51 protein-coding genes and 5 pseudogenes (1 of these 56 cut by a window edge) are annotated in these 57,406 nt (G+C 57.9%); 14 read left to right on the top strand and 42 right to left on the bottom strand.

Going from position 1 to position 57,406, the window contains the following annotated elements:
* Window positions 1-851, bottom strand: the 5' end (the start) of a protein-coding gene (locus tag GNZ12_RS13925; RefSeq protein ID WP_172310866.1) for an AAA family ATPase. Its footprint begins 1,117 nt before the window's first position; 851 of the gene's 1,968 nt are visible here — the first part of the coding sequence; its start codon is at window positions 849-851; its stop codon lies off the left edge, out of view.
* 108 nt (window positions 852-959) lie between these two features.
* A complete protein-coding gene (locus GNZ12_RS13920; protein WP_172310865.1) occupies window positions 960-1,244 on the bottom strand; it encodes a hypothetical protein in 285 nt (94 codons plus the stop codon).
* Between the two features lie 796 nt (window positions 1,245-2,040).
* On the opposite strand from GNZ12_RS13920, the gene GNZ12_RS13915 reads away from it, so the two are divergent.
* Window positions 2,041-3,306 (top strand): IS256 family transposase, encoded by a 1,266-nt coding sequence (locus GNZ12_RS13915; RefSeq protein ID WP_172310861.1) that lies wholly within the window; start codon window positions 2,041-2,043, stop codon window positions 3,304-3,306.
* A gap of 1,014 nt (window positions 3,307-4,320) precedes the next feature.
* Window positions 4,321-4,548, top strand: a complete 228-nt coding sequence (locus GNZ12_RS13910) for a hypothetical protein (RefSeq protein ID WP_172310864.1) — start codon at window positions 4,321-4,323, stop codon at window positions 4,546-4,548.
* 278 nt (window positions 4,549-4,826) lie between these two features.
* On the opposite strand, the gene GNZ12_RS13905 is transcribed toward GNZ12_RS13910, so the two are convergent.
* On the bottom strand, window positions 4,827-5,156 hold the full coding sequence (locus GNZ12_RS13905) for a hypothetical protein (protein ID WP_172310863.1): 330 nt from the start codon (window positions 5,154-5,156) through the stop codon (window positions 4,827-4,829).
* Window positions 5,153-5,518, bottom strand: a complete 366-nt coding sequence (locus GNZ12_RS13900; protein ID WP_172310862.1) for an HVO_A0114 family putative DNA-binding protein — start codon at window positions 5,516-5,518, stop codon at window positions 5,153-5,155. Before GNZ12_RS13900 ends, GNZ12_RS13905 begins: the two co-directional genes overlap by 4 nt.
* 466 nt (window positions 5,519-5,984) lie before the next feature.
* Here GNZ12_RS13900 and GNZ12_RS13895 point away from each other — a divergent pair, with 466 nt between their 5' ends.
* Entirely contained in the window at window positions 5,985-7,250 is a 1,266-nt protein-coding gene (locus GNZ12_RS13895) for an IS256 family transposase (protein ID WP_172310861.1), read from the top strand.
* Here the strand turns inward: GNZ12_RS13895 and GNZ12_RS13890 are convergent.
* Both GNZ12_RS13890 and GNZ12_RS13880 read right to left on the bottom strand, forming a co-directional pair.
* Window positions 7,192-7,527 (bottom strand): hypothetical protein, encoded by a 336-nt coding sequence (locus GNZ12_RS13890; RefSeq protein WP_172310860.1) that lies wholly within the window; start codon window positions 7,525-7,527, stop codon window positions 7,192-7,194. The two genes, GNZ12_RS13895 and GNZ12_RS13890, sit on opposite strands and share 59 nt — an antisense overlap.
* A gap of 904 nt (window positions 7,528-8,431) precedes the next feature.
* Window positions 8,432-9,982: a methyl-accepting chemotaxis protein gene (locus GNZ12_RS13880; RefSeq protein ID WP_172310859.1), complete on the bottom strand. Its 1,551-nt coding sequence runs from the start codon at window positions 9,980-9,982 to the stop codon at window positions 8,432-8,434.
* A gap of 284 nt (window positions 9,983-10,266) precedes the next feature.
* Here GNZ12_RS13880 and GNZ12_RS13875 point away from each other — a divergent pair, with 284 nt between their 5' ends.
* A complete protein-coding gene (locus tag GNZ12_RS13875) occupies window positions 10,267-11,373 on the top strand; it encodes an MraY family glycosyltransferase (RefSeq protein ID WP_172310858.1) in 1,107 nt (368 codons plus the stop codon).
* A 142-nt stretch (window positions 11,374-11,515) separates the two neighbouring features.
* On the opposite strand, the gene GNZ12_RS13870 is transcribed toward GNZ12_RS13875, so the two are convergent.
* Complete coding sequence (locus GNZ12_RS13870; protein WP_235993567.1) at window positions 11,516-13,012, bottom strand: IS5 family transposase; 1,497 nt, start codon at window positions 13,010-13,012, stop codon at window positions 11,516-11,518.
* A 395-nt stretch (window positions 13,013-13,407) separates the two neighbouring features.
* Window positions 13,408-14,418: an acyltransferase family protein gene (locus tag GNZ12_RS13865; protein WP_172310857.1), complete on the bottom strand. Its 1,011-nt coding sequence runs from the start codon at window positions 14,416-14,418 to the stop codon at window positions 13,408-13,410.
* 160 nt (window positions 14,419-14,578) lie between these two features.
* Here GNZ12_RS13865 and GNZ12_RS45520 point away from each other — a divergent pair.
* Window positions 14,579-14,777: pseudogene (locus GNZ12_RS45520) on the top strand (glycosyl transferase); the annotation flags it as partial.
* Window positions 14,778-15,031: 254 nt separating this feature from the next.
* Here the strand turns inward: GNZ12_RS45520 and GNZ12_RS13855 are convergent.
* From GNZ12_RS13855 to GNZ12_RS44335, 6 genes and pseudogenes are all read right to left on the bottom strand, one after another.
* Entirely contained in the window at window positions 15,032-16,918 is a 1,887-nt protein-coding gene (locus tag GNZ12_RS13855) for a polysaccharide biosynthesis protein (RefSeq protein WP_172310880.1), read from the bottom strand.
* A 16-nt stretch (window positions 16,919-16,934) separates the two neighbouring features.
* Complete coding sequence (locus GNZ12_RS13850) at window positions 16,935-17,972, bottom strand: MraY family glycosyltransferase (RefSeq protein WP_172310856.1); 1,038 nt, start codon at window positions 17,970-17,972, stop codon at window positions 16,935-16,937.
* 8 nt (window positions 17,973-17,980) lie between these two features.
* A complete protein-coding gene (locus GNZ12_RS13845; protein ID WP_172310855.1) occupies window positions 17,981-18,937 on the bottom strand; it encodes a UDP-glucose 4-epimerase family protein in 957 nt (318 codons plus the stop codon).
* Window positions 18,934-19,779, bottom strand: coding sequence for a glycosyltransferase family 2 protein (locus GNZ12_RS13840; protein ID WP_172310854.1), 846 nt, complete (start codon window positions 19,777-19,779; stop codon window positions 18,934-18,936). The genes GNZ12_RS13845 and GNZ12_RS13840 overlap by 4 nt, the downstream gene beginning before the upstream one ends.
* Before the next feature lie 398 nt (window positions 19,780-20,177).
* Window positions 20,178-20,570 (bottom strand): annotated as a pseudogene (locus GNZ12_RS13835) (IS110 family transposase); the annotation flags it as partial.
* Between the two features lie 114 nt (window positions 20,571-20,684).
* Window positions 20,685-21,057: pseudogene (locus GNZ12_RS44335) on the bottom strand (IS21 family transposase); the annotation flags it as partial.
* Window positions 21,058-21,592: 535 nt separating this feature from the next.
* Here GNZ12_RS44335 and GNZ12_RS13825 point away from each other — a divergent pair.
* The 4 genes from GNZ12_RS13825 (at window position 21,593) to GNZ12_RS13810 (ending at window position 25,757) form a co-directional block, all read left to right on the top strand.
* Window positions 21,593-22,714, top strand: a complete 1,122-nt coding sequence (locus GNZ12_RS13825; protein ID WP_172310852.1) for a DegT/DnrJ/EryC1/StrS family aminotransferase — start codon at window positions 21,593-21,595, stop codon at window positions 22,712-22,714.
* A gap of 171 nt (window positions 22,715-22,885) precedes the next feature.
* Window positions 22,886-23,824: a glycosyltransferase gene (locus GNZ12_RS13820; RefSeq protein ID WP_235993723.1), complete on the top strand. Its 939-nt coding sequence runs from the start codon at window positions 22,886-22,888 to the stop codon at window positions 23,822-23,824.
* A gap of 2 nt (window positions 23,825-23,826) precedes the next feature.
* On the top strand, window positions 23,827-24,993 hold the full coding sequence (locus tag GNZ12_RS13815; protein ID WP_172310851.1) for a glycosyltransferase: 1,167 nt from the start codon (window positions 23,827-23,829) through the stop codon (window positions 24,991-24,993).
* Window positions 24,994-25,100: 107 nt separating this feature from the next.
* The gene (locus GNZ12_RS13810; RefSeq protein WP_172310850.1) at window positions 25,101-25,757 is read left to right on the top strand and encodes an acetyltransferase; all 657 of its coding nucleotides are present in this window, start codon (window positions 25,101-25,103) and stop codon (window positions 25,755-25,757) included.
* Between the two features lie 34 nt (window positions 25,758-25,791).
* Here the strand turns inward: GNZ12_RS13810 and GNZ12_RS13805 are convergent, their stop codons facing one another.
* Window positions 25,792-27,666, bottom strand: coding sequence for a glycosyltransferase family 4 protein (locus GNZ12_RS13805; protein ID WP_172310849.1), 1,875 nt, complete (start codon window positions 27,664-27,666; stop codon window positions 25,792-25,794).
* Here GNZ12_RS13805 and GNZ12_RS13800 point away from each other — a divergent pair.
* A complete protein-coding gene (locus GNZ12_RS13800; protein ID WP_172310848.1) occupies window positions 27,652-28,014 on the top strand; it encodes a hypothetical protein in 363 nt (120 codons plus the stop codon). The two genes, GNZ12_RS13805 and GNZ12_RS13800, sit on opposite strands and share 15 nt — an antisense overlap.
* On the opposite strand, the pseudogene GNZ12_RS13795 reads toward GNZ12_RS13800, so the two are convergent.
* From GNZ12_RS13795 to GNZ12_RS13720, 16 genes and pseudogenes are all read right to left on the bottom strand, one after another.
* Window positions 27,951-28,157 (bottom strand): annotated as a pseudogene (locus tag GNZ12_RS13795) (IS3 family transposase); the annotation flags it as partial. The gene GNZ12_RS13800 and the pseudogene GNZ12_RS13795 sit on opposite strands and share 64 nt — an antisense overlap.
* A 12-nt stretch (window positions 28,158-28,169) precedes the next feature.
* A pseudogene (locus GNZ12_RS13790) lies at window positions 28,170-28,412 on the bottom strand (transposase); the annotation flags it as partial.
* Complete coding sequence (locus tag GNZ12_RS13785) at window positions 28,378-28,599, bottom strand: hypothetical protein (RefSeq protein WP_172310847.1); 222 nt, start codon at window positions 28,597-28,599, stop codon at window positions 28,378-28,380. The gene GNZ12_RS13785 and the pseudogene GNZ12_RS13790, both read right to left, overlap by 35 nt.
* Window positions 28,600-28,786: 187 nt before the next feature.
* A complete protein-coding gene (locus GNZ12_RS13780) occupies window positions 28,787-30,037 on the bottom strand; it encodes a glycosyltransferase (protein WP_172310846.1) in 1,251 nt (416 codons plus the stop codon).
* Entirely contained in the window at window positions 30,034-31,716 is a 1,683-nt protein-coding gene (locus GNZ12_RS13775) for a glycosyltransferase family protein (RefSeq protein WP_172310845.1), read from the bottom strand. The genes GNZ12_RS13780 and GNZ12_RS13775 overlap by 4 nt, the downstream gene beginning before the upstream one ends.
* Window positions 31,717-32,107: 391 nt before the next feature.
* Entirely contained in the window at window positions 32,108-33,112 is a 1,005-nt protein-coding gene (locus GNZ12_RS13770) for a glycosyltransferase family 2 protein (RefSeq protein WP_235993722.1), read from the bottom strand.
* Between the two features lie 48 nt (window positions 33,113-33,160).
* Window positions 33,161-34,327 (bottom strand): glycosyltransferase, encoded by a 1,167-nt coding sequence (locus GNZ12_RS13765; RefSeq protein WP_172310844.1) that lies wholly within the window; start codon window positions 34,325-34,327, stop codon window positions 33,161-33,163.
* Window positions 34,327-35,625: a rhamnosyltransferase WsaF family glycosyltransferase gene (locus GNZ12_RS13760; RefSeq protein WP_172310843.1), complete on the bottom strand. Its 1,299-nt coding sequence runs from the start codon at window positions 35,623-35,625 to the stop codon at window positions 34,327-34,329. Before GNZ12_RS13760 ends, GNZ12_RS13765 begins: the two co-directional genes overlap by 1 nt.
* Window positions 35,626-35,751: 126 nt before the next feature.
* Window positions 35,752-36,498 (bottom strand): ABC transporter ATP-binding protein, encoded by a 747-nt coding sequence (locus GNZ12_RS13755; protein ID WP_172310842.1) that lies wholly within the window; start codon window positions 36,496-36,498, stop codon window positions 35,752-35,754.
* An 11-nt stretch (window positions 36,499-36,509) separates the two neighbouring features.
* A complete protein-coding gene (locus tag GNZ12_RS13750; protein WP_172310841.1) occupies window positions 36,510-37,292 on the bottom strand; it encodes an ABC transporter permease in 783 nt (260 codons plus the stop codon).
* 63 nt (window positions 37,293-37,355) lie between these two features.
* On the bottom strand, window positions 37,356-38,276 hold the full coding sequence (locus GNZ12_RS13745; protein ID WP_172310840.1) for a glycosyltransferase family 2 protein: 921 nt from the start codon (window positions 38,274-38,276) through the stop codon (window positions 37,356-37,358).
* Window positions 38,277-38,335: 59 nt separating this feature from the next.
* On the bottom strand, window positions 38,336-39,229 hold the full coding sequence (gene rfbD, locus GNZ12_RS13740; RefSeq protein ID WP_172310839.1) for a dTDP-4-dehydrorhamnose reductase: 894 nt from the start codon (window positions 39,227-39,229) through the stop codon (window positions 38,336-38,338).
* Window positions 39,230-39,238: 9 nt separating this feature from the next.
* Window positions 39,239-39,790 (bottom strand): dTDP-4-dehydrorhamnose 3,5-epimerase, encoded by a 552-nt coding sequence (gene rfbC / locus GNZ12_RS13735; RefSeq protein WP_172310838.1) that lies wholly within the window; start codon window positions 39,788-39,790, stop codon window positions 39,239-39,241.
* Entirely contained in the window at window positions 39,775-40,668 is an 894-nt protein-coding gene (gene rfbA, locus GNZ12_RS13730; RefSeq protein WP_172310877.1) for a glucose-1-phosphate thymidylyltransferase RfbA, read from the bottom strand. The genes rfbC and rfbA overlap by 16 nt, the downstream gene beginning before the upstream one ends.
* 10 nt (window positions 40,669-40,678) lie before the next feature.
* On the bottom strand, window positions 40,679-41,740 hold the full coding sequence (gene rfbB / locus GNZ12_RS13725) for a dTDP-glucose 4,6-dehydratase (RefSeq protein WP_172310837.1): 1,062 nt from the start codon (window positions 41,738-41,740) through the stop codon (window positions 40,679-40,681).
* A 298-nt stretch (window positions 41,741-42,038) separates the two neighbouring features.
* Window positions 42,039-42,950, bottom strand: a complete 912-nt coding sequence (locus tag GNZ12_RS13720) for a GDP-mannose 4,6-dehydratase (protein ID WP_172310836.1) — start codon at window positions 42,948-42,950, stop codon at window positions 42,039-42,041.
* Window positions 42,951-43,088: 138 nt separating this feature from the next.
* Between GNZ12_RS13720 and GNZ12_RS13715 the strand changes: the two genes are divergently transcribed.
* Window positions 43,089-44,222: an RNA-guided endonuclease InsQ/TnpB family protein gene (locus tag GNZ12_RS13715; protein ID WP_172310835.1), complete on the top strand. Its 1,134-nt coding sequence runs from the start codon at window positions 43,089-43,091 to the stop codon at window positions 44,220-44,222.
* Between the two features lie 265 nt (window positions 44,223-44,487).
* Window positions 44,488-45,390 carry a symmetrical bis(5'-nucleosyl)-tetraphosphatase gene (locus tag GNZ12_RS13710; RefSeq protein WP_172310834.1) on the top strand — a complete coding sequence of 301 codons (903 nt, stop codon included), beginning with the start codon at window positions 44,488-44,490 and terminating at the stop codon, window positions 45,388-45,390.
* 9 nt (window positions 45,391-45,399) lie between these two features.
* Here the strand turns inward: GNZ12_RS13710 and GNZ12_RS13705 are convergent, their stop codons facing one another.
* From GNZ12_RS13705 to GNZ12_RS13670, 8 genes are all read right to left on the bottom strand, one after another.
* Window positions 45,400-46,251 carry a lysophospholipid acyltransferase family protein gene (locus GNZ12_RS13705; RefSeq protein ID WP_172310833.1) on the bottom strand — a complete coding sequence of 284 codons (852 nt, stop codon included), beginning with the start codon at window positions 46,249-46,251 and terminating at the stop codon, window positions 45,400-45,402.
* Between the two features lie 37 nt (window positions 46,252-46,288).
* On the bottom strand, window positions 46,289-47,569 hold the full coding sequence (locus GNZ12_RS13700) for a dihydroorotase (protein ID WP_172310832.1): 1,281 nt from the start codon (window positions 47,567-47,569) through the stop codon (window positions 46,289-46,291).
* Between the two features lie 25 nt (window positions 47,570-47,594).
* Window positions 47,595-48,620: an aspartate carbamoyltransferase catalytic subunit gene (locus GNZ12_RS13695; RefSeq protein ID WP_172310831.1), complete on the bottom strand. Its 1,026-nt coding sequence runs from the start codon at window positions 48,618-48,620 to the stop codon at window positions 47,595-47,597.
* Between the two features lie 125 nt (window positions 48,621-48,745).
* Complete coding sequence (gene pyrR / locus GNZ12_RS13690; RefSeq protein ID WP_172310830.1) at window positions 48,746-49,288, bottom strand: bifunctional pyr operon transcriptional regulator/uracil phosphoribosyltransferase PyrR; 543 nt, start codon at window positions 49,286-49,288, stop codon at window positions 48,746-48,748.
* The gene (gene ruvX, locus GNZ12_RS13685; protein ID WP_074285232.1) at window positions 49,275-49,715 is read right to left on the bottom strand and encodes a Holliday junction resolvase RuvX; all 441 of its coding nucleotides are present in this window, start codon (window positions 49,713-49,715) and stop codon (window positions 49,275-49,277) included. Before ruvX ends, pyrR begins: the two co-directional genes overlap by 14 nt.
* A complete protein-coding gene (locus GNZ12_RS13680) occupies window positions 49,712-50,290 on the bottom strand; it encodes a YqgE/AlgH family protein (protein WP_042327851.1) in 579 nt (192 codons plus the stop codon). Before GNZ12_RS13680 ends, ruvX begins: the two co-directional genes overlap by 4 nt.
* 260 nt (window positions 50,291-50,550) lie before the next feature.
* Entirely contained in the window at window positions 50,551-51,960 is a 1,410-nt protein-coding gene (locus GNZ12_RS13675) for a hypothetical protein (RefSeq protein WP_172310829.1), read from the bottom strand.
* A gap of 258 nt (window positions 51,961-52,218) precedes the next feature.
* The gene (locus GNZ12_RS13670; RefSeq protein ID WP_006047743.1) at window positions 52,219-52,389 is read right to left on the bottom strand and encodes a rubredoxin; all 171 of its coding nucleotides are present in this window, start codon (window positions 52,387-52,389) and stop codon (window positions 52,219-52,221) included.
* Window positions 52,390-52,699: 310 nt separating this feature from the next.
* Between GNZ12_RS13670 and GNZ12_RS13665 the strand changes: the two genes are divergently transcribed.
* The gene (locus tag GNZ12_RS13665) at window positions 52,700-53,560 is read left to right on the top strand and encodes a hydroxymethylpyrimidine/phosphomethylpyrimidine kinase (RefSeq protein WP_172310828.1); all 861 of its coding nucleotides are present in this window, start codon (window positions 52,700-52,702) and stop codon (window positions 53,558-53,560) included.
* A 244-nt stretch (window positions 53,561-53,804) separates the two neighbouring features.
* Window positions 53,805-54,446, top strand: coding sequence for an adenylyl-sulfate kinase (cysC, locus tag GNZ12_RS13660; RefSeq protein ID WP_407947699.1), 642 nt, complete (start codon window positions 53,805-53,807; stop codon window positions 54,444-54,446).
* A gap of 138 nt (window positions 54,447-54,584) precedes the next feature.
* Here cysC and groL read toward each other — a convergent pair whose 3' ends face one another.
* The 3 genes from groL to GNZ12_RS13645 all read right to left on the bottom strand — a co-directional run bounded on the left by groL (window position 54,585) and on the right by GNZ12_RS13645 (window position 57,290).
* Window positions 54,585-56,225, bottom strand: a complete 1,641-nt coding sequence (groL, locus tag GNZ12_RS13655; protein ID WP_172310826.1) for a chaperonin GroEL — start codon at window positions 56,223-56,225, stop codon at window positions 54,585-54,587.
* 54 nt (window positions 56,226-56,279) lie between these two features.
* Window positions 56,280-56,570: a co-chaperone GroES gene (gene groES, locus GNZ12_RS13650; protein ID WP_007178996.1), complete on the bottom strand. Its 291-nt coding sequence runs from the start codon at window positions 56,568-56,570 to the stop codon at window positions 56,280-56,282.
* A gap of 573 nt (window positions 56,571-57,143) precedes the next feature.
* Window positions 57,144-57,290, bottom strand: a complete 147-nt coding sequence (locus tag GNZ12_RS13645; RefSeq protein ID WP_172310825.1) for a hypothetical protein — start codon at window positions 57,288-57,290, stop codon at window positions 57,144-57,146.
* Between the last annotated feature and the right edge of the window lie 116 nt (window positions 57,291-57,406).

Raw genomic sequence — 57,406 nt, 5'->3', positions numbered from 1 at the left:
AGGACCACACGAGTACCGTGCAGGTTGTTGATGTTCGTCAACATCACGTTCGCCATATCCCGGTCCATCGAATGTCCGCCTTCGTCACGGGGTTTCGTGAACGAGTCGAATTCATCGATGAACAGGACGCAAGCGCCAAGCCGTCGAGCCGTGCGGAACATCGCGTCGATCTTCTGAGGCGTCTCGTTGATCCACTTCGATGCGACATCCCCGTAGGTGATCGACATGAAAGGCACCTTCAACTCGCCCGCGAGTGCCTCGGCGAAAAGTGTCTTGCCGTTACCGGGGTCTCCGAACAGCAATACACCGTTGCGCTTGTTACCGCTGCCGCGCACGATATCCTCACCAGCCGCCAGCATTCGCTTCTTGGTCTCGCCCATACCGACCAGATCGGCGAACCGGTAGCGCGCCTGCTGCACGTTTTGATCGAATAGGTAGACCGGCTGCGACGGCTCAGACCGGTGCCGTGGTAACTGCGCGGCCGCACCGGCATTCGCTGTAGACCGGCCTTTCGCTGCCTGCTTTCTCAACCAGTAGCGCTGGATCAGGATGCCACCAGCGGCTAGACCCCAGATAGCCAAACCGTACCCGCTTAATCTGTCAATCGGGAGTGCGATGCGCAGCAGCCCCACACTTAGCACAAGAAACGCCGCGCTCGCCCACCGCCCGCTGCGTCGGTCCTGCACCCACACCGAGACGGCAGCCATGAGCGTAAGCGAAAGCAGCTGGGAGCGCTGGGCTGCCCCGAGGAGATAGCCCAAAGCAGGCGAGTGCACGATACTCAAAATAAACAGGCCCACAAAAATCAGGCGCAAGGTAAGGCCCACTGGCGTTCTGAACAATCCATTCATAGATTTAGCTCGGTCTGTAGATTAAGGCAGCGGGCTGCGTCGACTGATACAACGCGCCGGCCGCCAGGCATTGGTTGGCATCGCTACTGATGCAAGCCGCATTTAGGTCTACCTGCGTGGCATGCGGCTCCGCTCGCGCGGTTTGTGGCGGCGTTTCTTGAGCCAGCATCTACGCACGCGTACCCGCACACGTTTAAGCCTGCGGCGCTTCCAGCGGCGTTCGGCATGCCGGAGGCGGCCGATGCGGCGCGCCATTTGCGAACGCATACGCTTCATAAACATCTCGAGCACCTCAACGGGTACCGACTCAGCAATGTAGACATTGATGCCCGTGCCAGACACCTTCACAACCCGCTCGCCAGTGCCCATAAATGTAAAACGTTCAATCTCCATGCCTTTTCCTCTCCGAAAAATAATGCTGTTCGTCCGTCTGTATCAATGGCGCCCACCGCACGCCTCGGCTGTGCCATCACCATCAGGTCCGTGGATCGCCAGATTGCTGCCACAACGATGCCTAGGGTCGTGAAGCGGGTGACGCTGCTATTTATTCGACAGTCAAGCGCGGCCCGATGCCAGACGGCGCTATGCACCATGCTCACCGACTCAGAAAACCGCAAGGGCTGGCGAATACCGCATACACACTAGTCACCCGACCGCTACAACACTGAGCGCGTGAGCGCGACGGCGAAGCCAGGATCGCACAACGTTTTGGGGATGCAAATCGAGCGCTGATGCCGGTGCGGCACTGGCGGCTATCAGCACAAGGCGCTGTGGAAAGGGAATGCGAGGAGGCTTGCGACAGCTATATATCGCTGCTGTGCGGATAGAAGTGTTGGGAGGTAATGACCTACTCCTCACCAGTCCGGTTCGGATATCGAATCATTTCGTGACCGAATGGCGAGTTAGCGGCACGGCGGACTCCCCGATCGCCCCGTCGATCTGTCTCAGCGCATCTTGGCGCCCTGCGATGTCGCTGCATTCGCTTAACCGACATGTCGACAGATACCGACGAACCGCTCACGTCGCCCGAAGGCCCCCGAACGCGGCTAGACTCACACCCGACGCGTGAAGGAGATAAGGTCGAAACTGGTGTACGGGGGGATTGAGGCGGGAGATTGAAGGCGGTGGAGGTTTCAGCTGAGAATCTGATTGTCGAAGTCGGAAACCAGCAACCAACAAACCATCCACCATGAGCAAGTTTACGGAAAAAGAAGTCGTCGGTCTATCGGCAACCGGTCTGGGTCTGGACGAACTGGTCCGGCAGGGAGCGCGCCAGGTGATCCAGCAGGCAATCGAAGCAGAGCTGTCGGCGCTCCTGGAGCGGTTCGAGAACGTCAAGACCTTGCACGGACAGCGTGCCGTGGTGCGCAATGGCTATCTGCCGGAGCGCGAAGTGCTGACCGCGGCCGGCCCCATTGCGGTGAAGGTCCCGAAGGTTCGCGATCGATCAGGATCAGGTGTGAAGTTCAATTCATCGATTGTGCCGCCGTACGTGAGGAAGTCGCCGCGCGTGAGTGCCGCGCTGCCGTGGCTGTATCTGAAGGGCATCTCGACGGGCGACATGAGCGAGGCGCTGAGCGTGCTGCTGGGAGATGACGCCAAAGGCTTGTCGGCCAATGTGGTGAGTCGGCTGAAAGCGCAATGGGCCGACGAGCACGCCAGCTGGAGCCGGCGGGACCTGTCAAAGTCGCGCTACGTGTATTGGTGGGTTGACGGCATTCACACTGGGCTGCGAAGCGAGAACTCTGACGGCCAGTGCCTGCTCGTGATCATCGGCGTGAGGCCCGATGGACGCAAGGAGCGTGTGGCAATCGGCGACGGGTATCGCGAGTCGAAGGCGTCCTGGCAAGAGCTGCTACTCGACCTGAAGGCGCGCGGCCTGCAGGCCGGTCCACTGCTGGCAGTCGGCGATGGGGCGATGGGCTTCTGGGCTGCGCTGGAAGAAGTGTTTCCTGCGACACGCGGCCAGCGCTGCTGGTTTCACAAGATGGGCAACGTGCTCAACGCGCTGCCGAAGTCACAACAGGGACGCGCGAAGGCAGACCTGCAGGCGATCTGGATGGCCGCTACGCGCGCCGACGCGTACGCTGCGTTCGATCGTTTCGTAACGGTCTATACGGCGAAATATCCGAAGGCGACCGAAACTCTGAAGAAGGACCGGGAGAGCCTGCTGGCGTTTTACGACTTCCCCGCCGAGCACTGGCAGCATTTGCGCACGACGAATGCGATTGAGTCGACGTTCGCGACCGTGCGACACCGCACTACGCGTACGCGCAACTGCGTGTCGCGACCAACCTTCCTCGGTCTGGCATTCAAGCTGATCGAGGAAGCCGAGAAAACCTGGCGCCGTATTAACGGCCCCGAACAAATCAAGCTGTTGCTGGAGGGTATTGCCTTCAGGGACGGAGAACCGGTGCAAGGCGATCAACCGGGTCAGCAGAAACTCGCCGCTTGACATCGCCGGCCATCAACTGCCCATACACCAGACTTGACGTTATCTCCGCGTGAAGGCGAAAGACCTCTTTATGCCAGTACCTATCCCCGACATTTCAATTCACAAGATGAGATTCATTCACGGCATTAGAACGTGCACCCCGGGAAGCCAGACACGGTTATGAACCATTGTCATTCTTGAGCGCGACATTACGCTCAGGCCTTTTTTTAGCATGTGGGCTTCCCCAGTCACGCCTTTCGAAATACCGTGAACCCAATGAAACTGGGAAGATCTGAGCTGGTGTGCAAAGCACCAATCGATTGAGGTTAGATTTTCGGTTAAGTCGTTGAGGTCAACGAGGGGCGCCACGCCCTCAACCTTACAGATCTGACAGCATCGTAGGTCCTCCGGGCAAGTTTTCGGAGGCACGAGCGGTATCAAGCCATTTACGCGCGCAGCAGATATGTCGGCCGGGCGACACACCGTCGGGTATGGTCTTTGATTTAAAAAGCCTTTTTACCCCCCTGCCGTGAAACCGTTTGCCATATTTGTAAAGCACCATAGTTTGGATCGCGCTGGTGCCATTGGAAATTTCCAGCGGCCTCCCTTGGGATCCTGCGACTTTCTGGTCGACCGACACGTTGCGATGCCTGGCACGTTGGGTCATTGGCACGACGACATCGAATGAATTCGGGTGTCCATTCATATAGGCACCCTCAAGGACGGCACCGTCTGCTGAGCGCCATGTCTGTCGGCGGGACTCGACCAAAGACTCGTCCTCTACGCAGAGACATCCATGACAATCTGTCTGGCTCCTGCACACATCCCAACTCACTTCACCTCACTCACACGTACCACCGATCCCATTCACTTTGAAAGCTGGGTAGCGGTAGCACGCGGAACATCGCCGTCTACTTGAAATATCGCATCAGATGATGTTTTTTTCAAAGCCTTCAGCAGCTCGATTCCGGGTATCTTGAGAGCCATCAGCCAGAACATCGTTAGAACTACACCCCTTTCAACTGGAGGACAAAGATGCACTCAAAAAAATCCGTCAGCATTGCCAAGCGTAGCCGTCCTCGTGCAAAGCGCGAGTTTCGGGCCGTTGTACAACCTGACAGATCCATTCTTCTCTGGCTGGCGCGGCGGCGCATCGAGGTCTACGTCCGTCCATCGCTAGTGGATGTTTTTCTGAAGATCGTGGACAGCGAAGAAATCGAGCACCCTGAAATTTCGCTTGGCAGGGTTGATGAGCCCCCGTAGAAGGAAGCGGCTACATCCTGGTTATCAACGACACCCTTCTGGTGTTCAAGCAAAAGGAAATGCGGCGCTTGCGGGCGTACTGCAAGCGGGAGTTGATGGGACCATGACATGCCTGATATAGCGTCATCAACGCCACAGATCAGATCGGCAGCGTGCGAAACAAATGCTGGCAATCGCCCCTTCTGGCATCTTGACACCGGGCATGCGCGGGCCAGGCACACGACGGATCTACGCGTACCTGGCCCGCGATCTTCACTCCTGCGGCACCGCAACTTCCATCAATGCTGCCACGGTATAGCGTCGGCTGGCATTCCGTGCAACGCGTTGGCAAGCTCCACTGGACTGTCAGAAAGCAAAAGCCACCCGAAGACGTTTCCCAATGCGTCACGCGGAAAGAGAAAAACGGCCCAGTGAGCAGTTGCGCGCCCGCCTCCACCCAAGCAATAGTTGCCCTCTGAGGCGCCAGTCCGGTAGACGCCATCAACTTCAATGAATCCGCCCGAAGGCAGCATCCCATCCTCCCTGACCGTCTCGTATTCCAGACGGATGATCAGCACACCCGTAGACACATTCAAATCGGCAGTCGCTTTGTGTTGTCTGTCCGTCATGACCGCGCCCCTCTCAGCCCGGACGGCGGGTATTGCATCACTACCCGAATGCCCTCAAAACCAAATACGTAACGCGCATCACGCTCCAGGTCGATGACTTGCGCATCGAGAAGCACTCCCAAGTCCCTGCTGACTGTCAGCCTGTCGCGATGAAGACATGTTGCAATCGTGCCCGCTGGCGCCGGTCCTTTTTCGCGCAGCAGTCTGATGATCTCCAGCCGCGCGGGGGTTAATATCGCCAGCAAGTGTTCTGCGTCTTCAAAAAAAATCAAATTCAAGTCGCGATGGCGATCATCACGAAAAACGGTGATGGGTTGATTCATTGCGTCAAAGGGAACACTAGCGAGGGTGAGAAAGCTCATGGTCGCTCCTTCATTGTGGAGGGACGTGCGCCGTCGGCAACGCACGTCTTGCAAGATCACACCCGCCCGAGAATCAAACGGGCAAAACGCGGATATGTTTTTTGGGTCAACACTGCCCTGCGCAAGGCGGCGCGCGCATCGTCGTTCGCGGTCGCGAATGCGCCTTCATGCGCAGGTGGAAACGCCGTAAAGGAAGAGGTGAAGCACGCTTGCTTATCGCAACAGTCTCACGAAATCCTCACAGCAGTTATCAACAACCTGGTGGACTTCCTCGATCCACTCAATCCTGCTCACCCATAGCTCAAAACCGAGGGCCAACGCGAATACCAGGGCAGCCAGCTTCAGCATGAGATAAGGTCGAAACTGGTGTACGGGGGGATTGAGGCGGGAGATTGAAGGCGGTGGAGGTTTCAGCTGAGAATCTGATTGTCGAAGTCGGAAACCAGCAACCAACAAACCATCCACCATGAGCAAGTTTACGGAAAAAGAAGTCGTCGGTCTATCGGCAACCGGTCTGGGTCTGGACGAACTGGTCCGGCAGGGAGCGCGCCAGGTGATCCAGCAGGCAATCGAAGCAGAGCTGTCGGCGCTCCTGGAGCGGTTCGAGAACGTCAAGACCTTGCACGGACAGCGTGCCGTGGTGCGCAATGGCTATCTGCCGGAGCGCGAAGTGCTGACCGCGGCCGGCCCCATTGCGGTGAAGGTCCCGAAGGTTCGCGATCGATCAGGATCAGGTGTGAAGTTCAATTCATCGATTGTGCCGCCGTACGTGAGGAAGTCGCCGCGCGTGAGTGCCGCGCTGCCGTGGCTGTATCTGAAGGGCATCTCGACGGGCGACATGAGCGAGGCGCTGAGCGTGCTGCTGGGAGATGACGCCAAAGGCTTGTCGGCCAATGTGGTGAGTCGGCTGAAAGCGCAATGGGCCGACGAGCACGCCAGCTGGAGCCGGCGGGACCTGTCAAAGTCGCGCTACGTGTATTGGTGGGTTGACGGCATTCACACTGGGCTGCGAAGCGAGAACTCTGACGGCCAGTGCCTGCTCGTGATCATCGGCGTGAGGCCCGATGGACGCAAGGAGCGTGTGGCAATCGGCGACGGGTATCGCGAGTCGAAGGCGTCCTGGCAAGAGCTGCTACTCGACCTGAAGGCGCGCGGCCTGCAGGCCGGTCCACTGCTGGCAGTCGGCGATGGGGCGATGGGCTTCTGGGCTGCGCTGGAAGAAGTGTTTCCTGCGACACGCGGCCAGCGCTGCTGGTTTCACAAGATGGGCAACGTGCTCAACGCGCTGCCGAAGTCACAACAGGGACGCGCGAAGGCAGACCTGCAGGCGATCTGGATGGCCGCTACGCGCGCCGACGCGTACGCTGCGTTCGATCGTTTCGTAACGGTCTATACGGCGAAATATCCGAAGGCGACCGAAACTCTGAAGAAGGACCGGGAGAGCCTGCTGGCGTTTTACGACTTCCCCGCCGAGCACTGGCAGCATTTGCGCACGACGAATGCGATTGAGTCGACGTTCGCGACCGTGCGACACCGCACTACGCGTACGCGCAACTGCGTGTCGCGACCAACCTTCCTCGGTCTGGCATTCAAGCTGATCGAGGAAGCCGAGAAAACCTGGCGCCGTATTAACGGCCCCGAACAAATCAAGCTGTTGCTGGAGGGTATTGCCTTCAGGGACGGAGAACCGGTGCAAGGCGATCAACCGGGTCAGCAGAAACTCGCCGCTTGACATCGCCGGCCATCAACTGCCCATACACCAGACTTGACGTTATCTCCTTCAGCATGTCGAAAAGCGCGAACACCACGCCAGCTCCCGCCATGCCGATGACCGACTGCAGCATGTCGATCCCCCATACAGTCAGGAACCCGGAAAGAAACATGAACAGGAAAGGAACTGCTAGCAGGAACACGCCCATGCTGTTGAGCACCCAGTGAACCGGGCGCGGCAAGTGGGCATAATTTGCATCTACAAAGGACAAACGGCAGTGGTGTTGGTTGTTTTGCATGAGGGGGCTTCCGTAAGGTTTAGGAACGTGATTCGTTGAATCGCGAAACGAATTCACCAACCCAGTTTCGGTTACGCCGGGCCCCGTGCAAGTCGACGCCGGAACGGCTTGATCGCGATGCGCGCGGGTGGGCCTTCCCCGGGAACAAAGAGAAGACGCGGGAGAAAGTCGAGACTAGCCGGAGGGTGGGGAGCGACCAAGATCGAAGTGCTGCACGGCATTTCGATCAATGTGTCCAGGTGTCCTTCGTCACGCTGATCGGCTCGAATGGAGCCGGCAAAACGGCGACGACGATCGCGATCTCCGGCAGAATCCGGTCAACGGGCGGCGAGATCAAGATGGGCATGGACGCCGCCTCGAAATGGATCCCCCACTGAATTCGCATCGCGACTCGGGCTCGCGTATTCGCCGGAAGGCCGGCGCCGTTTGAGCCGATGAGTGTAACCAGCACCTGATCCTTGGCGCACTCCCGGACCTGACCTGGGTGCGGTCACGCGGTGACGCGGACACCGATCTGAAGCACGAGATGGTCGATCTGTTTCCGCGCCTGAACAACCGACCCATCAACCGGACCGTACGCTCTCCGGCGGGCAAGCAGCAGAGGCCGGCGATGACGCGTGATTTTGCTGAACCGGATTTCGCGCTACTCGACGAACCGTCGATGGGACTCGTGCCAACTCTCTTCAAAAAGGCTTTTCACATCATTGCGAATCTCAAAAGTCAAGGTGGCAGGAAATCGCTGCTCAAGGAATTCGGCATTGCCGTGCTCAATGCGCCCGATTACGGTTGTGCGCTCGAGAACAGCATGGTCGCCGAGTATCGCCGGGCGGGCGAGTTGCGCACTGCTCCTTCGGTGACGGTGGCTTTTCTGGACATGCGTCATTGCAGGTTTGTAGGCCAGACGCTAATCCGCCACCCGAAACACCGCGACTGCATCACGCAAGGCAACCGCGTGCTCTTCCAGCGATTTGGCCGCCGCCGCAGCCTCTTCGACGAGCGCGGCATTGTGCTGTGTGACCTCGTCGATCTGTGAGACCGCCTTGTTGACCTGTTCGATCCCGTCGCTCTGTTCGAGCGCTGACGCCTCGATCTCATTCATGACGCCCGTGACGCGTTGAACCGCGTCCATGGCTTCGTGAATCGTCTTCTGTGCCTCGGACACGAGCGAGGCCCCCTGTTCCACCTTGGCGGCCGATTCGCCGATCAATTCCTTGATCTCTTTCGCCGCCGAGCCGGAACGCTGCGCAAGGCTGCGCACTTCCGATGCAACGACGGCAAAGCCGCGCCCCTGCTCTCCTGCGCGGGCTGCTTCAACTGCCGCGTTCAAGGCGAGGATATTGGTCTGAAACGCGATTCCCTCGATCATGCCGATGATCTCGGCTACCTTCTTCGATGATTCGGTGATCCCGTCCATCGTCTCGGTGACACGCGAGACCACTTCTCCGCCACGCGTCACCGTATCCAACGCACCCTGCGCCAACCGGTTCGCCTGCTTCGCGTTGTAGGCGTTCTGCTTCACCGTTGCCGAGAGTTGTTCCATGCTCGCCGCGGTTTGCTGAAGTGCCGCCGCTTGCTGTTCGGTGCGGGACGACAGGTCGGCGTTGCCTGAGGCGATCTCGTTCGCGCCTTGCGTAATCGCCGTCGTGCTGCCGCGCACCTTCGCCACCGTCTCTACGAGGCCATCGCGCATCTTCGTCAGCGCACCCAGTAACTGACCCATCTCGTTGCGCGACCTGCTTTTGATTGCGATCGTCAGATCGCCCGCGGCAATGCGCTCGAAGTGTCTGATAGTTGTGTTGACTGGCTTGATCACCGCCGCCGACAAGCCGATCCGCGCCATCACACCGATCACGATGGCAATCGCGCCGATCCCCGCGAACAGCAGCGTCGCCAACTGGAAACGCTGCGCCGCCGTCTCGGCCTGCTTGCGCTGGCTGTCCATCTGCGAGCGCTCGAGCGCATCGATGGCCTTCGAATAGGCCGCGTAAAAGGCGTTCGCCGTTTCGCCCTGGATGTTGCGGAAGGTGTTGAAGTCGAAGTCGGTGAGCGCCTTGAATGCTGGTTCGATCGCCTTGTCGACGAGCGCGCTACGCGCCTGCTCGACGTTCTGCGCGAGCTTCTTCTCGTCCTCGCTCGCGAACGGGCCGGCCATGTAACTGCCGAAGTCCTTGTTCGATTCGAGCAGCACCTTATGCGCGGCCGGCAACAGGTCGTCAGTCTGCTTGCCGACGCTGAAGAGCGTCTGATAGGAGCCGAGCGCGAGCTGCACTTGAAGCAGCTTCTCCGAGCTCGCCTTCAGATGCGACAGTGCCACGGCGCTGTGCTGAGTCTCGTCGAGACTGCTATTCGCGAGCTTGAGCGCGCCATAGCCGACGCCGATCACGGTCAGCAGAAAAGCGACGAATACGCTGATGACCAGCGTCAGGCCACCGCGAATGGTGGATTTGTTTAACATTGGGTCTCCGGAACGTCTCATTGATCGGCGGCGAATCCCGCGATGCGTCGGCGACCGTCTTTTTCGCCCGCAACTTACACTTCGCCGCATCCAGGTTAACGGCCCTCAGGAGACCTCGTTAAATAGGTGAAATCCATGACAGGCATGGCTTTGCGGGCGGTTAGAGCTTCACTATCTGGGATTTCTCTCACGCGTGGCGCAAACGCTGCTTTTCAGGACGGCATGCGTTTCGTTTGTATAATTCGGCGTCTTCGCTCAGGCCCACTTCGCTCAGGCCCACTTTCATGCTTAGTTTTGCGCTCGGCTTTCTCGTTTCACTGCTGATCACGCTGTTGATCGTGCGCTATGCGCATCTGCATGAAAAATTCTCCACCGATACGGATCTGGCCGGCGTGCAGAAATTCCATGTGCGCCCGGTGCCGCGCATCGGCGGCGCCGGGATTCTGGTCGGACTGATCGTGTCCGCCGTGCAGTTGCATCATGCGTATCCCGCAGTGTCGGGCGGCATTCTGGGGCTGATCGCGTGCGGCATGCCGGCGTTCGGTTCGGGATTAGTCGAGGATCTGACCAAGCGCGTCTCGCCGCTCGCGCGGCTCGTCTGCACCATGGCCGCTGCCGCCCTCGCCTATTTCCTGCTGGATATCGCTGTCACGCGTATCAGCGTGCCGCCGCTCGATTTTCTGCTCTCGTATGCGGTGATCTCGTGCGCGGTCACCGTGCTGGCCGTCGCGGCGCTCGCCAACGCGATCAATATCATCGACGGCTTCAATGGCCTCGCGTCGATGGTTGCGTTCATGATGTTCGCGTCGCTCGCCTATGTGGCATTCCAGGTGTCCGATCCGATCGTGCTGTCGGCATCGTTCATGATGATGGGCGCGGTGCTCGGCTTCTTCATCTGGAATTTTCCGGCAGGGCTGATTTTCCTCGGCGACGGTGGCGCGTATTTTATCGGCTTCATGCTCGCCGAACTGTCGATCATGCTGGTGATGCGTAATCGTGATGTGTCGGCGTGGTATCCGGTGCTGCTTTTCATGTACCCGATCTTCGAGACCTGCTTCTCGATCTATAGAAAGAAATTTATTCGTGGGATGTCGCCGGGGATTCCCGATGGCGTGCATCTGCATATGCTGGTTTATAAGCGGCTGATGCGATGGGCGGTGGGTGCGCGTACCGCTCGGGAATTGACACGGCGGAACTCTCTCACCTCGCCGTATCTGTGGTTGCTCTGTCTGATTGCGGTTGTGCCGGCGACGTTGTTCTGGCGGCATACGCTGCATCTGTTCTGTTTTGTGGTGGTGTTTGCCGTTACCTACGTTTGGCTTTATGTGAGTATTGTGCGGTTTAAGTCGCCTCGGTGGATGGTGGTTAGGAAGGGGAAGGGGAAGGGGTGAGAACAAGGGCGCCTTAGGGCCGTATTTGCCACTCTGCCGTCCCTCACCAATGGTCATGGGCTGCTGATTCAACCGTTTAACGGTGTCTCTATCGGCGGATCGGAGTCCGTACCGGTTCCTTCAATAGTCGGACCTGCAAAATTCAGTTTGCGTAGCGAGCTAAGCCACGGGGGCGGCCTGTCGGCGAACTGGAATCAACCCACCGAAAGTGGTTGTGGCGAGCAAGCGCCGACTTCAACGTGACATCGGCGAGCCAATGCAGCAACGCGAGGGTAAAAAATACGGGCCTCAGGCCCAGGCGGACGATGGCGCGCAGCAACCAGCGCAGGTTGTAGCCGGCAGCACACAGCACCGCGTGTAGCGCATCGCCGGTTTGCCCTTTGAGCCAGCAACGCCGCATGCCGTGGTCGTGCTTCACATGGCCGATGATCGGTTCGATCGCCTGCCGTCGCTTGAGCCAATGTCGCTGCGTGCGGGTCAGGGTCTTGTATTTGCCACGATGAATAAGTTGTACTGATGATACTTCGGCGTCGACGCCACGAAACCCGAGATCGACCAGCACGGTCTTCGGTTGCGGCGTACCGGGCAGATCCTGCAACAGAATGGAGCTCTGTTCGAGTTGCTCCGCCAGCGTGTGGCCGTCGTATGGGTTGCCTGGGAACGCCCGTGCGCCGACGATCAGTCCTTGTTTCTCCGTGATCGCGAGACTTACCTTGACGCCGAACTCGTAGGGCTGCCGCGCCTTGCCTTTGCCGATGCACTCAACTTCAGGCGCGTGCAGGGCGTACAACTTGTTCTTGTCCTTTGGACGTTGGCGGCAAATGCGCCATGCACGCTCGAGCCACACGCGCAGTTGTGTCTGCCGTTCGTCCGGGGCCCCGGATAGCTTGCGTTCGATGTCACGCAGTAATCGTCCCAATACTGTGCGCTGACGTTTGAGTACACGACGCAGGCGCCTGAACTGCTTCGCATGCGCATAGCCGCCCGCGCGGCGACGCAGTCGTTTGCCTTCACGCTCGTACGTTTGCTTCAGCGCCAGACCGGCGCGTTGCGCCAGTTGCACGAGTCTGGCCCGTGCCACCTCAAGCAGACGGCTGTCGGTCGGATATGCAACCGCTTTCTCCTGGACCGTCGTATCAACAATCACGCGCTCGAGTTCGGCCGGTGTCACCGCCTTCATCTCCATGGCCGCCGCAATCGTCGTCGCCAGCAGTTCCTCGACACCGGCTTCGCCCAGCGCCTGCCGAAAGCGCACCAGGTTGGTCGGGTCGCACGGCAGACGCGGCTGGAAATACTCCTCGCCGCAGAAGTACTGAAAATACACGCTTTCTGCCCAACGCTCGCACACCGAGTCGTCGCTTTCGTTGTACGCGTGTTTCAGATACAGCAGACCGACCATCAGACGGATGGACAGGCGTGGACGTCCTGCAGCGCTGACACCAGAACCTGCGAGCTTAGGCGTCACGCCGAACAGATCAACCTCTGCGGTCACCCGGCCTTCGCGAACACGGCGCTCGAACATCGGCGTCAACGTCGCTTCGATCGATGCCCATGGCATCCGGTTAGCCAGTACGGCCAGCGGGTGACGCAAATCGATCATTGCATCCAGGCGGCTGCGGAAGAAATCGGGCGTGCTCATCGGCGGCTCTCAACTCCCAGAAGATATGCCAATTCCATATTGAATCTGGGAGTTTCGCAACCCCGTGTTCGCACCCATTCCCTTACTCCGCCTGGCTTCTCGCCATTCTGCAAGACCGACTCAATACGGGTGAGCATCGCCGCTACGACGATGGTCTTCCTCGTCGGGCTGATGAGTTTCGGAGTCAGTACACGACCGCGGGAGGAACCATCCGCGCGCGGCGTATTCGATAGAGAGGACAAAATGAACATCGTGCAGATTCTGCAGCACATGTTTCCGGACGCACACCCCTTTAGCAACTGGCCGGTCAGCCAGAACGATCATCAGTGCTCCGCGAGCAACGGTGGTGAATGGCTTACCGGTCAAACCGGCGTATCCGGCCGGAACGTGATTCGCTATCGCGCTGCTGCTGCAGAGGTGGAGTGCTTTGTCCGGTGAAACACAGATCGAAGCTTTAGCGCGGGGGCCTCGATGAACCTAAACGAGAAGTCGGCGAGCGGAATCGTCACTGCGACACCGATTATGAACATCCTCACTGGGCTCATCCCTGCGACGTAGGCCACTGCTACGATCGGGAAGTGATAAATATAAAGTCCATATGAAATCTTCCCGAAATACTTAAGCACGTGTCCCGACAGCAGCGGAATCGCTTTCTCAGATCCAGAGTTCGTCATTGCATAGATAGCGCCGACTGAGAGCGCAACGGCAACGAGGCTCGACTTTTCTCCGAACTTTGACCCAATGAACGACCAGGCAACTATTCCGATGGTCGATGCAAGCGCAAGTGGCGCTCCCCTCAATGGCAGATTTTCGCGTCGCGCAACTGATAGCATAATCGCCATCGACGACCCAATCAGAATGCCTTCGTACTTCGGCACCTTCGCCTCATGCAGTTCGGCAATGACCAGCGCGAGCGCGCATGCTGCCAACAGCAGAGCCACTGGCAATCTGTGCTCTCGGCGGCGCATCACAAACGCGGCAATGAACGGCCACACGAGATAGAACTGCCACTCTGTCGCGAGTGTCCACGTATGGCTGGCGACCGGAAATGGTTGAAGGCCATTCATCCAATAGATATTGGATGTGAAGAGGAAGGCTAGAAGCGAAATCGGCCGCGCGGAGCTGACGATGCCCGGAAAACAATAATGCAGCCCCTCATACAGCACGCACATGACGAAGAACGCCGGCAGCAATCTCAGGCAGCGGTTCAGATAGAACCGAAAAATGTCCACGGTGCCGGTGGCGTCGATTTCCTCAATTAGCTTGCTCGTGATGAGGTAGCCGCTCAAGACAAAAAAGACGTCGACGCCAAGGTTACCGGCGGCCGGTTTTCCAAGTGTGTGATAAAGGAAAACAATAAGGACAGCGATGCCTCGCATGCCGTCAAGGTTGTCGTTTCTCTGCATTTTGATTCGTGTGGTGGGGCGTTTTGTTGCGTGCAGTCTACCTCAATTCCACTTAGGCATTTCCCATCGAAGCGTACGGTGCGACCCTAGTTATCTACGTTTAACGATCCGTCGTAATCTGTTGCTGCAACAGCGACAACAAAATCAAAATTGAGAGGCCCTGCCGGCATTCGGTTCGAGGCTGGTCGAAGACCTGACCAAACGGGTCTCTCCGCTCGTGCGGCTAGCCTGCACGATGGCAGCCGTCGCCCTCGCCTATTTCCTTCTTGAATATCGCCGTTACGCGTATTAGCGTGCCGCCGCTTGATTTTCTGCTGTCGCTTGCGGTGATCTCGTGCGTGGTTACCCTAATTGCAGTCGTCCTGGCGACGCTATTCCGGCGGCACACCCTGCACCCCTACTGCTTTGTTGTGGTGTTCGCTGCGACCTACGTGTGGCTCAACGTGAGCATCGTGCGGTTCAAGGTGCCTTGCCAGCTAGTGTTCAGAAAGTAAAGACAAGAAAAAGGCCCCACGTGGCCTAATGCCGTTCAGTGTTAACTGAACGGCATTACGCTCAAGAGCGCCTTTTTCAATGCGTGACAGCAACGGGGAACCCGCATCGCGAGTGAGTTCTAGGAAGCCCGCGTGACGGATGTGACACTACCGACACTACGCAAAGCCGGTGCGGTGGCCGGTTGATATTCTGGCACCCAGCGCCGCAGATCGCGACGAACTTCGTCGTCGCTTAACACGCGATGCTGCATAAGCCACGGCAGCAACTTGTCCAACAGATCATCCGACACTTCTCGCGCACGTGCGGTCCGCAATTTAGGATGCGGTGTGCGTGTCGTCGTTTCGTCGCAAGCCAGTAGCTCTTCGTAAAGCTTTTCACCAGGCCGCAGACCAGTAAACACGATCCGAATCTGCTCCTCGCTAAAGCCGTACAAGCGAATCAAGTCGCGAGCCAGGTCGACGATCTTCACCGGCTCGCCCATGTCGAGGATAAAGATCTCGCCACCATGCCCCATGCTCGACGCTTGCAGCACGAGCTGCGACGCTTCCGGGATGGTCATGAAGAAGCGCGTAATCTCGGGGTGCGTTACGGTTACGGGGCCGCCCTTCGCAATCTGCTGCTGGAACTTCGGAATGACACTGCCGGCGCTACCGAGTACGTTCCCGAACCGAACCGTCTCGAACTGTGTACGCGAGCTGGTCTGCTGCAAAGCCTGACACGCCATTTCTGCCAGACGTTTGCTCGCCCCCATGACGTTAGTTGGGTTGACTGCCTTGTCGGTCGAGATCAGCACGAAATGCTTTACATCGTGACGAATCGCCGCGCGACCCACCCGATAGGTGCCAAGCACATTATTGCGCACGGCCTGCCATGCGTTCTGTTCTTCCATTAGCGGGACGTGTTTATACGCGGCCGCATGAAATACGATATGCGGCGTGTGGCGCGACATCACCTGATCGAGCAGCAGCGAGTCCTTGGCATCGCCGATGACCGGAATTACCGACACGCCTGGAAAACGCTCGCTCAACTCTTCAGTAAGCCGATATATCGCAAATTCGGACAAGTCATAGGCAATGAGTTGAGCCGGCTGGAAGCGCAAGATCTGGCGGCACAATTCGGAGCCGATAGACCCGCCTGCGCCGGTGACCATCACTATCCTGTCATGCAGCAGTGCTTCTACATGGGGCGTATCGATGATGATCGGATCACGGCCCAGCAAATCTTCGAGGTCGATCTGTCGCACGCGCGATAGAAACGCCTGGCCTTGCGTGACGTCGGTTAGCGCAGGCAGCACGAGCGCCCGTACGCCGGCGCGAACGCATAGCGTCGCGACACGCCGCTGCACATCCACCGTGGCGGAGGGGATGGCAATGATTGCGTATTCGGTCTTCAGCGTTTCGGCCAATTGCGGCAATTCGCTTATCGAACCGAGTACTTTGTAGCCATAGATCTCGCGGCCGTGCTTGGAAACATCGTCGTCGAGCAAGCCGACGAGACGCCATTCGCTCGAACGCGACAGCTCGCGCGCGAGACTCGCGCCCGCGTTGCCGGCGCCGAGCACCACTACCGGCTTACCCTGTCCGACGAGTCCACCATACAGATAGAACTCTTTGGTCGCACGGTATAGCGCGCGCGATCCGCCCATCGCAAGAAACAGAAATAGCGGTGATACCACCAGCACCGAGCGCGGCACGATCGGCATAGGCTGGACCAGCACCGAAACAATCATGGCGACGAGCGCACCAGCGACGACTGCTTTCGATATACGTACAAGATCCGGCAAACTCGCAAAGACCCACATACCACGGTACAAGCCGAAGATGCGGAACATAACGCCGTAGGCCGGCAGGACCCAGAGGAGCGAGTGCATCGCTCCGACCCTGAAGTCTTCAGGAACCACGCCATTGAAGCGGATGATGTAGGCAATCAGCCAAGCGGCGGCGACCGCGCACAAGTCGAAAAGAAAAGCGCTGAAAGATAGCCATGTGGCCTTGTTTCTTAGCATCAGCGTCATACCTCAGTTATCGGACAGTGTTGACTGGATCGGACAGTGTTGACTGGAAACGACGCCAGCGCATATCAACCAAAGCGCCTGCTACGCAGAGGACGGCGCCCCAAACGGCCAGCGCACACGACTGAAAAATCACTGAGCGGCCAAGTGCACAAATAGCAAGCATTATGCCAGCTACCATTAGTACATACCATGTCAAAGCTGTCCTAGCATGGCCGATCCCTGAACGCACCATACGCTGATAGTAGTGCTCCCGATGGGCTTGCCAAAACTTTTCGCCGCGCAGCAGTCTGCGAGCAAGCGTCATCGACGCATCGGCGATGAACGGCGCGAACACCAGGATCGGGAACCAGACGGGCCACACTCCTCCGCGCCACCCCCAGTAACCAAGCGCCCCAGCAAGAAAACCCAGCGAGATTGAGCCAGCGTCCCCGAGAAAAATGCGTGCTGGGTGAAAATTAAACAACAAGAAGCCTAACGCGGCACCTGAGATCACCGTCGCTGACCACGCCAATTCCGGCAAGGGATGGTCACTAAAGAGCGCACCGGCCGCGTAACCGGCGAAGCCGAACAGCGCCATACCGCCTGCCAGACCGTCCGCGCCGTCCATGAAGTTGTAAAGGTTAACCAACCATAGCATCAAAAATGCAAGAATTACCAAGATCCACCAGGGGGCATTGGCGGGAAAAAGTACAACCAATCCGACCACGGCGATTAGATGCGCTGCGAACCTGACACGCGCAGGCAATCCGCGCCGGTCGTCGATTTGCGAAATCGCCGCAAGGAACACGGTGCCGAGAGCGGCATACCAGAGGCTCGGCGCCAGCATCAAGGTCGCCGCCGCAGCGACCGGCACGATGCCCCAGCCGCCCACTCGCGGCGTCGGCCGGACGTGTAGCGAACGGTCGTTCGGGACATCGGTTGCCAGACGCCATGCGAGGCCAGTTTTCAGCAATGTGAAGAGAATAGTCGCACACAGGCACGCGGAGACGACGGCCACGATCAATACGATCGTCCATGGGGAAATCTGGAGCGCTTGAATATCCATAGCGGGTTTCAGTGTGTCACCCGATACCACTCGGCCGTGGCGGCGAGTCCGTTCTCGGATGAAATGGGCGCAAGCCAGCCGAGCACTTCGCGAATATGCGTCGTGTCGACGCGCATGCTGCCCGTCAGGCGGTCGATCTGTGCCGTACGGCCAGTCAGATTGCCAGCAAGGCGCAGCAAGCCTAGCGGAACCGGCAGCAGGCGCGCGGGCTTGTTCATATGGCGCGCAAGCGTCCGGACGACGTCGGCAACGGTCGGGTCGGTCGCATCGGCTATATGGAAGCATTGGCCTGCGGCGCGCGGATCGGTCGCGCAATGCGCCAATGCGTCCGCCAGATTGCCGACGTAGACCATGCTGCGCCGAGCGTCGATCGCGCCGAGTGGCAGCGGTGTGCCGCGCCAGACGGCGTCTAGCAGGCGCAGAAAGTTAGCTCGCACTTGCGGGCCATATACCAACGGCGGGCGGGCTATGACGATCTCGAGGCCTGTTTGCTGGCCGAAACGCGTCAACGCCTGTTCCGCAGCGAGTTTCGAGCGGCCATAGGCGTCCTCGGGATGCGGCGGATCAGTTTCTCGGAGCGGCCGCCCATGGTCGCCTTCGGCGGTTGCCTTAATGCTGCTCACGAAGACGAAGCGCTTTGCACCGTGCTCACGGGCCGCGGCGGCCATTCGCAACGCTCCGTCGACGTTCGTCGCACGGAAGGCGGCGTCCGGATTGGCCGCTTTGTCGTTCATGATGTGGACACGGGCCGCTAGATGGACGACGCAGTCCGGTTGCAGATGCTCTGGCCAGGCGCCGGTTAGCTTGTCGAAATCCGTGTCACTGTGAACCCACTCATGTACGCCGTCGACACAACCGCCCTGCTGACGCACCAAGCCTGTTACCGTGTGGCCAGCGTCCACCAGCACGCGCCCTAGCGCGCGCCCGACAAAACCGTTGGCCCCGCTCAGCAACATGTGACTCATAGCCACTTCCAGCCGAAGCGGTTGAAGAACCGATACGCCGAGGTAACGAACATGCGGATATGCGCGGAGCCCTTGCGCGCCGCGCCGCCGCCGTGATGCAGCACGCGCACGGACGGCAGGTATGCGATGCGCGTCACGTCGTGGGTGCGCAGGCTCAGATCGTAATCCTCGAAATATAAAAAGTAGCGCGGATCGAAGCCCGCCAGCCGTTTAAGCACTTTCGTGCGAAAAAGCATGAAACAACCGCTCACGATGGGCGGATCCCAAACGACGTCGCGCTCGTTGATCACGTCGTGCATCTCGTAGCGCGCGAGGCGCCCTGCGAAAAACCGTCGTGCACGCGCCGGCAGAAAGCCGCGGACGAACAGGTCGAGCAGCGTCGGATAGCGGCGGCACAGGTACTGAATACGCCCGGTCTCATCCCCGATACGGGGGGTAAGCAAACCGACGTCAGGATGGCTTTCGAAAAAGTCGACCGCCCGCGTCAGCGCATCCCGATCCAGATCGATGTCCGGGTTCAGAACGAGGTGATAGCGGCTCGCTGCGTGCGCGATCGCGAGATTGTGGCCGCAGCCATAGCCGACGTTGCCCTGCCCCGTAATGACAGAACACCTCGCGCCGCGCGACTCGAGGTCAGCAAACGCCGTTGTCATATCGGGTAAGCCGCCGTTGTCGACCATACATACGTCGAGTTTGACAGCGGGATGGGCCTGCCTAAGGGCATCGTAAGAGCCTGTAAGGCTGCTCAACGTCTGCGCTAGTTGTTTCAGGTCGGGGCGATAGACGACCATCGATACCGATAAGCCTTCGTCCTCGTCACCCAGCTCACGTGTAGTATTCATGTCGCATCAAGAGCGTGTCTTTTGACCGACACTTTTTAGGTCAGGGACTATTCAACGGCGCAATTTTGCTCAAAATTCTTGCGCCGGGCAACCGACTTTTCCTTTTGTTACGCCCAGAAACAACAAGAATTGACCTGAGCGTCGCATTTACGACCGATGTCAACATTGGCATACGACCGAATTGCGGATGCGAATAGCCTAAGAAAACGATAATTGATTTAACCAGTACGAATGGCCTGCGACGGTGGGTCCATTCCTAATATGGAACCAGAACAAATGTAAGCGCCGGCGCATCCTATCTTGAATCTGGCAAACCCGAGTGTGAATGAATTGCTTTCGTGAGGATGGAGCAATGCGATGGAAGGCGAGAACATTAAGGCTGCAACAGCGATGGGCACGCGAAGCCGGTTTATCGGCGCGGTGCGCTCTTCGATGTGTCCTTGGCGTGCACGATGTATGAACAGATCGGCCTGTTGATCTATCGACTTGATCGGGACAAATCGTATGTTCGGTCGCGTAACGGCCTCGCAGATCGCCGCTGCGTCATAGGGCGTCGTTCTTCCAGCGTTTACCAGACATTCAGTACGGCGCGACGAACTTGGATGCCACGAGGCGAACCGTATACCCCAACTTCTGAAACTCTCGCGCCCAATGGTGCGCACCTGAGCAGGCTTCCAGCAGCTTGGCCCGTCGGACTTCCGACGTAGTAATTCGGGCCTGCCCGTCTGACCAACATGATGCAGAGCAAACACGTTCTTGGCCAGATCAATTCCCAGAGTTACGATTGCCATAGACTTCCCCTGTCGAGTGAGCTGATGGTGCGTGAAGACCCTATCGTGGCACCTTGATGCCGTTGCACGCACGGGCGTCTGATTCGGGACGGGGAAGTCCCTTTCATTCGTAGGTCCCCGGCCCGGAATGCCACCCCACGCGACAAACGCGTGGTGGCGCGTGGAACAGCATCTCGTGAGTCAGGAGCAAATAGGCGCGCAGGAAGAGCGCTCGGCCGTGGCTGAGCTTGAACTACGCGACCTGCAGCTCGGTGCACTCGCCATTGATGACAGCCCAATCCTCGCCCCAGTCGAATTGAAACGCTTCACCAAAGGCAAAGGCGAGGGACACAAAGGTACCGCGACCGGCGGTTCTGGCGCGTTCTTGCTGTTCCTGTCGCCAGCGACGCGCGAACGCGGCGACAAGGTCGCAGGAGCCGGTGAAGCCCAGCGCGCAGAGGTCAGCGTGAATCTGCTTCAGGGTTCTGCGCGGCTTGCGCGGGCGGCTAGGACGCGGAATCTTTCGTTATAATCAGTAACCTGATAACAAGGTGCCATGGCCAACTGACATGACGGCAAACATGCAATTCCACGAAACCTCCCCGAAGGATCAAGTCGCTCCAAACGAGCCCCCGAATTCGGACTTGGATTGCGAGCTTTTTCCTTCACGCGGCCAGACTGTAGGCGCAGAGGGACGCGGGGAAAGTCACGCCAAGGCACGTCACGTAAGCACCAAGACGACAGCGCTCGTCAAATCGCACCCGGCTTACATTTGTTCACGCGACGGGTGAAGCGACGAGACACTCACTGCACCGCGACAAACGCACAAGACCGTCCGCCGTGCCAGCCTGGTCGATCCGAAAATTTTTCGGCACGGTCGTACGCCCGGCTTTACCGATAAAAATTTCGCGATCAATCAAAATTACCCATAACAACCGTCCGACGTACAGTTGAACCCATCGCTTCGCGAGGTACGCAATGTGCAGGTAGGTGCATTGAATGCTCAGCTAAGTCGGTGGGACGTCGAATGAGGAAACCTCGTCATGCAAATCAATGTCACAAAGCCGTTTCTCCCGCCACTTGCTGAATACCAAACTTATCTTGACGGCATCTGGCGTCGCGAGTGGCTGACCAATCACGGCCCCCTTTCAAGCGAACTCGAGTTACGGTTGAAAGAGTATTTGTCGCTCGACTACCTTTTGTACGTAACCAACGGCACCATCGCGCTGCAACTCGGCATCAAGGCACTTGGCTTGAGCGGTGAGATCATTACGACGCCGTTCAGCTATGTCGCGACGACCTCTACGATCGTGTGGGAGAACTGCACGCCGGCAATGGTCGACATTTCGCCGGACTCGCTCAATATCGATCCGGAAAAGATCGAGCAGGCCATCACCGACAAAACGTCGGCGATCATGGCGACCCACGTATTCGGCAATCCCTGCGAAATCGACAAGATCGACGCGATCGCCAAAAAGCACGGCCTAAAGGTGATCTACGATGCGGCTCACGCATTCGGCACCAAGTATCGCGGTAAGTCGGCATTCCAATACGGCGATCTGTCGGCAACCAGTTTCCACGCGACGAAGCTCTTTCACACGATTGAAGGCGGCGCCGTGATCTGCCAGACGCCCGAACTGCTTAAACGCGTGGCAGAGATGCGCAACTTCGGCCATCTCTCGCCTACTGAATTTGGTCTGGTTGGCATCAACGGCAAGAATTCCGAAGCTCACGCCGCGATGGGGCTCTGCAACCTTAAATATATCAACGAGATTCTGGCGAAACGTCGTGAATTGCATCGGCGCTACAAGGAGCGACTGGTCGGACTGCCCGTGCGCTTCCAGTCGATCGAGCCCGACTGCGAATACAACCACGCCTACTTCCCGGTGATCTTCGAAAGCGAAGAGATGTTGTTGCACGTCGTTGCAACGCTGAATCTCAACAGCATCAATCCGCGCCGCTATTTCTATCCGTCGCTATCGGAACTGGACTACGTCCGTCAGGCAGAAAGAACTCCGATATCGAACGATATAAGCAGGCGTGTGCTCTGCCTGCCGCTCCACTTCGGTTTGGCCGACGAGGAAAAAAAAAAAATATTGAACAGAAACGTTGCCGGGCAAAGTACGAAGCGATGCTCGTCGTTAAAGTGGACAATATCGAAGTGAATGAAATGAAATGAAAGGAAAGGAAATGTCCGGAATGCCGCATACGGTACCTGGTGGCTTTCGTCCATGTGTTGCGCGGAGGGAGCCTGTGACAAGTCTTCTACGAGCAGCGAGCGTCGCAGAAGCATCGAAAACATCTGCAGCACGCGGCCAACCTGAGCACATACCAAAATGCTGAGAGTCAACGTTCTGCTCGTCACATACAATCACGAGCGCTTTGTTCAGCAAGCACTGGACAGCATCCTGATGCAGCAGTTTGACGGTGAGATCGACATCATCGTCGCCGACGACAAATCGACGGATGCGACCGTAGCCGTGATTAGCACCTACCAGGAAATCGACCCGCGCGTGTCGATTTCCTACTTGAAAGGGGCGAAAAATCTTGGCATCACTCGCAATTACCAGCGAGGCTTTGCCGCATGTACCGCCGACTATGTCGCGGTGCTTGAGGGCGACGATTACTGGACGGATCCCTGCAAGCTTGCCAAACAGGTCCGCTTCCTGGAGAGTCATCGCGAGTGTGTGATGTGCAGTGCAAACTATATTGTTTTTGAAGAAGGTCCGAAGCAATTTACACCGCGCGTTCCTGAATTGGAGGGATGGAACTACCTGACCAGTCGATCGCTTATCAGCGACAACGTGATCGGCAATTTTTCGACATGCCTCTATCGCCTTGAGTCACTTAGACTTTTGCCGCCTTCGCTCTTTACGATCAAAGCCTACGATTGGGCAATGCACATTACGCTGGGCCAATTCGGCCTGATCGGCTTTCTGAAAGAGCCGATGTCGGTCTATCGTGTTCATCCCAAAGGCTCTTGGAGTATTCTAACCTATCAGCAAAAGCTTGCGGAACAACTCGCATTGCTGCCGCAATATGATCGCGCTACCAATGGCACATTTCATGCGGAGTTCAACGAGCTGGCGCGGCATTTGATAAGTGCTGGCGCCATCAGCACAACCACTTTTCGCACGCACACATTTGAAAGACGTCTGCTGATCAAGATGCTCAAATTTGTTGTGAGCGCATGCCCGCCGTTTATCGTCGGACTTGCAAAACTCACCATTCCGCCGGTACTGGTCGGCAGGCTACAAAACATTATCAGGCGTTAAAAATGCATCCCAAAGTATCAGTCATCATGGCCACTTACAACCACGGTCCATTCGTGGCGCAGGCCATCAAAAGTGTTCTTTCGCAGGACTTCACGGATTTCGAGTTCATCATCTCGGATGACGGCTCCACTGACGATACCCGCAACGCAGTCGCGTCGATCGACGATCCACGCATCCAGTTTTTTCCGAACACGATAAATCGTGGCGCATGTGTGGTCACCAATGAGTTGATCAGCAAGTGCAAGGGCACTTATATCGCGCTACTCAATTCTGATGACCGTTGGTTGGAGGGCAAACTGTCCCGGCAGGTGGAGTTCCTCGATACGCATCCGGAAATCGGCGCGGTTTTCGGGCGTGCGCGTTTCATCGATAAGGACGGCGCGCCGATTGCGCCCTCCGATCTGGCGTTTGGCACAGTTTTCGATCAGGCAAACCGATCACGCGGCGAATGGCTTCGGCGCTTTTTCGATGAGGGCAATTGCCTGTGTCATCCGACCATCATGGTTCGGCGGTCAGTGTATGAACACATCGGCGAATTCAATAACCGCTATCGTCAGTTGCCTGACATGGATATGTGGATCCGCCTCGTAAAGCACTACGATATACATGTGACGGATTCGTGCGAAATCGAATTCCGCATCATGCCCGGCGAGAACGCGAGCTCACAAAATAAATTGAATGCTATTCGCACCATTAATGAACATTATTTGATTGCGCAATCGTTCTTTTCGGATATGAATTCAGAGCTTTTAAAGGAAGGTTTCCACGATCGGCTTCAGCGCAAGCATGTTCCGTCCGAAGAGCATTTGGAAATTGAAAAGGCACTCCTGTTCCGCGGCGAGTTTCCCGGACTGACAAAGACTTATGCCCTCGTAGGTCTTGAGAAACTGTACATACTTCTCTGTAACGACACGACTCGCGAGATCCTTCTCAAGGACTACCATATTAGCGACGGCGTCTTTCACGTTTGGTCCTCGAACATCGATACCTTGCGTCCGGACTGGCCGGCCGACAATGCCTCGGCTGACCACTTTCCACATCTCGAAGAAAAACTCGGGCGGGATTTGGCACCCGACCCCAGCCATGTTTCGATGACCACCACGGCCAGCCTTGTCAAGGAAGTCGCTCGACGTGTCAAAGGAAAGTTGCGCGAAAGCATTCGGGGCTGACGCGCCCGACCAGACGCTGCGGACGCTGGACGCAGCGCTTGTGGCTAAAAGACACGTGCGGACCGCGCCGCCTCCTTAGGGCGCGACAAACAAGAAACGGAGATAGCATGAATCGCTATGCAATTTATGGTTGCGGTGGACACGGACGGGAAATACTTCCGATCGTCCGGGATATCTTGCGTGACAGACAGGATAATGACGCGGTCGTCTTTGTCTCGGACGTCGCCGAAGAAGTCGGCACTGTGGTCAACGGCGTCAAGGTGATTGCCTTTGACAAATTGATATCAGCTGGACATCGCGACCGGAAAGTCATTTTGTCGCTTGGCACCTCGGCTGGCCGAAGGAAGCTTGCGGAAAGATGTGAGGCAGAGCACCTTCAGTTCGAATCGGTCGCTGCGGCAAGTCACAAGCGTTTTGATAATGTGACGGTCGGCGAAGGCGCCGTGTTTTCCGAGTTCACGATGTCTACAGCGAACGTCCGAATTGGGCGCCACTTTCAATGCAACATGTATAGCTATGTTGCACATGACTGCGTGATCGGCGACTTCGTTACTTTTGCACCTCGGGTCAATTGCAACGGACGCATTGTCATCGAGGATGATGTATACATCGGATCGGGCGCTGTGCTGCGACACGGCAACTCCGACCGTCCATTAAGGATTGGACGCGGCGCCGTCGTCGGGATGGGCGCAATCGTTACCAAAGACGTCAAGCCCTTCACGACGGTGGTGGGCAACCCCGCTCGACCCATGGTTAAGTCCTAATTGCTTTGTGTGCATGAGCGACCTGAACGGCCGTTCATGCCGCAAGGTATTTTCCGAGTAGATCAAGGCGTGGCTTCATCTGGCGTTCGAAAGAATATTCCCTCAGGACAGCCTGCCTGCCCGCTTCACCAAGATCGCGAAGCGCCTGCCGATCACCGAGGTACCGGCGAAGCGTCGCCGCAATTGCCTCGGCATCTCTATCGATAAGCGTCATCTCGCCAGCCGAAAATATCGGCGTGCCGTCCAGATGACGATTCATGCGCTGGAAATCGGTGACGAACATCGCTGCGGCTTGCAGGCCTGCCTCCATCACACACGTTGTCGGAAAGCCGTCGAAAACTTTCGGCACTGAGGGATCAAGGGCCGACAGTTCGATGTTTGGCGAAAGAATCGCGTCCATCTTTTGATAAAAGCCCTCAAAAAAACTGGCTGGGCGCGTGCCGTAGAAAGTGATATTGCGTGCAGGTCCGATATCGATGATGGTCTCATCGAAACCACCGACGACATGAAAGTTGATATCCGGCGAATTGGCAAAGATCTTCACGACATGTGCGAACACGTCGTAGCCCTTCTCCGCGCCAATTGGGGAATAACGCTGGGCAACGAAGCAGATATTCAGCGCTCCCTCGTTGACGGGCTTAACATCTTTGGGGCGTTTCTCGGCGAAGATGGCAGGAACAATTCCACCGAAGAGATGCAAAATTCTTTCAGAATCACAAAATCCGCCATCGAGAAGATAGCGATAAGAAACGATTTGCGTGGTGATGATTTTCTTTACGCGGTCGTTCTCGCACAGCCTCCTTAGAGACAAATCCGACTTGGGGTTGTCTGGAGCAAAACCGCCACCCGGATATAGTGTAAAAGCCAGATGCTCGGCGGAAGGCAATCCTATCTGTGTGAAAAAGAAGTCTGCCTGGTTGAGGAAGACCGTATAACCCACTTTGGCAGTTGCGAGCGCTTGAGAGTCGAACCGACGCACGCGTTCAGGCACGATTCCTTTTTCATCGAATAGCGCGCGGCGAAGTTCGATAAATTCCTTCGATTCGCCAAGGCGGGAGATGCCTTCATCGGGCCGTACGCACGCGCTGCTGGAATCGAAGCTTTCAAGGTAAGTCGTCAGTTCGCCATATCGGAAAGATGAGAACTGCGACGGGTACGAATTGTCGAGCAGCAACAGATTAGCGTCTAAATTGGGCTTCGCATTTGCGCGTTGTGCTTCGTCGATTCTACGAAGCGCCAAAGAACACCACTCCTGCACATTCGCTTCCAAAACCCCATCAGACGGAAGCGAACGCAGAGTTTTTTCAGCCTCTAGCAATTCGCCGCTTTGATAAAACGCGAGACCGTTCAAGGCATGAAGCAGTTTCGACGACGGGTAAAGCACACGAATGCGCTCTATCAATCGCAGGACATCCCGAATGCCTGCAAGCAGTTCGCCGCGAAGCCATCGCTCGAACATGTTGAAGGCCGCGACTTCGAAAGTAACCCTAAGTTCGTCATCGACCGGCGGCGCACCAAAGATCGAGAAAAATGAATCGGTTGCGCTCTCGACGTTCGAAAAATCGGTCGATCTTAGCAAATGCATGATCTCGAGTTGTCGAGCCATGCGGTTCGTTGGACAGACTCTCAATGCTTCGCTAACGCGATCGAAATCTATAGACTGCGGCGACATCGGATAGCGCCCTTCCTTCCAGCCCCACTCCGTGTAATGCGTCAACGGGTCGGCTCCGACATCGCCGACATCGGGATAGCGGGAAAGGTAGAAATCCGCGTCAAGCAGCGCACGGCAAGATAGCACATGGGAATTGGTCAACGAGGCAGTGCCGGCGTCATTCGTAACGCCGAGTTCACTACCGATGGTCGAGCGACCCGATTCAGAAGGGGGAAATTTTGATTGGTGATTTTGCATACCAAAGTCGCGATCTGCGGGAAGTCGATCAGTATGCTCGGCGGTTTGGTTTTCATCTCACGGGCAAACCTGCGCATCGGCGCGTACGGCCCGCGCACCAATGACCGAGTGACTATTTCCGGCAAGATCCACAGGTTTTTTGCCGCCGTTCCACAGCACAGTTGGCATGTTATCAAGCTTTGTAAAAATTTGTCGAACCGGGTGCGGCAAAATACACCGTTTCGCGGACTGCCGTCGAATTTGGTGACCTTGCCCCTGTCCGACGAATCCCATAACCGACGGAGTTATGCGGTCTCGCCTTGTTGGGCTGTCAGCCAGTTCTTCTCGAACGTCATGGGGCTGGTGTAGTCGAGTATCGAGCGTAACCGCGCGCATTGTAAAAGCCCAGCCAGTTAATCACCTCTATCCATTGCGGCACGCCGCGCGGCGAAGTGTCGTCCATGCACGCGCGCTACCTTCAGCGAACCCCACAAACTGTCCGTCGGCGCGTTGACGCTCCTATGTCAAAGGACAGGCGTCGAATCGGCCAGATCGGCCAAGATGAGCGGGTACAGTTCCCGGACGATATAGCGCTTCAGGTAGCGATGGATTTCCTTGTTCGACATGCCTTCCTTTGTCCGACGATCCACATATGCACGGGCACGCGGATCGCTGCGCATCCGAACCACGGCAATGGTCCATAAGGCGTTGTTTGCAGACCGATCACCGCCCCTATTCAAACGATGCCAGACCGTCTTGCCGGACGATGTCAAACGCACCGTTGTCGTCGCGGTGCAGCTTTGCATCGCTCTCGGCAGCCTGGAGTTGCGCAAGCACGCTACGCGCCCGACTCATCGCTGCCGTCCACACACCGATATCCCGCTGATCGGTGTACAGACATTGCTGGTCCGCTTCTTCGAGCGCGAGCATTGCGTGGTTGAAGTCCATGGTCATTCCGGTATCCAGTTTTGCGTGATGACGTCGGACGCGCCCCATGGCAGTCACCGGGAATGCGTCGACGCCCAGTTCGGTATCGTGCGCGGCAGCGACGCGCGCTGACGTGTAGGCCCGTCCGATCGAGCGCGAGAGCCGGTCGACGGCTTACGGTTTTTTTCGAGAATCTGGACCGCGATGTCCTCTCTTAGGCTTGATGCGTCCTTCTTCGCATCGTCCGATAACGAGAAACCATAATGTCAGCAATCTTTCCCGGAGGGAAGGTTGCCATCGCCTTCTCGCGCCCACGCGATGCGATGCTTCGGAGGTCTATCTCACCGTGGATACAGTCTTCGAGAAGCGCCGCGAGAGCCTCGTGACTTCCGTAGCTAAGCATCTCGTAACCATCAAGAAAGTTGGTCTCGAGGATTTCATTCGGCGCAGCGATGACTACAGCCCCCGCACTTAGTGCTGAAAGCGCGCGCTCGTGAAAGCCGCTATGATGTGGTAGAGGGCAAATTACAGATTTGGCCGACGCCATCATTTTAATCAGATCTGGAAATGACTGATCTCTGACAAACTTCAAGTTTGTGTCTGTGTACACCTCTCTCACATCACGATCCGCAATTACAGTGACCGGTAAATGTTGAATACAGCGTACCAATCTATCACGGCGTTCGAACTTGACGTAATCGACAATTGACGTAACCAGGAAGCGAACATCGGGATCATGCCAATTCACCGGCATTTGTAGCTCTTGAAAAGCCTTCAAGGTATGGACCAAGGGATCGACATTGAGATCGTCCGACGCCCGTTCAGTCACCGCTTCAAAGATCTCTTTGAAAATGCGGCCTTTATATCCGGATGGTTTCGCGTAACGGTCTTTGGTCCATGATGCACTTGACAGGCCAACAGGCAACAAAACATCGATCGGGCGGTCATCAAATGGCACGTTCATGCCACTAAGAGTAGTGGGAAACGTAATACTTGGCACAAAATGGACATTTTCCACGCCAAGCATACGCGCTAAGTGCCCATACGCGTAATCTGTGATGAGAAGGTGTCGGAAGCTTCCTTTTGAGCTCACCTGATGTGCCATGGTTTCATGCACAGGGCAATCGTGCATCAGGTCAAAAAGCGGCTTGTCATGGCATGCGAAGGTTGACTTCAAGTCGCCCGGAGACAAGAAAACCATTAGCTCCGAGCCAAAGCCGTTGAAGCAAATAAAAAATAGGCAAGCTGGGTCTCTTAATGCTTCACCAACCTGTCGCACATCGCGAACATAGTCAAGGCAACGCACTTCGACGCCGTGAGATATCAACCCTGGGGCTAGCTCGTCAGCGAACGTCGAATTATGCCTATGGCGATCGGTATCAAGGCGAGTCAATATCACCACGTAGCCGCGTTCGTGGCCGTCCGTGTCAGATCTATCGCGGAGCGATGGCTCGATATTCTTCATTGCGAATCTCTAGTGCGATGGCGCATGCGCGCAACCATGGTACGCATTCGCATCAAGTAACGCGAACGTAGCAACCGAAGCAGCAACCGTTCGGCACGACCGAACGTCACCTGCTCAACCGGTCCATGCGAAGCCAACTCGATAGATTGAGACGCAATGACCGCTCTCGCGGTCTCGATCTCTCCGGCTCCCGCAGCAAGATTTAAGTATTCATTTTCCAGAGTTCGGTATCCATGCTCGATGTTTCGATATCCGTCCTCTAGATTCCGGTACCCACTCTCCAGATTCAGGTAATCAGCCTCCAGTCCGCGATACTCTCCCTCCAGATGCTGATACCCTTTTTGCAGCTTGAGATATTCCTTCTGTAGGTTGATGTATTCTTTGTGGAGGCTGTCGTATTGTCGCGCATTTTCCCTATATTCGGCATGCAGGGAAAGATCCATCGAACTCATTCGCGCCGATGGACGAACAATCAAAGCGTGATACTTCAGGAGTTCGCGTGTCGCGACCCGAGTTCGGTCCCATAACTGTTGATTTGTATCGAAGACCTCGATGAATTTCAACCAGTTCGCTCGTGCAATACTATAGAGCCTGTCGGTATCTCGAAGGACGGTCGTCAACCTTTCGATGGTTTTCCGCGTATCCAAATCAACGAGCATTACGTCAACATTGTCTTTGAATGCGACGTTCATGTTCAGCGGATCACTAATGCAATTGACCACTCCCCTGAACCCTGCCTCCATGCAGGCTCCAGTGGGGAATCCGTCGAACGCACCGGCACCTTCTGCCGAAGGCCGGTTGACCGAAACGATGATGTCCATCTGCGGATAGAAGTCCCGAAAGAAACTGCTCGGCTTTTTGCCATGGAATTTGATTCTTTCGGCAACATCTCCCAATGGGATCTGGTCGGGCGTGTAGTCGCCTACGACATGAAAACGGACGTCGGCGAATTCATTTGCCAGCGCTTTTGCAATCGCGACAAACTGGTCATACCCCTTCTTTTTTACGTCGTCGCCATAGCGGTGAGCCACGAAGCAGATATCAAGGGTTCGCTTGTCTCGTCCGTAAAGCTTCTTGTCGCGGGAAAAATCGAAGCCGGTGTCCGTGTCATAGACGCCGCCGTATATAAACTCAATCTTTCGCGGATCGCATCCGATGCGATTAAGAAGATAGTCACGAGAAAGGTTCTGGGTAACGATCACCTTCCTGCACAGTTCTGACCGAAGAAGGGTCCGCAGGCGCGAATCGCTTTCCTTGCTATCAATCTCGAATTGCCCTCCGGGATATAACTGAAGGATGAAGGGTATCTTCCGATCGACCAGGTAAGGGTAGATTTGCCACGCATTGGCAAGAAATGTTATGTACGCCAGTTTCGGGACAATCGAAGGGAATGCCGAGAAGGGCCGGATCTTACGCTTTACCGCTTCGGGAAGGCCGCTATTAGCGAGTTGTTCTGCAAAACCGAGATTGGAGTATGCGCCGTGCCAACCCTCGGTAGATAGCAACAGCGATGACTCAAAATGTTCAAGATAATGCGAATATTCGAGACTGCGAAATGGTGAAAAATCGCACGGTAACATCTCATCAATAATCAAAAGATCGCAATACTCAGCTTTATCTGTCTCGGATGTGAGTTCGCTTCCGCGGTTAAATAGGGCGTGACCATCGGCTGCGTTCATGGACGACTCGGGGGTTGTCTCGAAAAGTTGCGCAAGTAGATTCGACTAGCGGCTGCCGGCGCATCTGATTTTCGTAATAAAAAGAGTGCGGTGGCCGCGCTCGTTCGCGATCTAAGCTCAGGGCGCATTCTACATCAAAGTAACACTTGGTAAGGTTGTTACGACTACTCACGTGCTCACTGAAGTAAAAATTGAATCGTCGAATGGCTGCGTGAACGAGACATGAGCTAGGTGTAAGCACACGCATCGCGACGTCAGCTTGGATAGAGACACGGTGGGACGTGCCCGCTTGCGCTGCTTGACGAGCGTCGTCCCGAGAACGAAGCTGGCTAAGTGAGAGCGCCTATCCGAACGCAGCTAATCCTCAATCCCCAGAAGCTGTTGAACGCTATCAGCGTTTCATTGTCAATCCGCTCCAAAGCCCGCCCAACATCCCTCGTAGTGCTTGTAAGCGTTGCGGATGAAACAATACTATGAATACGGCAAGCTGCAGCAAACGAATCAAGTCTACTCTTTTCCATGCCCAACACGGATAGTCGCGACGTTGCAACAGCACGCTATTGCGGAATATATAGTAGTACCGAAACGGCTTGTGAATGGGCACCTCACGCCAACGCCCGAGCCATACGCGCCGGCGAATTTCGCCCAAAGAATGTGTCATGATCGCTTCGCAATGTCCCCACGTAAGATAACCCTTGGCGCGCGCCCTCAGCACCCACTCCGTATCCACTTGGTCAATAAATAGCGCCTCGTCCATTCCGCCAATCGCGTCCAACGTGTCGATTCGAATCAGCGACCCTGATGAAATCAGAAAATCCACCTGTACGTATTTCTGGCCTTGCGGACAAGTAACTCTCTCTATGCGCAGCCTCCCAAACTTGACATGGTCCGACAGTCGTCCACTATCACTGTCTCGAAATCTTGGACCGACGGCTGCTACTTTGTTTCCGCTTCGTTCCAGCGATTCATGCGCCGAACGTAAGCTAACCACCATCTGAGGATCCGGCACACTGTCCTGGTCCATGAGCAATACTAATTCGCCTCCGTAATTTCGCGCCCAGCAAATGCCGGCATTGTGTGCCGCGGCGATACCCAAGTTCCGGTGTAATGGAAGAAAATGTAGGCGTGAGTCGTTCAAAGCAGTGAGTAAGCCACGCACGTCGCGCCGCGAACCGTTGTCCACCACCACGACACTGTCCGTTTGCGAAGCGATCGCTGCAAGCACCCCCGCCAGATGTGCGAGATTCGGCTCATAACTCACGACAATAGCCACTACGCCCGCATTGTTGGGTCTCACGGATTCAAAGGTCATATCGTCACTTTCACTAAAGCCAGTCACCTTTGAGAGCGTAAGGCCATTGTTTGCCTGCAAATGAAAAGTGCGGAACGTCGCCATAACTGCTCGAAAAGATCAGGTACACGCTTGAGGTATCTAGAGTCCGCGTTATGCGACCCCCAACGCCTTGAGAATCACTTCCCTTTGGTTGAACCAACCGTACTTTGAACGAGCATCTTCGCGTGCGTTTTCGATCAGGGTTGGCCACCTCGCACTGTTTTCAATTGCCTCTTCGATCACCGAAAGCCACTCCTGTGCTTGCGCAAGATATCCATTTTCGCCGTCCCGAATCGCGCCCGCATAAGTATAAGAAGGAGAAGCCACGCTTATCGCACCTACTACCGCCGCTTCGAAATACTTGAGCTCGGACTTGCAGTTCGTAAATGCATTCGACTGCAACGGCATCAGATTGAACTCAACGTTACTAATAACTCGCTGCAGATTCACGTAGTCGTGAAAAGGCTGGCGCTTGACCCGGTCGCCAAATTTGCTGAGCGTCGCGCCGGCTTCGATATAACCAACGACCATCAGCTCAATCCGAGGATTGTTCGCTAATAACGCCTCCAGTGCCGGCATAATTATCGCATAGTCCAACTTATGCGACGGTGAACCACTGAAGTAGCCAAGATGGATTTTGTCGTCGCGGGCGAACCCCGAGGCCTGCTTGCGCTTAAAGAGGGCATCCGAATAGTTCAATTGCTCCTTGTTCATGAAGTTCGGGATAACAACGACTGGCAAGCCGGAAAACGTTGCAATCTTCTCAGCCAGGTAGTGGTTTGTTGTAATAGCTCCATCGCACATTTTCAACGCGGTGCCTAGGCGGCTAATATACGAGAACCAATAATCCCAGCGTGCTGGATCACCGACATCTTCATCAAGCGTGTTCATAATCAGGTGCGCATAGCTCGAATCGAACACAAAGTCGTCAATGTCAAACAGTATGCGCTTTCCTCGCAGCCTGAATTTCATCATAAGCTGATTGAGACGATGACAATATCGCGATCTGCAAATCACCAGCACGTCGGCAAGATCGACAACCTCATCGATCCGAGCCCAGTCTTGAAGAAAGAAAAAACTGGCCGAAACATCCCCGCTTTTGTCGTCGTTAAGCACCTGCGCCATGTTGTATGCGCGGTATCGAAACGTACTGTTATTCGGTGCCTCGTAGAAATAGGCGACCCGCCGCCTGCCGCTGGCAAGCAGCTTCATCCGCTCGTGTAACGAAAGATTCCAAGGATCCGAATAGGTTACGGGGGGAATATCAACTTTGAACATTATATTTCTTCGGATATATTCTGGATAATCCCACCGAATGCCTGCTGCCAATCAACGGCAAGTCCATTGGCGCGATAGTTTTGCTCTCGCTGTCGAAGATCCGACGCCAAAGTTACTGCCGATCGAAGCGCATCAACCAATGCATCACGCTCGAGATCCGCGCAAATCAGGTTAGGCGAGTATCCGGACAAATCTTTCTTGTTACCGAAGCGGTTGGTCACTACGACCGCCCCGCTCGCTGCCAAATCCAGAGGCGGATAACTCGGATGCGGCGTGCTCATCAGGCTAAGACCCACATCGATCGTACCCGCGAGCTCCGCGTACTCGGACCACGTAAGATTCTCGAATTTTTCGGGAGCATATCCGCCATCGAAAACCACAGCTGGTATGTCTTTTCCAACCAGACAAATCTCCCACTCCGCAAGATCCAGCACTTCCTGAGCGATGGCTTGTTCGATAACCTTTATTCCAAGATAAAAAAGGTTACGCGCATTGCCCGGCCTCGCATAAAAGAAAAATCGCTTCTTTCCTGCCGACGCCTTCTCCCGCGGGTGAAAAACGGCCTTAGGAAAAGCTGGCTCGAACCATGTGCCTTTAACGGCAATATTACTGAGCCCATCGCCAGTCAAATGATCGAACAAGAGTTTCGTATTGATCAAAAAACGAATATCGTCGTTACGCAATACCTCTTCGCATTTGACGCGGTCGTCTCCGAACGGGTAAAACATACGCTCGTCTTCCTGCAAGAGATAGATGATCGACTCTCGCGGCACGCTAGGCAGCGTGGCCGCAGTCGTCCACCAGGAAGTTGTCACGAAGACATCGCCCTCTTTGACGTCGAGTTCGTATTTCTTATCGAAGAAAGCAGCAAACTTGAATTGCACCTCGTGTTGCAGCTTGATTCCATAAAGCGAAAGGATGTGATCGATATTTTCGGGTTGCGCGCGTTGTGTTCGGGTGATGATTCGAAGTTGCGCGCCCAGTTTGTTCGCGAGGAGCGCCGAAAAGATCAGCGCCGTTCCCACGCCACCAAACAGGCTACCGCTCCCAACACTATCTGTCACGATGCTGACGCGCCGGACATCCGACGCAGGAATCGTATACGTCTGCAAAGGCGCCAGAGACTCGAATCGCGCGCGATACAACTGAGTTGCGGTCTTTTGGGATGTCTTTGCGTCGGCCATCGAGTCGGAGGACGCGCGAAGCCTAGTGGCCAACTTTCTATAGACAAGCTGCTGCAGCGCAGAAGTCCCATGGGTTTTCCAGTAGCAGTAGACCCGATATGCTCGATCAATCATTGGGAATCCTCGTTGCGCTGTTCAAACAGCATTGACCATATTATTTGCCCGACCTTCAATCGAACTCGACGTCAAAAAATCGACAACCCCGCACTTATGGCGGCCATGTGCGTCTTTCACCCGCGCTCAAACCAAGGCTTCATATTCCGAAACAACTTCTTCGGTCGGCCCGAACGCACGCACTCGCCCGCGCTCCATCCACAGAACCTTGTTGCACACTTTGCGAATCTCCGCGTTCGAATGCATGGCCAATACAACGATTTCTGCGCGACTATGAAGATCTGCCAGGCGCTCTTCGGCTTTGTGCATGAACGACGCATCGCCCACGCCCATCACCTCGTCGAGTAAGAGTATTTCCGCGTCAACTGCGGTCGAAATAGCAAATCCTAACCGCACGCGCATTCCACTAGAATAAGTCCGAAGTGGAAGGTCGAGATAATCACCCAGTTCGCAGAAATCCGCGATCGATTGCTGTTTTTCACGGATCTCAGCATCTGACATACCCAGCAACAGGCCCCGCAAGCGAATGTTCTGCAGACCGGTCGAGTTTTCGTCCATCCCAAGACTGATATCGAGCAGCGGCACGATCTTCCCCTCGCTCTCGATTGTCCCGTAGGTCGGAGTGTAGATACCTGCCATTGTCCTGAGCAGGGTCGACTTACCTGCGCCATTGTGGCCAATCAGGCCAATTCGGTCGCCGGTCTCGAAACGTAGATCCACGTTGTCGAGCGCACGGACGACGACTACACCGTCGTTCCCTTCGGCGATGGCATTGCGCCGACCCATGCGCAAGACCTGTTTCTTAAGTGATCGCGCTTGTACGTCGTATATGGGCAAGTCGAGCGTCGCGCTCTTGAGTTCAATGTACGCCATGATTTGCCTTGTCAGACCCAATACGGAATGCGTTTCAAGAACCGCCCTGTCAGGGCGAGCGCGAAGAGCCAGCCAACTATCGCGAGCCCTACAGCAACGCCCCAAGTAGTTGCACTTGGCATCTCACCGATCAGCGGCGCACGAACGAGTTCGATTAGATGCGCAAGAGGATTGAACTCAACGATGAACGAATACCGGGACAATGAATTCGGACGATAGATAATCGGAGTAATGTAAAACGCAATCTGGATAATTGCCGCGATGATTTGCGGCAAATCTCGAAAGCGTGCGGACAAAAGGCCGGCGACCATCGCCATCCACAGCGCATTGGCCATATAGAGCACCAAAGCAGGGATGAAGAGCGGCAGAGTCGCCCAACTCTTGACACCGAAAACGGCTAGCAGCACGACGACAATCACAAAATTGTGAGCGAGGATGACGAGGTTGCGCCATGCCACCTGCAACATGAAAATAAGTTTCGGCGTCGACACTTGCCGGATGTATTGACCGCTACCAATGTAGGCCATGCTTCCCTCAAGAATGGTCGCCGAAAACGCGCTCCACATGACGAGACTGACGGCCAGATACGGAAGATAGTCGCTCATCTTCATGCCGAACAGCGTGCCGTACACCACGCCAATCGAGCCGATCATCACACCCGTGCTGATTGTGAGCCAGAACGGCCCAACGCGCGAGCGCGCGTAGCGTTGCCTCACCTCCAGCCAACCGAGAAGTGTCCAAAGCCGCCAAGAGGCTATGCTTTGCTTTAAATCATAAAGTGCCAGGTTGTACATTACAGACTTTTAGAATTTGTGCGTTTAAAAAAAGACCATCATCGCGTATCAATGCAGACTGAGTCACGTTCGATCCAACGGACCCATGCGATTAGTCAATCCGTGCCAGATACCCACCGAGGCCATTCGCAAATGGCTTAGACGCGGCTGCAGAAACAATCCATAAATAGCCAGTCGAAACGGAAATTTCACTAGCTCCGTGGATTTCCAAGTCCACGGAATGTAGCTCCGTTTGATTAAGGCGACTGCATTTCGAAAAAGATAATAATGTCGCAGGGGGCTATGACTCGGGTATTGCCGACCGAACACCCGCACCGGTTCGCCACCTAGTTCATGCGCAAGCCGCAACCCAGGCGCGCCAAGCACCGCATATCCTTTAGAACGAGCCCTGACACACCATTCGAGGTCAACGAAATCGATAAATAGCGCGTCATCCATCGGGCCAATGTCGCGCCACACAGCTAGATTGATGCACGAACCCGAACTGATCAGAAAATCAATTTCAAGCAGCTGGGTGCCGACGGGCGCGACCCGCTGCAGCTTCAGATAGCCAAAGCGAACAAACGGAGCCACGCCCCCAAGGCGCGCGTCCTCATAAGCAGGACCAATCAGCGCAATGCGTCCTCGCTGACGCTGTTCCTCTTTGAGCAACTGCGGCAACGCTTCTAACAGTTGGGTCGACGGCTCGCTATCCTGATCGAAAATAAGCGCACTGCTACAGCCTGCTTTCAGTAGCAACTCGACGCCCTGATTGATGCCCGTCGCGATCCCACGGTTGGCCCCGTTGGCAACATAGACGATCCGGTCGTCGAGCCCGAGCTGCTCGGCACTCTGCACCCGCTCGGTATTGTCGACCACCACGCAGCGCCCGAAGTCGGCATAGCGATTGGCCCGACGCACGCACGCAGCATCGGGCCGGTAGAACACGACGACAATTCCATTCGCCGCGTCGCCAGGCGACGAGCCGAGATCACCCATACTCATGGTGTTGGATCACTTTCCAGAAATCGATTGGCAATGACCGCGCCATTCGCGGACGCCGGCTACGCACATCGGTTGGCCATGCATAGACGCAACGCGTCTTGCCAATCCGGCAAGTAGAGCCCAAATGTCTCCGTGAGCTTGCGATGAGACATCTGCGAATTCGCCGGCCGCTTTGCCGGAACGGGATAGTCGCTCGTGCCGATCGGTACGACCTTGGGTCCTTTTCCGTCCATTGCGATATCGAAAATCGCTTGCGCAAATCCGTGCCACGACGTCGCGCCAGCGGCCGTCAGATGATAGACGCCTGAACGTTCGCGCCACCAGTCGATATCATTTGCGCCAAGGCCCTGAGCGACGATGTGAGATGTCGACGTCGCGATGGTGTTCGACCAGGTCGGTGCGCCATTCTGATCGGCAACGACGCGCAATTCGGGTCGCTCGGCTCCGAGCTTCAGCATGGTAAGCAGGAAGTTCTTTCCTCGAGCTCCGTACACCCAGCTAGTGCGCAAGATCAGATGCGCGCAGCCGGATTCGGCGATACCTTGCTCTCCCGCAAGTTTGCTCGCGCCGTAGACGTTTTGGGGATTTGTCCCATCGTCCTCAACGTAGGCTTCGCTTTTGGTTCCGTCGAACACATAGTCCGTCGAATAGTGAACCAGCACTGCCCCGCTACGTTCCGCTTCCTCCGCGAGCACGCGAGGCGCTTCCGCATTGAGACGCATGGCGGTATCTACGTCGGTCTCCGCCCTGTCCACCGCCGTGTACGCGGCCGGGTTGACGATGACGGAAGGTTTGAGCTCGCGCACCGTCGAGCGGATCTGCGAGAGGTCGGCCAGATCGAGCGCCGCGCGATCAAGTGTCACTACCCGGCCGAGACCTTGAAGAGTACGCGCCAACTCGAAGCCAACTTGCCCATTGACTCCGGTGACGAGGATGATCGGTTGCTTGCTCATCGGGAGGCCTCAGACAAACAGCTCGGATTCGCTCAGGCGCTTGCCCGCGGCATCCTTTGCCGCCAGCACCGGCGCGAAGTCAATCGGCCATTCGATACCGATATCCGGATCGTTCCAGACGATACTGCGTTCGTGCGCCGGATACCAGTAGTCGGTTGTCTTGTACAGAAATTGCGCTGACTCCGACAACACGACGAAGCCGTGAGCGAAACCAGGCGGCACCCACAACTGCCGATGGTTCTCGACCGACAGCGTGACGCCCACCCACTTGCCGAAATTCGGCGAACTCTTGCGGATGTCGACAGCCACGTCGAACACTTCACCTTCAACCACGCGCACGAGCTTGCCCTGCGCGTTCTGGATCTGGTAATGCAAGCCGCGCAGCACGCCTTTCGCGGAGCGCGAATGGTTGTCCTGCACGAACTCGACGCCCGGCGCGACCTGCTCGGCAAACTCGAGCGCATTGAAGCTTTCGAAGAAAAATCCCCGTGCGTCGCCAAACACTTTCGGCTCGATGATTTTGACTTCCGGCAGCGCCGTAGCGGTTACTTGGATGGCCATGCAACTTGGTCCGTAAGAATGTGTTGCAGATACTGCCCGTAGGCGTTCTTCGCGAGCGGCTTGGCAAGCGCAAGCAGTTGCTCGCCGTCGATCCATTCCTGCCGGTACGCGATCTCTTCCGGACACGCGACCACCAGGCCCTGGCGCTTTTGCAGCGTCGCTATGAACGTAGCCGCTTCGATCAGCGAATCGTGCGTGCCCGTGTCGAGCCATGCATAGCCACGGCCCATGATCTCGACATTGAGCGCGGCGTTGGCCAGATAACGCGAGTTGACGTCGGTGATTTCGAGCTCGCCACGCGGCGACGGCTTGATGTCCGCCGCGATATCGCAGACCTGCTTGTCGTAGAAGTACAAGCCGGTAACAGCGTAGTTCGAGCGCGGCTTGACCGGCTTCTCTTCAATCGACAGCGCGCGGAACTGCTTGTCGAATTCGACGACGCCGTAACGCTCAGGATCGTGAACGTGATAAGCGAAGACGGTCGCGCCTTCGTCTTTCTCATTTGCGCGCTCCAGCTGCTTGGCGAGATCGTGGCCGTAGAAGATGTTGTCGCCGAGAATCAGCGCCGACGGATCGTTGCCCACAAAATCGCGGCCGATGATGAACGCCTGCGCGAGACCGTCCGGCGAAGGCTGAACCGCATACTGAATGTTCATGCCCCACTGGCTGCCGTCGCCGAGCATCGCCTCGAAACGCGGCGTGTCCTGCGGCGTGGAGATGATCAGGACGTCACGAATACCCGCCACCATCAGCGTGGACAGCGGATAGTAGATCATCGGTTTGTCGTAGACCGGCAGCAACTGCTTGGAGACGACGTGCGTAATCGGATACAGGCGCGTGCCCGATCCACCCGCGAGAATAATGCCTTTGCGCGCCATTGCCGTGCCCTTACGCGCGCTGCGCGTAGTTGGTCTCAACCCAGTTCCGATACTCGCCCGAAGCGACTTCGTCAGACCACGCCTGATTGTCCAGATACCACTGAACCGTCTTGGCGAGGCCTGTTTCGAACGTCTCAGCCGGCTTCCAGCCGAGCTCGCGCTCGAGCTTGCGAGCGTCGATCGCATAACGGCGGTCGTGGCCCGGACGATCCTTCACGTAGGTGATCTGGTCGCGGTACGAGGCACCCGCCTTCGGACGCAATTGATCGAGCAGGTCGCACAGCGTATGCACGACGTCGAGGTTCTTCTTTTCGTTCCAGCCGCCGATGTTGTACGTTTCGCCGGGCGTGCCGCGCGCGAGTACTTCGCGGATCGCGCTGCAATGGTCGCCGACATACAACCAGTCGCGCACGTTCTGACCGTCACCGTAAACCGGCAGCGCCTTGCCGCCGAGTGCGTTGGCGATCATCAGCGGAATCAACTTCTCGGGGAACTGGTACGGGCCGTAGTTGTTCGAGCAGTTCGTGGTGAGCACCGGCAGGCCATACGTGTGATGGTAGGCGCGCACCAGATGGTCGGAACCCGCCTTGGTGGCTGAATAGGGGCTATTCGGCGCGTACGGCGTGGTTTCGGAGAATTGCGGATCGGTAGCGGAAAGCGAACCGAACACTTCGTCGGTCGAGACGTGCAGGAAACGGAACGCGGCCTTGTCGGCCTCGCCGAGCGCATTCCAGTACTGACGGGTGGCTTCGAGCAACGTGAAGGTGCCGACCACATTGGTCTGCACGAAATCAGCCGGGCCGTGAATCGAACGATCCACATGGCTCTCAGCGGCGAAGTGCAGCACGGCACGCGGCTTGCGCTCGGCAAAGAGCGCGTCGAGCGCAGCGCGATCGCAGATATCGGCGCGTACGAAGACGTGCTTGGGGTTGGCCTGTTGCGACTTGAGCGTACCCAGATTGCCGGCGTAAGTCAGCTTGTCTACATTCAGCACTGCTTCGTCCGACGCATCGAGCCAGTCGAGCACGAAATTGGCGCCGATAAAGCCGGCACCGCCCGTTACCAGGATCATGAAATTCCCTTGTAGATGTTGGTGGCAGATCGGAATCGGTTCGCCGACCTGCGTACCCCGCGTTGTGGTGTCCGATTCTTGTCAACGCCTGCCGCCACCCCACGCACCGCGGGCAGGCGCTCAAACGCCAATCTTATGAAGCCACGATTATAAAGCCGCCCGGTGCAAAAACTAGCACCCTAACAACTTGAAACAGCTTGACAAGCTTGGTTTCCACTGGCCATCAAGGGAATGATTTGACGCGGCGCTACAGCACAAGATAACGGCAGATGGCTGCAGATGCCGCCGGTTGCGCGAGTTAAGCCGCCAACATCCAACGCAGCGTATCCATAAACGGAATCGCCTCGACCTTCGGCACCAGCGAGCGCAGCTTGGCCGGCGACCCGGCCAGCATCTTCACGTCGGTTTGTCGGACGAAAGCAGGATTGACGCGGATCTCAAGCTCATGCCCGGTCAGATCGCTGGCCGCCGACAGAATGTCCCGCAGCGTGTAAGGCGTGCCGGTACAGACATTGACCGTTTCAGCAGCGGCTTGCGAGTCAAGCAAAGCCTCATAGGCGCTCGCCACGTAGCGCACGTCCGAGAAATCACGCGCCACGTCGATATTGCCGAGCTCGATAGCCGGTTCGCGACGCGCGAAATGCTCGACGATCTTCGGCACGAGGAAGTTCGACGTCTGCCCGCGGCCGGTGTAGTTAAACGGCCGCACGATCAGGATAGGCAACCGGTCGAACCAGGTCCGCACCATCGTTTCCATGGCCGCCTTGCTAGCGGCATAGTGGTTCACCGGCGTGACCGGAAAGGTTTCGTCGATGGCGTCGCTGGTGACATTGCCGTAAACATTCGCGCTGCTCGCGATCAACAGCTTGCGGGGCGTATGGCCGACAGCCGCACAGGCCTCCAGCAGATTCAGCGTGCCGATCACGTTGACGCGGTAAAAGTCGAGCGGATCGTTATGGCCCACGAAGCTGATCGCCGCCAGATGCACGATGTAGTCGGGCCGCGCGGTTTCGATCACGCGCCGGCATGCGTCAGGCGACGTAATGTCGAGCCTGAGGCGCGTCGGCGTTTCAGGCTCGTTGCGCCCGCCCACCGTTTCGATCACGGTATGGCCGCGGCCGAGCAGGTTGTCGACCAGATAGCGGCCAGTGAAGCCACTCGCCCCGGTGACGAGCGTGCGGATAGGTTGCTGCGCATGAAAAGACGACATGCTTTCTCCGTTCACGAGAGTCATCAGATTTGCTCCGAGAAACCCCGTCCCTCAGGGGCGGGGAGTGAAAGGAGCGCAGCCGCGAGGCTGCTTCTCCAGATTTTCAATCTCACACAAACACATGATATTGTGTGAATAATGGACATTAAGCGAGCATACCGATTCCGGTTCTACCCGACGCCCGGGCAAGAAGCGATTCTTGCCAGGACGTTTGGGTGCGCGCGTTTTGCCTATAACCACATGCTTCGGTTGCGTACCGATGCGTGGTATCAGCGTCAGGAACGAGTCGGATACCACGAAACCTCCGCAGCGCTCACGGCGCTCAAGAAAACACCCGACCACGCATGGCTGAACGAAGTCAGTTCGGTTCCGGTGCAGCAGGCCTTGCGCCACTTGCAAACGGCATTTGCGAACTTCTTCGCCAAGCGCGCGAAGTATCCGAATTTCAGGCGCAAGGACGGCCCGCAGTCTGCCGAGTACACGACGAGCGCTTTCAAGTGGGATGGTGCGTCATTGAAACTCGCGAAGATGGATGCGCCGCTTGCGATTCGATGGTCACGCACTATCCCGAAGGGAGCACAGGTAACGACCGTCACGGTGTCGAAAGACGCATCGGGCAGATACCATGTCTCGATGCTGTGCGATGACGCAGTAAGCGCGAAGCCAGAGGTATCCGGCAAAGTTGGCATCGACTTAGGTCTGACGCACTTCGCCATCCTTTCTACCGGCGAGAAGATCGCGGCCCCTAACACGTTCCGAAAGAACGAGGCCAAGCTCGCCAAGCTGCAACGGCGACTAGCGAAGAAGCAAAAGGGTTCCGCCAATCGCATGAAGGCGAAGCTCAAAGTTGCACGAATGCATGCCAGGACGGCAGATTCCCGAAGGGACTTCCTGCACAAACTTTCGAGCCGGCTGATAAACGAAAACCAAGTGATCGCCATCGAAAGCCTTGCCGTCAGCAACATGCAGAAGAACCGTTGCCTTGCAAAGTCGATCAGCGATGCAAGCTGGTCCGAGTTCACCCGGCAACTAGAGTACAAAGCGCAGTGGTACGGACGCACGTTGGTCGGCATCGACAAGTGGTACCCGTCAAGCAAACGATGCAGCGATTGCGGACATACAGTGGTCAAGATGCCGCTGAATATCCGCGCATGGACCTGCCCGGAATGCGGCAGCATCCATGATCGCGACGTCAACGCTGCGCGCAATGTTCTGGCCGCCGGACTGGCGGCGTCAGCCCATGGAGAAAGCGTAAGTCCCATGTCTGTTTGAGATGAAGTTGGGTTGCCTTCTGTGAAGTGGGAATCCCCTTCCTTTTGGGAGGGGAGCAGTCAACCTGTTGTGGTGCAATATTGCGCGCGCCAGCGGCGGCGCTCCTGACAACGCGCCCGCCAGTCCCGGTTGCTGGCGGCTCCTGACAGCGTATGCCGCGATATCCCTGCCTCAAACGAGCTATTATGTCACGCTAGCATGTTGCACCGCCCAACGCGGCATGCCTTGTTCGTAACCGCGTGTATCGAACTGCACCAACTTCTCGATGACATCCTCCACCGCTTCCACCGCCGCTTCTACTACAGCTTCCACTGTCGTCGCGCAGCCGCACCCGCTACCTCTCGCTTTCGGCGACCTGCAAGGCTGCCGCACGTCGTTCCAGCAGTTGCTGGCTAAGGCCGCGCCGCCCAAAGACACACCGCTGTGGTTCGCGGGCGACCTGATCAACCGCGGGTGCGAATCGCTCGCCACACTGCGCGACATCATTGCGTTGGGAGACCGCGCGGTGCCGGTGCTGGGTAACCACGACCTTCATCTGCTGTCGGTGTCGGCGGGAATTCGCAAATCGAAGAAAGGCGACACGATCGACGACATTCTCGCCGCGCCGGATGCCGCCGATCTGCTCGAATGGGTCCGCCATCGTCCGATCGCGCATTTCGACAACGGCATGTTGATGGTGCATGCAGGCGTATTGCCGCAATGGGATGCCGCCCTGACAATGGAACTCGCCGACGAATTGCAGCGGGCGCTGCGCGCGCCGAACTGGAAGGAAACGCTCGCGGGACTCTACGGCAACGAGCCGAATCGCTGGACGCCCGGCATCAAGGGCATCGACCGGCTGCGCCTGACGTGCAGCGCATTGACGCGCATCCGCTTCTGCAATGCCGAAGGCGCGATGGATTTCAGCACCAGCGGCGGCTTGAATTCCGCGCCGCCGGGCAGCATGCCGTGGTTCGACGTGCCGTCGCGCAAGACTGCGGACATCACGGTGGTGTTCGGCCATTGGGCCGCGCTCGGTTTGACCTTGCGCGACAACCTGATCGGCCTGGATTCCGGCTGCGTATGGGGTGAGAAACTCTCCGCCGTGCGCCTTGCGCAAAATCCTGTGGAACGCACGCTGACCCAGGTCGACTGCGAGACTTGCCGCGTAGCAGGCGGCGGTAACTAAGCTGCGCTGCTAAGCCGACCGGCCGGATTGATCGATTGGCTCGATCAGTGCTGGCGAGGCGTTGGAGGCGTCAGAGGAACTGGGCGATGAAATCGACGCCGCGATCGCAGCGCCGGACCTCGCCATACCGCGTTGCATCTCCCGCAATGCCATCCCAATCACGCCTTCAGCCTCCGCCGCCAGCGTGCGCCGATCCGCGCCCGGCGCGAGCGGTGCGCCGACATACACGTGCGCGGTCAATGGGCCGCCACGCAACAGCATGTTCAGCGAGTCCGCCAGCGTCAGGTCGTCGATATACGCAGGCGCGGTAGATTGCCGGCCGTGCGCATCTTCATACATGATGCAAAGCGGCTGCACCGGCGCCGAGGCCGACACAGCTGCCTGGAACATATTCGCGTGAAACGGCAGCAGCGTCAGACCGTTTGACGTCGTCCCTTCAGGAAACACGCACATCAGTTCACCCGCGCCCAGGCGGTCGGACAGTTCGTGCATGATGCGCTTCGCATCGCTGCGCTTCTCGCGCTGAATGAACACCGTGTCCAGTTGCTGCGCCAGCCAGCCGACCACCGGCCACTGCCGGATCTCGGCCTTCGAAACGAACGGCGTGGGCCGCCACGCATTGATCACGTAGATGTCGATCCACGAGATGTGATTGGCGACCACCAGCACGCCGCGGTCGAGCCGTGCGCTATCGTTATGCACGACGAGCTGCATGCCGCATAAGCGCAGCATTTTCAGCGACCATTCGCGGTTGAGCGTGTGACGCGCTTCGGCACTAGCCTTGGGAAAGCGCGTCGCGACGATCCACATGCCGTGCAGCAGATGCGCGATGAGACGGGCCTTGCGTAACGCGAGCTTCATTGTCTGAGCTTTCCGTAACTGGGCAATGGCGCGGAGATTAGCGCTGTTCGAACGCGACGTGACCGGACACGATGGTCGCCCGCACGCGCGCGGGCAGTTCATAGCCAAGGAACGGCGTGTTGTGCCCCTGGCTCTTCAATACGCGCGGCTCGACGCGCCAATACGCGTTGCGGTCGAACACGCAGAGATCGGCGACGGCGCCCACGGCGATGCGGCCTGCCACCTCAAGCTTCAACACGTCGGCCGGCGCCGTGGTGATGCGGTTCAGCGCCTTTGCCAACGGCACGCCCGCTTCGTCGGCCCATTTGACTGTTAGCGACAGAAACAGCTCGAGGCCCGTCGCGCCCGGCGTGGCTTCGGCGAACGGCAGGAGCTTTTCGTCGTCGTCGACCGGCGTGTGGTCGGAGCAGATCGCGTCGATCGTACCGTCGACGAGACCCGCGCGTATCGCTTCGCGATCGCGCTGCTGGCGCAACGGTGGATCGAGCCGGAACTGCGCGTCGAAGTAGCCGATATCGAGGTCAATCAGATGCACGTGGTTCACGGTGACGTCGCACGACACCGGCAAACCCTCCACCTTGGCCGCGCGCATCAACTCGATGCCCGCCGCCGACGATACATGCGACAGGTGCACCCGTGCTCCCGTCACGCGGACCAGTTCGAAGATCGTATGCAGCGCGATCGTCTCGGCCGACACCGGCACGCCCGACAAGCCCATGCGCGACGCCAGCGCGCCGCTCGCGGCCACGCCGCCCTTGCCCAGATACGCATCGACCGGACGCAGCCACACGGTGTAGCCGTACGTCTTCGCGTACTGCAACGCGCGCATCAATACCTGCGTGTCGACCACCGGCACATCGGCTTGCGAAAAGCCGATACAGCCCGCCTCGGTCAACTCCACCATCTCGGTGAGGACCTGGCCTTTCAGCCCGACGGTCAACGCGCCGAGCGGATACACATGCGCCTGGTTCAGATTGCGCGCGCGGAACTTGAGCATCTCGACGAGGCCTGGCTCATCGAGCGTCGGATCGGTGTCCGGCGGACACACGAGACTCGTCACGCCGCCCGCGAGCGCCGCGGCCATTTCGGATTCGAGCGTCGCCTTGTGTTCGTAGCCCGGCTCGCGCAGGCGCGCGGACAGGTCGACCAGGCCGGGCGCGATCGACAAACCTTTGGCGTCGATCGTCTTTGCTGCCTGGAAATCAGCAGGCGCGTTGCCGATGGCGACGATCTTGCCCGCTTCGATAAAAATGTCCTGCTGCTGTTCGGTGCCCGCTGCCGGATCGATCAGCGTGCCGCCTTGAATATGAACCTTCATTCGCTGCCTTATGTTTGGCCGTGGTTTAGCCGTGATTGCCCGCGACGATCCCCATCACCGCCATGCGCACCGCGATGCCGAACGTGACCTGGTTCAGAATCACCGATTGCGGACCGTCGGCCACTTGCGAATCGATTTCGACGCCGCGATTCATCGGACCCGGGTGCATCACGATCGCATCGGGGCTGGCAAGCGCCAGGCGTTCCGGCGTCAAGCCCCAGCTCTTGAAGTACTCCTGCGCCGACGGCAGCAGCGCACCGCTCATCCGCTCATTTTGCAGACGCAACATGATGATCACGTCGACGTCTTTCAGGCCTTCGTCGAGGTTATGGAATACGCGCACGCCCATCTGCTCGAGACCGCCCGGCAGCAGTGTGCGCGGACCGATCGCGCGCACTTCAGGCACGCCGAGCGTAGTGAGCGCATGAATGTCCGAGCGCGCAACCCGCGAATGCAGAATGTCGCCGACAATCGCCACACGCAGATTTGTGAAATCCTTCTTGTAGTGGCGGATCGTGTACATGTCGAGCAGACCCTGGGTCGGGTGTGCGTGACGGCCGTCGCCGGCATTGATCACGTGCACATGCGGCGCGCAGTGCTGGGCGATCAGGTACGGCGCCCCGCTCGATGCATGGCGCACGACAAACATATCGGCATGCATCGCCGAGAGGTTGTTGATCGTGTCGAGCAGCGACTCACCCTTGCTGGTCGACGAAGCATTGATGTTCAGATTCAGCACGTCCGCCGACAAACGCGTCGCGGCGATTTCGAAGGTGGTGCGGGTGCGCGTCGAGTTCTCGAAGAACAGGTTGAACACCGACTTGCCGCGCAACAGCGGCACCTTCTTCACTTCCCGATCGGTCACGCTGACGAACTGGTCGGCGGTATCGAGAATGTGATTGACGATCGCCTTCGGCAAGCCCTCGATCGACAACAGATGTTTGAGCTCGCCGTTTTTCGTGAGCTGCGGATTGCCCTTCAGGAAGCCATAACGGAAGCGCTCGGTGGCGCTGCTGGCTGAATCCTGGGAGGCCTGGCTGGCGGTGTGCATGATGTACCTGCTTCAAATACGGGCTTCAACGTGTTCGGTGTCGATGCTGACTGCGTGTGACGGTTCAAGCGCCGCGTGCAAAGCCGCAGCGTGTGAACCGTTTTGCTCGATGTGCAAAGCCGCGTTCAATCGACGCGTGCTTCGGTGCGAAAGGTGAAACGCTGATTGCCGTCGGCGGCGCCCGGTTCGCGGGCCAGCACCAGCGTCGCATCGGCAGGCACCTGCACCACGCCGCCGACAAACCGCGCCGCCACCGGTAACTCGCGTCCACCGCGGTCGGCCAGCACGGCCAGTTCGACCGATGCCGGCCGGCCGTAGTCGTACAGCTCGTTCAGCGCGGCGCGAATCGTGCGACCGGTGTATAGCACGTCGTCCACCAGCACGATGCGGCGCTTGTCCACGGAAAACGGCAGCGAGGTCGGGCTCGCCTGCGAGTGCAGGCCTTTCTTCGCATAGTCGTCACGATGCAACGCCACATTCACCACCCCGAAGCTCGGCACGTGCAGGTCGCGCGCAAGACGCTCGACTAGCCACGCGCCACCGCTGTAGATACCGGCCAGCACGGCGCCTTCGGCACCATCGTGCCCGGTGCCGAGCCTGTCACCATAAGCGGCACGAATCTGTTCGAGCAAAGCGCTGTAGAGCGCTTCGGCGTCAATGGAACTCATGGTCGTCGGAAAGTCCGTCTAGATATTGCTGGAGGATGATGCTGGCGGCTTCGGCGTCGAGCATGTCGGCGCGGCCGTTGCCGGCGCGGATTTCCGCCTTCGCCTCGACCGACGAATAGCGCTCGTCGATCCACGTCACCGGCAGATTGAAGCGGCCATTCAGTTGATTACCGAAGCGCTTCGCGAGTTGGGTCATTTCGTGGGGCGTGCCGTCCGGGTGCATCGGCAAGCCGACCACCAGCGCGTCCGGTTTCCATTCGGCGATCAGCTTGCCGACCGCCTCGAAACGATATTCGCGGCTGCGGTTCTGCACGATCACGAGCGGCCGTGCGCTGCGGGTGAGCGAATTGCCTACCGCCACGCCGATCCGCTTTTCACCATAGTCGAACGCAAGCAGCGTCGCCTCACGTCCGGCCGGCAGGCTCATGCGTGCCCCGCCTCGCCCGACAGCATCGACAGCGAAATGCCGAGAAGCGCGAGCGCCGCTTCCAGACGCTCTTCAGCGGGCACGTCGAACACGATTTTCGGGTCGGCTTCGACCGTGAGCCAGCCGTTCTTGGAAATCTCTTCTTCGAGCTGACCCGCGCCCCAGCCGGCATGGCCGAGCGTGAGCAGGAATCGCTCCGGACCGGTGCCGCTCGCGACGGCTTCGAGCACGTCTTTCGAGGTGGTCATTTCGAGCCCACCCGGCACCGACATTGACGACGTATAGGCATTGCCGTCTTTCGGATCGTGCAGCACGAAGCCGCGCTCGGTTTGCACCGGGCCGCCGAAATACACGGGCACATGAAGAAGGGGTTCGATCTCGAGCTTGAGATCGATGCGACTGAAGAGCGCTTCCAGGTCGATATCGGTCGGCCGGTTGATCACGAGGCCGAGCGCACCGCGCTCACTGTGATCGCAAAGGTAGACCACCGTTCCTGAAAACGTGGGATCGGCCATGTTCGGCATGGCGATCAGGAACTGGTTGGTCAGATTGATGCGATCGGTACTCTTGGACATAGTTCGAATTTTAGCAAAGACGATGCAGGATGGCAGGCTTTAAGCGCGGAACCGCGATGTGCGCGATGAAGGGCGCCGCGAGCCATCGACGGCGAATCAAGTTGCACTCTATCACGCACGCAGGCCTTGTCCACGGTGCGGCTCAGCGGTGTTTTATGACACGCATGCCGCGTGCCTCGGGGTTCGAACAGGGCGCCTCGCTGCGGCGGGCCGAGAATGCTTGCCCGCGCACAGGACGTGCGGCTGCATACCGCAGCAGATCAGGCGCCGCCCTGCTCGATCGAACGCGTCAATGTGGCCAGCGCGGCACTGCTTCCTGCCGGCGTGACGCCCGCCGCCACTTTGTGCAGCATCGCGCGCAACGCTTCAGCAGTCTGCTCGAGCGTGCTCGCCGCCGGCGCGCCGACGATGACGTGGGAGCGCACTGCCGGCGTCGATACGCCGGCGTGCGCGCGGCGGCGCCACGCCAGCCCGAGCGCGTCGGCCACCAGCGCCACGTGGCCGAGGCCCAGCGCGCACGCGGCGGCGCCGAGCCGGTAGGCGGCGTCACCCGCCTGCAGCGCTTCGCTCGGGTCAGCCTTCTCGGGCTGATCGGCCGCGCGGGCATGCTCGGTTAGCGCTGAAATCGCGGCATCCGCGGATTGCAGGAAGTCTTCGTAGGCGTGCGCGTTGACGGTCAACACACCCAGCTCACGCGTCAACGTGCTGCGGGTCGCGCTGATCGCCTGCGCCTGCACGGCGCCCGCTTCCCAAAGCATTTCGGATGCCTGGGTGCCCGCGACGTGCCAATCGACCGTCAAACCATAGTCGTGCAGCACTTCAACCTGATCAGCGTCTTCCGCCGCAGCGCCGAACAACGCGTAGTCGCGCCACAGCAGCGCCAACGTTGCGCGGACCAGCGAACGAGGCGCGCGCTCGATCCCCCGCGCGTGATCGGCCAGCGTGAGATTGCAGCGCGCATAGAAGCGGCGCGCGTCGGCTTCTCCGGTGGCGCGGCCGCTCACGCGCAGCGCCTTGGCGCAAGCTTTGGCGAGGCGCCAGAAATCGTACGGGTCCGGGCCGGTGAGTTCGGTAAGGACGGCGTCCAGTTCGTCGAGCGCCGCGTTCGTGAACGCCAGCGCAGCACCGCTGCTATCGGGCTGCGAGCGCAACACCGGCAACAGCGCGCGCTCATAGCGTGCCCGCAAATGGGCCAATTGATCTGCGGATTGGGCATACAGCGACACCGGCGGCACCGGGCGGGCGCAGAGCGCGAGATCTTCGAACGCGACGGTCGAACCGGGCGTGTGCTCCGACAGATGGGTACAGAGCGCGCGATAGTGATTGAACAGTGTGGGCGAGCAGGACAGCTCGCGCAGATTGTGGCGCTCGAGCGCCGCGCGGAAATCGTGCAGCGCCGCGCCGAACACCGGCCGCGCACTGTCCGCGTCAGCCGGATCGCCCTCGGCCAAAGGCGAAAGCCGCACCAGCGCGTCCGCGAAGCGCTGCGCGCTCAGCCAGCCGGCCTCGCGCAATGCGTGCGACGCACGCAGCAGCGCCGAGGTGCTCTCGCTGTGCTGCTCGAACGCCAGCAGCGCCTCGGCCAGCGCCAGCTCCGCGGGACGCACAGCACCGCCGCGCGGATTCGGCAAGGCATCGAAGGAATCGGGTGCAGCGGATCGAAGAGTCATGGGCAGGCGACAGGAAGCTGACGGGCCGTCGCTTAGCGTCGCACGAGAGACTGATCGGCTAACGCGCGAACTGGCGAAAGGACAATGACAGACTACCGCTGCGACACGGCGCAACCGGGGACGTTCCGCGTCGACGCGTTGGGGCAGCGTTCCGAGCGCATGAACCGCGTTCGATCCGGCCGACGCCGTCTGCAAAACGCCGCGCCGCAAGCACTCAGCATGGCACTCAGCGGGACACCGCCGCTTGCCCCTCGGACTTCAGATCTGGACCATCTCGAAGTCTTCCTTGCGCGCTCCGCATTCCGGGCAGGTCCAGTTAATAGGAACGTCCTCCCAGCGGGTGCCCGGCGCAATGCCTTCGTCCGGCAAACCGGCTTCTTCGTCGTAAATCCAGCCGCAAATCAGGCACATCCAGCTTTGATATTCCATTCTTGTGTCGCGTCGTAGAGTCCGTGGAAACGGGAGCCATGATGGTACCGTGTTGCCGCCCCAATGCCTAGCGATCAGAAACGCCCAATCGCAGCGTGCGGCGGCCTTTGGCTAGAGGCTTGCGTCGGTTTGGCTGGCGCTTGCGGCATGGGGCTGCGCCCACTTGCCGCTTACGTGCTACTTACGTGCTGCCCGCTTGCCGCAACACGCCGAAGAATGCGAAAAAACGCCTTCACAACGGTTTAGGCCGCATAATTGAGCCGATTGCGCACCCTCTGCGCCTAAATACAGCTCCTTTTTGTAAATCTTCATGCCCAGCGACACGCCTCCGATCGTCCTCACCTTCGGCCTTTCCGATCCCACCGGTGGCTCCGGCCTGCAAGCCGACCTGATGACCCTTGCCAGCATGGGCTGCCATGGCGTCTCCGTGCTCACGGGCTATACCGTGCGTGACTCGGCCAGCTGCGACGAAGTCACCGGGCTCGACCCTGAAGTGGTCGCGACCCAGGCTCGGATGCTGCTCGAAGACATGCCGATCGCCGCGTTCAAGGTCGGCGCATGCACACGCGCGGAGGTGGTGAGCGCGATTGCGGAAGTGGTCGCCGATTACGACGACATCCCGCTGATCCTCGCCCCCGACTTCACGCTCGACGACGAACACGTGCTCGCCGCCGACGAACTACGCGAAGCGATCGCCGACCTGCTGGCGCCGCAAACCACCTTGCTGGTCGCCGATTCGGCCACGCTGCTCGCCCTCGCCCAGCCGGACGGCGACGCCGAAGCGCCTAGCCTCGACGCGGCGATCTCGCATCTGCTGTCGCAAGGCTGTGAATACATTCTGTCGACGGAAACGGGCACGCACCGGCTCGTCAACACGCTGTTCAGCGAAGACGGCCAGCTGCGCCAGGATATGTGGGACCGCGGCAGCCACCGGATCATGGGCATCACGGATACGCTCGGTTCCGCGATTGCCGCCTTGCTGGCTAATGGCCAGGAGCCGGCGGAAGCGGTACGCGAGGCGCAGGAGTATCTGTACCAGGCGATGCGCAACGCATTCCGGCCAGGAATGGGCGCGTATCTGCCAGATCGCTTCTTCTGGGCCCGCAGCAGCGATGACGACACGCCACCCGCGGCCGGCAAGGACGCGGCGCCGGGCGAGGCACGGCACTAAGCTTCGACCGCATGAGCGGCAAGCGCATAGCAAGCATTACAGCTGTAATAGAACAGCATCCAAAAACCCGCATATCTGCGGGTTTTTTCTTTTCAAACAGTCCTCCACCCTCCACTTCAGTGTAAATACACTTTCGAACTTGTAATAAAACGTTACAACGCGCCGCTTATCGTCAGGTTAAACTTTACGATTCGTAATCCGGTCATGTAAACCTATGTCTTCGCCGATTCCAGTTCCCCTGCCCATGGGGGCTTCGGACGATCCCTGCACCTTCCTGCAACGCGTCCACGGCGAAGTGACTACCCGCGACAGAATGCAAATATTCCGCCACAAGCCGGTTACGATCTGGCTGACCGGGTTATCCGGGGCGGGCAAGTCAACCATCGCTTTCCAACTCGAACAGCGACTCGTATCGCTCGGCCACGCGTGCTATGTCCTCGACGGAGACAATATCCGCCATGGTTTGGCATGCGATCTCGGTTTTGACAAGAAAGACCGACGTGAAAATATTCGCCGGGTGGCGCACGTGGCTCAATTGATGAACGACGCGGGTCTTATCGTCATCACGGCGCTTATCTCACCCATGCGCGAAGACAGAGCGATGGCGCGCGAGATCGTCGGGCCCGGCAATTTCATCGAGACCTACCTGTCAGCCTCCGTCGACGCTTGCGCCCGTCGTGATCCGAAAGGCCTCTATGCCAAAGCCCGAGCTGGCGAGATTGCGTCGTTTACCGGGGTATCCGCACCCTATGAGGCCCCGGCCGACCCTGAGTTGAAAATCGACACCGCAATGCAAACGCCGGCCGAAAGCGTAGGGAAACTATTCACCTACTTGCGCGATAACTGTCTGGCGGATCCCCGCTGCGAAGCGCACACGCAATATTGAGCGCCCAACGGAACGACTTACCGCCTGCCCCAAAACAAAAAACCCGCGTTTCTGCGGGTTTTTTGTTTTGGGAAGCACGCCTCGCGGCGCACTTCCCCATGCCTTTCCAACTGAGCCTCAAACGAGGCCCAATGGAAATTACATGTCCATGCCCATGCCGCCCATGCCGCCGGGCATACCGCCGCCCATCGGAGCATCTTCCTTCGGCAGTTCGCAAACAGCTGCGTCGGTGGTCAACAGCAGGCCAGCGACCGATGCTGCGTTTTGCAGCGCCGTGCGCGTCACCTTCGTCGGGTCCACGACACCTGCGTCAACCAGGTCGACGTACTCGCCGGTTGCAGCGTTGTAGCCGTAGTTGCCCGTGCCAGCAGCAACAGCTGCCACCACGACGCTGGCTTCTTCGCCACCGTTCGTGACGATCTGGCGCAGCGGCTCTTCCATCGCGCGCAGCACGATCTTGATACCTGCGTCCTGATCGGCGTTAGCGCCCTTCAGGCCAGCGATTGCCGTACGTGCACGGATCAGTGCGACGCCGCCACCAGCCACGATGCCTTCTTCCACAGCTGCGCGCGTTGCGTGCAGTGCGTCTTCGACACGTGCCTTCTTTTCCTTCATTTCGACTTCGGTCGCAGCGCCGACCTTGATCACTGCAACACCGCCAGCCAGCTTGGCCACGCGTTCTTGCAGCTTTTCACGGTCGTAGTCCGACGTTGCTTCTTCGATTTGCGTGCGAACTTGCTTCACGCGCGCTTCGATGGTTGCAGCTTCGCCAGCGCCGTCGATGATCGTCGTGTTTTCCTTGCCCACTTCGATACGCTTTGCTTGGCCCAGTTCAGCCAGCGTTGCCTTTTCGAGCGTCAGGCCGGTTTCCTCAGCGATGACTTGACCGCCAGTCAGAACCGCGATGTCTTCCAGCATGGCCTTACGACGATCGCCGAAGCCCGGAGCCTTGACAGCAACCGTCTTCAGGATGCCGCGGATGTTGTTCACAACCAGCGTAGCCAGCGCTTCGCCTTCGACGTCTTCCGCGATGATCAGCAGCGGACGGCCCGCCTTAGCAACTTGTTCCAGAACCGGGAGGAGGTCACGAATGTTCGAAACCTTCTTGTCGTGCAACAGCACGAACGGGTTTTCGAGCACAGCAACTTGCTTGTCCGGGTTGTTGATGAAGTACGGCGACAGGTAGCCGCGGTCGAATTGCATACCTTCGACAACGTCCAGCTCGTCTTGCAACGACTTGCCGTCTTCAACCGTGATGACGCCTTCCTTGCCAACCTTGTCCATCGCTTCAGCGATACGGTCGCCGATCGACGAATCGCTGTTCGCCGAGATCGCGCCGACTTGAGCGATTTCCTTGTTGGTCGTGCACGGCTTGCTGATCTTGCGCAGTTCTTCGATCGCGGCCGTCACAGCCTTGTCGATACCGCGCTTCAGGTCCATCGGGTTCATGCCCGATGCAACGTACTTCATGCCTTCGCGGACGATCGACTGAGCCAGAACCGTTGCGGTCGTGGTGCCGTCACCTGCGTTGTCGCTGGTCTTGGAAGCGACTTCCTTGACCATTTGCGCGCCCATGTTCTGGAGCTTGTCTTTCAGTTCGATCTCTTTCGCGACCGAAACACCATCCTTCGTGACCGTCGGGCCGCCGAAGCTGCGTTCCAGGACAACGTTGCGACCCTTCGGGCCCAGCGTGACCTTCACAGCGTTCGCGAGGATGTTCACGCCTTCAACCATCTTGGCACGGGCGGAATCACCGAATACGACGTCTTTAGCTGCCATCTTCTAACTCCTTGAATTCTTTGGGATATGACCGGGAAAAGTAGCGACCAGCGCTTACTTCTGCACCACGGCCATGATGTCTTCTTCGCGCATCACGAGCAGTTCGTTGCCGTCGACCTTAACGGTCTGGCCTGCGTACTTGCCGAACAGGACGCGGTCACCAACCTTCACGTCGAGTGCGATTTGTGCACCCTTGTCGTCACGCTTGCCCGGGCCAACTGCCAGGATTTCGCCTTGATCCGGCTTTTCCGCTGCGGCTTCGGGGATCACGATGCCCGACGCAGTCTTGGTTTCTTGATCCAGACGTTTGACGATCACGCGATCATGCAAAGGACGAAGGTTCATACATACTCCTCTCTTGATTGAGACTGAAGAACGCTGAGAAAACCCGGCTGGCTGAGCCAGCCGGCGATGTTGTTAGCACTCTCGTGCAGCGAGTGCTAATTATATGGACGGGTGGTGACAAATTCAAGAAGGGATGTGGCTGTCGAGATTCGTGTCGAGATTCGCTCAACTTTGAACTTTGTTCGCTTAAGTCTGAACTCTTAGCCGCGCACGATCGCCACGATGACATAAAATGTCTTTTTAAAACAATGACTTATTGTGCCGCCAGCTGTTTCACAGCGTCGCGCGCGCAGTGCAACTGCACGGCCCTCTGTGACGACGTCTGTTCGCAAGTCCTAGTGACTCACGCCAAATTTAGGGAAAACCCCACCAAGGTCGCAATCGCTGGTCTCCTTCAGGCAGATCGAAGAACACGATCCGGCCCTGCGCGTCCGGTGCGGTGACCCCGAGTTCACGTGCTCAATCAAGTCGTCACCGAGCAATGCGATAGCAGCTGCATAAAGATACTGAGTTGAGGCAGGTTCCAGCCAAAAGCTGAGCAGGGTCGCTCGAGGCTTTTTACGAGTGCTCGACTCAAGCCCTTTTCAAGCCGCTGACAACGCTCCCCGCAGATTCAGTGACGATAATTCCGCCTTTCAGGCGAGTTGCTTTCACCGCTTCACGAGCCTTGTCGTGCACCTCATTGGCCGTGACGTCGCCGTCGTAGCGGTAAGTTTTCACGAAAATCTGATTTGAAAATCTGAGCCGAATCCGTCGAGCAGTTTTTTGACCTCGGCATCGATGGTTTCCTTGGTCCAGGTGACGAAGCGGCGCCAGTGATACTTGGCGTGCTTCCA

The organism is Paraburkholderia solitsugae (assembly GCF_013177695.1).
Taxonomy (GTDB): domain Bacteria; phylum Pseudomonadota; class Gammaproteobacteria; order Burkholderiales; family Burkholderiaceae; genus Paraburkholderia; species Paraburkholderia solitsugae.
The sequence above is the reverse complement of the archived record's forward strand: the minus strand, read 5'-3'. Positions and strand labels throughout refer to the sequence as shown.

Bases quoted from the DNA above. Each gene is read 5' to 3' on its own strand.
- GNZ12_RS13920 (WP_172310865.1), bottom strand. From the start codon at position 1,244: ATGGAGATTGAACGTTTTACATTTATGGGCACTGGCGAGCGGGTTGTG.
- GNZ12_RS13915 (WP_172310861.1), top strand. From the start codon at position 2,041: ATGAGCAAGTTTACGGAAAAAGAAGTCGTCGGTCTATCGGCAACCGGT.
- GNZ12_RS13910 (WP_172310864.1), top strand. From the start codon at position 4,321: ATGCACTCAAAAAAATCCGTCAGCATTGCCAAGCGTAGCCGTCCTCGT.
- GNZ12_RS13905 (WP_172310863.1), bottom strand. From the start codon at position 5,156: ATGACGGACAGACAACACAAAGCGACTGCCGATTTGAATGTGTCTACG.
- GNZ12_RS13900 (WP_172310862.1), bottom strand. From the start codon at position 5,518: ATGAGCTTTCTCACCCTCGCTAGTGTTCCCTTTGACGCAATGAATCAA.
- GNZ12_RS13895 (WP_172310861.1), top strand. From the start codon at position 5,985: ATGAGCAAGTTTACGGAAAAAGAAGTCGTCGGTCTATCGGCAACCGGT.
- GNZ12_RS13890 (WP_172310860.1), bottom strand. From the start codon at position 7,527: ATGCAAAACAACCAACACCACTGCCGTTTGTCCTTTGTAGATGCAAAT.
- GNZ12_RS13880 (WP_172310859.1), bottom strand. From the start codon at position 9,982: ATGTTAAACAAATCCACCATTCGCGGTGGCCTGACGCTGGTCATCAGC.
- GNZ12_RS13875 (WP_172310858.1), top strand. From the start codon at position 10,267: ATGCTTAGTTTTGCGCTCGGCTTTCTCGTTTCACTGCTGATCACGCTG.
- GNZ12_RS13870 (WP_235993567.1), bottom strand. From the start codon at position 13,012: ATGAGCACGCCCGATTTCTTCCGCAGCCGCCTGGATGCAATGATCGAT.
- GNZ12_RS13865 (WP_172310857.1), bottom strand. From the start codon at position 14,418: ATGCAGAGAAACGACAACCTTGACGGCATGCGAGGCATCGCTGTCCTT.
- GNZ12_RS13855 (WP_172310880.1), bottom strand. From the start codon at position 16,918: ATGCTAAGAAACAAGGCCACATGGCTATCTTTCAGCGCTTTTCTTTTC.
- GNZ12_RS13850 (WP_172310856.1), bottom strand. From the start codon at position 17,972: ATGGATATTCAAGCGCTCCAGATTTCCCCATGGACGATCGTATTGATC.
- GNZ12_RS13845 (WP_172310855.1), bottom strand. From the start codon at position 18,937: ATGAGTCACATGTTGCTGAGCGGGGCCAACGGTTTTGTCGGGCGCGCG.
- GNZ12_RS13840 (WP_172310854.1), bottom strand. From the start codon at position 19,779: ATGAATACTACACGTGAGCTGGGTGACGAGGACGAAGGCTTATCGGTA.
- GNZ12_RS13825 (WP_172310852.1), top strand. From the start codon at position 21,593: ATGCAAATCAATGTCACAAAGCCGTTTCTCCCGCCACTTGCTGAATAC.
- GNZ12_RS13820 (WP_235993723.1), top strand. From the start codon at position 22,886: ATGCTGAGAGTCAACGTTCTGCTCGTCACATACAATCACGAGCGCTTT.
- GNZ12_RS13815 (WP_172310851.1), top strand. From the start codon at position 23,827: ATGCATCCCAAAGTATCAGTCATCATGGCCACTTACAACCACGGTCCA.
- GNZ12_RS13810 (WP_172310850.1), top strand. From the start codon at position 25,101: ATGAATCGCTATGCAATTTATGGTTGCGGTGGACACGGACGGGAAATA.
- GNZ12_RS13805 (WP_172310849.1), bottom strand. From the start codon at position 27,666: ATGCAAAATCACCAATCAAAATTTCCCCCTTCTGAATCGGGTCGCTCG.
- GNZ12_RS13785 (WP_172310847.1), bottom strand. From the start codon at position 28,599: ATGACCATGGACTTCAACCACGCAATGCTCGCGCTCGAAGAAGCGGAC.
- GNZ12_RS13780 (WP_172310846.1), bottom strand. From the start codon at position 30,037: ATGAAGAATATCGAGCCATCGCTCCGCGATAGATCTGACACGGACGGC.
- GNZ12_RS13775 (WP_172310845.1), bottom strand. From the start codon at position 31,716: ATGAACGCAGCCGATGGTCACGCCCTATTTAACCGCGGAAGCGAACTC.
- GNZ12_RS13770 (WP_235993722.1), bottom strand. From the start codon at position 33,112: ATGGCGACGTTCCGCACTTTTCATTTGCAGGCAAACAATGGCCTTACG.
- GNZ12_RS13765 (WP_172310844.1), bottom strand. From the start codon at position 34,327: ATGTTCAAAGTTGATATTCCCCCCGTAACCTATTCGGATCCTTGGAAT.
- GNZ12_RS13760 (WP_172310843.1), bottom strand. From the start codon at position 35,625: ATGATTGATCGAGCATATCGGGTCTACTGCTACTGGAAAACCCATGGG.
- GNZ12_RS13755 (WP_172310842.1), bottom strand. From the start codon at position 36,498: ATGGCGTACATTGAACTCAAGAGCGCGACGCTCGACTTGCCCATATAC.
- GNZ12_RS13750 (WP_172310841.1), bottom strand. From the start codon at position 37,292: ATGTACAACCTGGCACTTTATGATTTAAAGCAAAGCATAGCCTCTTGG.
- GNZ12_RS13745 (WP_172310840.1), bottom strand. From the start codon at position 38,276: ATGAGTATGGGTGATCTCGGCTCGTCGCCTGGCGACGCGGCGAATGGA.
- rfbD (WP_172310839.1), bottom strand. From the start codon at position 39,229: ATGAGCAAGCAACCGATCATCCTCGTCACCGGAGTCAATGGGCAAGTT.
- rfbC (WP_172310838.1), bottom strand. From the start codon at position 39,790: ATGGCCATCCAAGTAACCGCTACGGCGCTGCCGGAAGTCAAAATCATC.
- rfbA (WP_172310877.1), bottom strand. From the start codon at position 40,668: ATGGCGCGCAAAGGCATTATTCTCGCGGGTGGATCGGGCACGCGCCTG.
- rfbB (WP_172310837.1), bottom strand. From the start codon at position 41,740: ATGATCCTGGTAACGGGCGGTGCCGGCTTTATCGGCGCCAATTTCGTG.
- GNZ12_RS13720 (WP_172310836.1), bottom strand. From the start codon at position 42,950: ATGTCGTCTTTTCATGCGCAGCAACCTATCCGCACGCTCGTCACCGGG.
- GNZ12_RS13715 (WP_172310835.1), top strand. From the start codon at position 43,089: ATGGACATTAAGCGAGCATACCGATTCCGGTTCTACCCGACGCCCGGG.
- GNZ12_RS13710 (WP_172310834.1), top strand. From the start codon at position 44,488: ATGACATCCTCCACCGCTTCCACCGCCGCTTCTACTACAGCTTCCACT.
- GNZ12_RS13705 (WP_172310833.1), bottom strand. From the start codon at position 46,251: ATGAAGCTCGCGTTACGCAAGGCCCGTCTCATCGCGCATCTGCTGCAC.
- GNZ12_RS13700 (WP_172310832.1), bottom strand. From the start codon at position 47,569: ATGAAGGTTCATATTCAAGGCGGCACGCTGATCGATCCGGCAGCGGGC.
- GNZ12_RS13695 (WP_172310831.1), bottom strand. From the start codon at position 48,620: ATGCACACCGCCAGCCAGGCCTCCCAGGATTCAGCCAGCAGCGCCACC.
- pyrR (WP_172310830.1), bottom strand. From the start codon at position 49,288: ATGAGTTCCATTGACGCCGAAGCGCTCTACAGCGCTTTGCTCGAACAG.
- ruvX (WP_074285232.1), bottom strand. From the start codon at position 49,715: ATGAGCCTGCCGGCCGGACGTGAGGCGACGCTGCTTGCGTTCGACTAT.
- GNZ12_RS13680 (WP_042327851.1), bottom strand. From the start codon at position 50,290: ATGTCCAAGAGTACCGATCGCATCAATCTGACCAACCAGTTCCTGATC.
- GNZ12_RS13675 (WP_172310829.1), bottom strand. From the start codon at position 51,960: ATGACTCTTCGATCCGCTGCACCCGATTCCTTCGATGCCTTGCCGAAT.
- GNZ12_RS13670 (WP_006047743.1), bottom strand. From the start codon at position 52,389: ATGGAATATCAAAGCTGGATGTGCCTGATTTGCGGCTGGATTTACGAC.
- GNZ12_RS13665 (WP_172310828.1), top strand. From the start codon at position 52,700: ATGCCCAGCGACACGCCTCCGATCGTCCTCACCTTCGGCCTTTCCGAT.
- cysC (WP_407947699.1), top strand. From the start codon at position 53,805: ATGGGGGCTTCGGACGATCCCTGCACCTTCCTGCAACGCGTCCACGGC.
- groL (WP_172310826.1), bottom strand. From the start codon at position 56,225: ATGGCAGCTAAAGACGTCGTATTCGGTGATTCCGCCCGTGCCAAGATG.
- groES (WP_007178996.1), bottom strand. From the start codon at position 56,570: ATGAACCTTCGTCCTTTGCATGATCGCGTGATCGTCAAACGTCTGGAT.